Annotated in this window: 61 protein-coding genes, 2 tRNA genes and 2 pseudogenes (2 of these 65 cut by a window edge); 9 read left to right on the top strand and 56 right to left on the bottom strand. The window is 40.1% G+C overall.

Annotated elements, in window-relative coordinates; genetic code table 11:
- From D7D53_RS03150 to D7D53_RS03075, 15 genes are all read right to left on the bottom strand, one after another.
- A protein-coding gene (locus D7D53_RS03150) for a YozE family protein (protein WP_120164222.1) crosses the window boundary here: on the bottom strand, window positions 1-135 show its 5' portion. It extends 81 nt beyond the left edge of the window; 135 of the gene's 216 nt are visible here — the first part of the coding sequence; it begins with the start codon at window positions 133-135; its stop codon lies beyond the left edge, outside the window.
- 8 nt (window positions 136-143) lie between these two features.
- Complete coding sequence (cvfB, locus tag D7D53_RS03145) at window positions 144-998, bottom strand: RNA-binding virulence regulatory protein CvfB (protein WP_120164223.1); 855 nt, start codon at window positions 996-998, stop codon at window positions 144-146.
- 59 nt (window positions 999-1,057) lie between these two features.
- The gene (gene frr / locus D7D53_RS03140; protein WP_001262225.1) at window positions 1,058-1,615 is read right to left on the bottom strand and encodes a ribosome recycling factor; all 558 of its coding nucleotides are present in this window, start codon (window positions 1,613-1,615) and stop codon (window positions 1,058-1,060) included.
- Window positions 1,616-1,623: 8 nt separating this feature from the next.
- Complete coding sequence (pyrH, locus tag D7D53_RS03135) at window positions 1,624-2,361, bottom strand: UMP kinase (RefSeq protein WP_000002996.1); 738 nt, start codon at window positions 2,359-2,361, stop codon at window positions 1,624-1,626.
- Between the two features lie 83 nt (window positions 2,362-2,444).
- Window positions 2,445-3,779 carry a methylenetetrahydrofolate--tRNA-(uracil(54)-C(5))-methyltransferase (FADH(2)-oxidizing) TrmFO gene (trmFO, locus tag D7D53_RS03130; protein WP_000083709.1) on the bottom strand — a complete coding sequence of 445 codons (1,335 nt, stop codon included), beginning with the start codon at window positions 3,777-3,779 and terminating at the stop codon, window positions 2,445-2,447.
- Between the two features lie 285 nt (window positions 3,780-4,064).
- The gene (gene rsmI, locus D7D53_RS03120; protein WP_120770094.1) at window positions 4,065-4,943 is read right to left on the bottom strand and encodes a 16S rRNA (cytidine(1402)-2'-O)-methyltransferase; all 879 of its coding nucleotides are present in this window, start codon (window positions 4,941-4,943) and stop codon (window positions 4,065-4,067) included.
- Window positions 4,944-4,945: 2 nt separating this feature from the next.
- Window positions 4,946-5,263, bottom strand: a complete 318-nt coding sequence (yabA, locus tag D7D53_RS03115; protein ID WP_000358227.1) for a DNA replication initiation control protein YabA — start codon at window positions 5,261-5,263, stop codon at window positions 4,946-4,948.
- Window positions 5,264-5,302: 39 nt separating this feature from the next.
- Window positions 5,303-6,193 (bottom strand): DNA polymerase III subunit delta', encoded by an 891-nt coding sequence (locus D7D53_RS03110; RefSeq protein WP_120770093.1) that lies wholly within the window; start codon window positions 6,191-6,193, stop codon window positions 5,303-5,305.
- Window positions 6,190-6,828, bottom strand: coding sequence for a dTMP kinase (gene tmk, locus D7D53_RS03105; RefSeq protein WP_120770092.1), 639 nt, complete (start codon window positions 6,826-6,828; stop codon window positions 6,190-6,192). The genes D7D53_RS03110 and tmk overlap by 4 nt, the downstream gene beginning before the upstream one ends.
- A 113-nt stretch (window positions 6,829-6,941) precedes the next feature.
- On the bottom strand, window positions 6,942-7,739 hold the full coding sequence (gene proC / locus D7D53_RS03100) for a pyrroline-5-carboxylate reductase (protein ID WP_004261379.1): 798 nt from the start codon (window positions 7,737-7,739) through the stop codon (window positions 6,942-6,944).
- A 3-nt stretch (window positions 7,740-7,742) separates the two neighbouring features.
- On the bottom strand, window positions 7,743-9,005 hold the full coding sequence (locus D7D53_RS03095; protein WP_120770091.1) for a glutamate-5-semialdehyde dehydrogenase: 1,263 nt from the start codon (window positions 9,003-9,005) through the stop codon (window positions 7,743-7,745).
- Window positions 9,006-9,014: 9 nt separating this feature from the next.
- Window positions 9,015-10,124 carry a glutamate 5-kinase gene (gene proB, locus D7D53_RS03090; RefSeq protein WP_218961676.1) on the bottom strand — a complete coding sequence of 370 codons (1,110 nt, stop codon included), beginning with the start codon at window positions 10,122-10,124 and terminating at the stop codon, window positions 9,015-9,017.
- A gap of 109 nt (window positions 10,125-10,233) precedes the next feature.
- Window positions 10,234-11,124: an RluA family pseudouridine synthase gene (locus tag D7D53_RS03085; protein WP_084929891.1), complete on the bottom strand. Its 891-nt coding sequence runs from the start codon at window positions 11,122-11,124 to the stop codon at window positions 10,234-10,236.
- Window positions 11,114-11,575 carry a signal peptidase II gene (gene lspA / locus D7D53_RS03080; protein ID WP_000745686.1) on the bottom strand — a complete coding sequence of 154 codons (462 nt, stop codon included), beginning with the start codon at window positions 11,573-11,575 and terminating at the stop codon, window positions 11,114-11,116. Before lspA ends, D7D53_RS03085 begins: the two co-directional genes overlap by 11 nt.
- Window positions 11,572-12,480: a LysR family transcriptional regulator gene (locus tag D7D53_RS03075; RefSeq protein ID WP_001025694.1), complete on the bottom strand. Its 909-nt coding sequence runs from the start codon at window positions 12,478-12,480 to the stop codon at window positions 11,572-11,574. The genes lspA and D7D53_RS03075 overlap by 4 nt, the downstream gene beginning before the upstream one ends.
- Here D7D53_RS03075 and D7D53_RS10165 point away from each other — a divergent pair.
- A pseudogene (locus D7D53_RS10165) lies at window positions 12,473-12,544 on the top strand (AraC family transcriptional regulator); the annotation flags it as partial. The gene D7D53_RS03075 and the pseudogene D7D53_RS10165 overlap by 8 nt on opposite strands.
- 165 nt (window positions 12,545-12,709) lie before the next feature.
- Here the strand turns inward: D7D53_RS10165 and rpmA are convergent.
- The 4 genes from rpmA to D7D53_RS03050 all read right to left on the bottom strand — a co-directional run bounded on the left by rpmA (window position 12,710) and on the right by D7D53_RS03050 (window position 14,660).
- Window positions 12,710-13,003, bottom strand: a complete 294-nt coding sequence (gene rpmA / locus D7D53_RS03070) for a 50S ribosomal protein L27 (RefSeq protein ID WP_000916509.1) — start codon at window positions 13,001-13,003, stop codon at window positions 12,710-12,712.
- Between the two features lie 16 nt (window positions 13,004-13,019).
- A complete protein-coding gene (locus D7D53_RS03065) occupies window positions 13,020-13,364 on the bottom strand; it encodes a ribosomal-processing cysteine protease Prp (protein ID WP_000613699.1) in 345 nt (114 codons plus the stop codon).
- Window positions 13,365-13,379: 15 nt separating this feature from the next.
- Window positions 13,380-13,694 carry a 50S ribosomal protein L21 gene (rplU, locus tag D7D53_RS03060; protein WP_000109141.1) on the bottom strand — a complete coding sequence of 105 codons (315 nt, stop codon included), beginning with the start codon at window positions 13,692-13,694 and terminating at the stop codon, window positions 13,380-13,382.
- 273 nt (window positions 13,695-13,967) lie between these two features.
- Complete coding sequence (locus tag D7D53_RS03050) at window positions 13,968-14,660, bottom strand: YoaK family protein (protein ID WP_245941808.1); 693 nt, start codon at window positions 14,658-14,660, stop codon at window positions 13,968-13,970.
- Between the two features lie 153 nt (window positions 14,661-14,813).
- On the opposite strand from D7D53_RS03050, the gene D7D53_RS03045 reads away from it, so the two are divergent.
- Entirely contained in the window at window positions 14,814-15,791 is a 978-nt protein-coding gene (locus D7D53_RS03045) for a Gfo/Idh/MocA family protein (protein WP_120770088.1), read from the top strand.
- Entirely contained in the window at window positions 15,788-16,870 is a 1,083-nt protein-coding gene (locus tag D7D53_RS03040; RefSeq protein WP_120770087.1) for a DEAD/DEAH box helicase, read from the top strand. The genes D7D53_RS03045 and D7D53_RS03040 overlap by 4 nt, the downstream gene beginning before the upstream one ends.
- 173 nt (window positions 16,871-17,043) lie before the next feature.
- Here D7D53_RS03040 and D7D53_RS03035 read toward each other — a convergent pair whose 3' ends face one another.
- The 7 genes from D7D53_RS03035 to glmU all read right to left on the bottom strand — a co-directional run bounded on the left by D7D53_RS03035 (window position 17,044) and on the right by glmU (window position 23,044).
- The gene (locus D7D53_RS03035; protein ID WP_120770086.1) at window positions 17,044-18,807 is read right to left on the bottom strand and encodes a glycerophosphoryl diester phosphodiesterase membrane domain-containing protein; all 1,764 of its coding nucleotides are present in this window, start codon (window positions 18,805-18,807) and stop codon (window positions 17,044-17,046) included.
- Window positions 18,808-18,815: 8 nt separating this feature from the next.
- The gene (locus tag D7D53_RS03030) at window positions 18,816-19,406 is read right to left on the bottom strand and encodes a 3'-5' exonuclease (protein ID WP_120770085.1); all 591 of its coding nucleotides are present in this window, start codon (window positions 19,404-19,406) and stop codon (window positions 18,816-18,818) included.
- Window positions 19,407-19,509: 103 nt separating this feature from the next.
- Window positions 19,510-20,001, bottom strand: a complete 492-nt coding sequence (gene rocS, locus D7D53_RS03025) for a chromosome segregation protein RocS (protein ID WP_000021242.1) — start codon at window positions 19,999-20,001, stop codon at window positions 19,510-19,512.
- A gap of 76 nt (window positions 20,002-20,077) precedes the next feature.
- On the bottom strand, window positions 20,078-20,770 hold the full coding sequence (locus D7D53_RS03020) for a 5'-methylthioadenosine/adenosylhomocysteine nucleosidase (RefSeq protein WP_120770084.1): 693 nt from the start codon (window positions 20,768-20,770) through the stop codon (window positions 20,078-20,080).
- A gap of 16 nt (window positions 20,771-20,786) precedes the next feature.
- Window positions 20,787-21,098 carry a cell wall synthase accessory phosphoprotein MacP gene (gene macP / locus D7D53_RS03015; RefSeq protein WP_000517861.1) on the bottom strand — a complete coding sequence of 104 codons (312 nt, stop codon included), beginning with the start codon at window positions 21,096-21,098 and terminating at the stop codon, window positions 20,787-20,789.
- Between the two features lie 11 nt (window positions 21,099-21,109).
- Window positions 21,110-21,655, bottom strand: a complete 546-nt coding sequence (locus D7D53_RS03010) for an NUDIX hydrolase (protein ID WP_120770083.1) — start codon at window positions 21,653-21,655, stop codon at window positions 21,110-21,112.
- A 9-nt stretch (window positions 21,656-21,664) separates the two neighbouring features.
- On the bottom strand, window positions 21,665-23,044 hold the full coding sequence (gene glmU / locus D7D53_RS03005) for a bifunctional UDP-N-acetylglucosamine diphosphorylase/glucosamine-1-phosphate N-acetyltransferase GlmU (protein WP_120770082.1): 1,380 nt from the start codon (window positions 23,042-23,044) through the stop codon (window positions 21,665-21,667).
- A gap of 154 nt (window positions 23,045-23,198) precedes the next feature.
- Here glmU and D7D53_RS03000 point away from each other — a divergent pair, with 154 nt between their 5' ends.
- The 5 genes from D7D53_RS03000 (at window position 23,199) to lysS (ending at window position 27,662) form a co-directional block, all read left to right on the top strand.
- Entirely contained in the window at window positions 23,199-23,999 is an 801-nt protein-coding gene (locus D7D53_RS03000) for a glycoside hydrolase family 25 protein (protein ID WP_120770081.1), read from the top strand.
- A 94-nt stretch (window positions 24,000-24,093) separates the two neighbouring features.
- Window positions 24,094-24,936, top strand: a complete 843-nt coding sequence (locus tag D7D53_RS02995) for a DUF368 domain-containing protein (protein ID WP_061864093.1) — start codon at window positions 24,094-24,096, stop codon at window positions 24,934-24,936.
- Complete coding sequence (locus D7D53_RS02990) at window positions 24,936-25,418, top strand: aminoacyl-tRNA deacylase (protein ID WP_120770080.1); 483 nt, start codon at window positions 24,936-24,938, stop codon at window positions 25,416-25,418. Before D7D53_RS02995 ends, D7D53_RS02990 begins: the two co-directional genes overlap by 1 nt.
- Entirely contained in the window at window positions 25,418-26,035 is a 618-nt protein-coding gene (locus tag D7D53_RS02985) for a histidine phosphatase family protein (protein WP_049547266.1), read from the top strand. Before D7D53_RS02990 ends, D7D53_RS02985 begins: the two co-directional genes overlap by 1 nt.
- 136 nt (window positions 26,036-26,171) lie before the next feature.
- Window positions 26,172-27,662: a lysine--tRNA ligase gene (gene lysS, locus D7D53_RS02980; RefSeq protein WP_120770079.1), complete on the top strand. Its 1,491-nt coding sequence runs from the start codon at window positions 26,172-26,174 to the stop codon at window positions 27,660-27,662.
- 61 nt (window positions 27,663-27,723) lie between these two features.
- Here the strand turns inward: lysS and D7D53_RS02975 are convergent, their stop codons facing one another.
- From D7D53_RS02975 to D7D53_RS02945, 6 genes are all read right to left on the bottom strand, one after another.
- Window positions 27,724-28,563, bottom strand: coding sequence for an amino acid ABC transporter substrate-binding protein (locus D7D53_RS02975; RefSeq protein ID WP_120770078.1), 840 nt, complete (start codon window positions 28,561-28,563; stop codon window positions 27,724-27,726).
- 9 nt (window positions 28,564-28,572) lie between these two features.
- Window positions 28,573-29,202, bottom strand: a complete 630-nt coding sequence (locus D7D53_RS02970; RefSeq protein WP_120770077.1) for an amino acid ABC transporter ATP-binding protein — start codon at window positions 29,200-29,202, stop codon at window positions 28,573-28,575.
- A gap of 9 nt (window positions 29,203-29,211) precedes the next feature.
- Window positions 29,212-29,853 carry an amino acid ABC transporter permease gene (locus D7D53_RS02965; protein ID WP_120770076.1) on the bottom strand — a complete coding sequence of 214 codons (642 nt, stop codon included), beginning with the start codon at window positions 29,851-29,853 and terminating at the stop codon, window positions 29,212-29,214.
- Between the two features lie 156 nt (window positions 29,854-30,009).
- Window positions 30,010-30,240, bottom strand: coding sequence for a hypothetical protein (locus D7D53_RS02960; RefSeq protein WP_120770075.1), 231 nt, complete (start codon window positions 30,238-30,240; stop codon window positions 30,010-30,012).
- A gap of 1,643 nt (window positions 30,241-31,883) precedes the next feature.
- Window positions 31,884-32,159, bottom strand: coding sequence for an HU family DNA-binding protein (locus D7D53_RS02950; RefSeq protein WP_001284640.1), 276 nt, complete (start codon window positions 32,157-32,159; stop codon window positions 31,884-31,886).
- Between the two features lie 107 nt (window positions 32,160-32,266).
- Window positions 32,267-33,106 (bottom strand): DegV family protein, encoded by an 840-nt coding sequence (locus tag D7D53_RS02945; RefSeq protein ID WP_120770074.1) that lies wholly within the window; start codon window positions 33,104-33,106, stop codon window positions 32,267-32,269.
- A 140-nt stretch (window positions 33,107-33,246) separates the two neighbouring features.
- Between D7D53_RS02945 and D7D53_RS02940 the strand changes: the two genes are divergently transcribed.
- A complete protein-coding gene (locus D7D53_RS02940; RefSeq protein ID WP_120770073.1) occupies window positions 33,247-34,095 on the top strand; it encodes a YitT family protein in 849 nt (282 codons plus the stop codon).
- Between the two features lie 30 nt (window positions 34,096-34,125).
- Here D7D53_RS02940 and D7D53_RS02935 read toward each other — a convergent pair whose 3' ends face one another.
- From D7D53_RS02935 to parE, 24 genes and pseudogenes are all read right to left on the bottom strand, one after another.
- Entirely contained in the window at window positions 34,126-35,517 is a 1,392-nt protein-coding gene (locus tag D7D53_RS02935) for an APC family permease (RefSeq protein WP_064277012.1), read from the bottom strand.
- Between the two features lie 123 nt (window positions 35,518-35,640).
- Window positions 35,641-37,053 (bottom strand): Fe-S cluster assembly protein SufB, encoded by a 1,413-nt coding sequence (gene sufB / locus D7D53_RS02930; RefSeq protein ID WP_084928603.1) that lies wholly within the window; start codon window positions 37,051-37,053, stop codon window positions 35,641-35,643.
- A gap of 53 nt (window positions 37,054-37,106) precedes the next feature.
- On the bottom strand, window positions 37,107-37,547 hold the full coding sequence (gene sufU / locus D7D53_RS02925; protein WP_120770072.1) for a Fe-S cluster assembly sulfur transfer protein SufU: 441 nt from the start codon (window positions 37,545-37,547) through the stop codon (window positions 37,107-37,109).
- Window positions 37,534-38,760, bottom strand: a complete 1,227-nt coding sequence (locus tag D7D53_RS02920) for a cysteine desulfurase (protein ID WP_120770071.1) — start codon at window positions 38,758-38,760, stop codon at window positions 37,534-37,536. Before D7D53_RS02920 ends, sufU begins: the two co-directional genes overlap by 14 nt.
- Window positions 38,761-38,770: 10 nt before the next feature.
- Window positions 38,771-40,033 (bottom strand): Fe-S cluster assembly protein SufD, encoded by a 1,263-nt coding sequence (sufD, locus tag D7D53_RS02915; protein ID WP_120770070.1) that lies wholly within the window; start codon window positions 40,031-40,033, stop codon window positions 38,771-38,773.
- A 27-nt stretch (window positions 40,034-40,060) separates the two neighbouring features.
- Window positions 40,061-40,831 (bottom strand): Fe-S cluster assembly ATPase SufC, encoded by a 771-nt coding sequence (gene sufC / locus D7D53_RS02910; protein WP_000114489.1) that lies wholly within the window; start codon window positions 40,829-40,831, stop codon window positions 40,061-40,063.
- A gap of 149 nt (window positions 40,832-40,980) precedes the next feature.
- Window positions 40,981-41,175: a DUF3272 domain-containing protein gene (locus tag D7D53_RS02905; RefSeq protein ID WP_001081602.1), complete on the bottom strand. Its 195-nt coding sequence runs from the start codon at window positions 41,173-41,175 to the stop codon at window positions 40,981-40,983.
- 27 nt (window positions 41,176-41,202) lie between these two features.
- Entirely contained in the window at window positions 41,203-42,858 is a 1,656-nt protein-coding gene (gene dnaX, locus D7D53_RS02900) for a DNA polymerase III subunit gamma/tau (protein WP_120770069.1), read from the bottom strand.
- Window positions 42,858-43,355 carry a GAF domain-containing protein gene (locus tag D7D53_RS02895; RefSeq protein ID WP_120770068.1) on the bottom strand — a complete coding sequence of 166 codons (498 nt, stop codon included), beginning with the start codon at window positions 43,353-43,355 and terminating at the stop codon, window positions 42,858-42,860. The genes dnaX and D7D53_RS02895 overlap by 1 nt, the downstream gene beginning before the upstream one ends.
- An 85-nt stretch (window positions 43,356-43,440) precedes the next feature.
- The gene (rpsA, locus tag D7D53_RS02890) at window positions 43,441-44,643 is read right to left on the bottom strand and encodes a 30S ribosomal protein S1 (protein ID WP_001001631.1); all 1,203 of its coding nucleotides are present in this window, start codon (window positions 44,641-44,643) and stop codon (window positions 43,441-43,443) included.
- A gap of 161 nt (window positions 44,644-44,804) precedes the next feature.
- Window positions 44,805-44,876, bottom strand: a tRNA-Gln gene (locus tag D7D53_RS02885).
- 9 nt (window positions 44,877-44,885) lie between these two features.
- Window positions 44,886-44,966, bottom strand: a tRNA-Tyr gene (locus D7D53_RS02880).
- A gap of 49 nt (window positions 44,967-45,015) precedes the next feature.
- Complete coding sequence (locus tag D7D53_RS02875) at window positions 45,016-45,246, bottom strand: DUF2969 domain-containing protein (protein ID WP_000037110.1); 231 nt, start codon at window positions 45,244-45,246, stop codon at window positions 45,016-45,018.
- A 98-nt stretch (window positions 45,247-45,344) separates the two neighbouring features.
- A complete protein-coding gene (locus D7D53_RS02870; RefSeq protein WP_000837408.1) occupies window positions 45,345-47,312 on the bottom strand; it encodes a peptide ABC transporter substrate-binding protein in 1,968 nt (655 codons plus the stop codon).
- A 22-nt stretch (window positions 47,313-47,334) separates the two neighbouring features.
- Window positions 47,335-48,357, bottom strand: a complete 1,023-nt coding sequence (locus tag D7D53_RS02865) for a branched-chain amino acid aminotransferase (RefSeq protein WP_120770067.1) — start codon at window positions 48,355-48,357, stop codon at window positions 47,335-47,337.
- A gap of 134 nt (window positions 48,358-48,491) precedes the next feature.
- The gene (parC, locus tag D7D53_RS02860; protein WP_120770066.1) at window positions 48,492-50,963 is read right to left on the bottom strand and encodes a DNA topoisomerase IV subunit A; all 2,472 of its coding nucleotides are present in this window, start codon (window positions 50,961-50,963) and stop codon (window positions 48,492-48,494) included.
- Window positions 50,964-51,015: 52 nt separating this feature from the next.
- Window positions 51,016-51,750 carry a CPBP family intramembrane glutamic endopeptidase gene (locus D7D53_RS02855; protein ID WP_120770065.1) on the bottom strand — a complete coding sequence of 245 codons (735 nt, stop codon included), beginning with the start codon at window positions 51,748-51,750 and terminating at the stop codon, window positions 51,016-51,018.
- Window positions 51,731-52,564, bottom strand: a complete 834-nt coding sequence (locus D7D53_RS02850) for an aminoglycoside 6-adenylyltransferase (RefSeq protein WP_120770064.1) — start codon at window positions 52,562-52,564, stop codon at window positions 51,731-51,733. The genes D7D53_RS02855 and D7D53_RS02850 overlap by 20 nt, the downstream gene beginning before the upstream one ends.
- 147 nt (window positions 52,565-52,711) lie before the next feature.
- Window positions 52,712-53,050: a hypothetical protein gene (locus D7D53_RS02845; protein WP_120770063.1), complete on the bottom strand. Its 339-nt coding sequence runs from the start codon at window positions 53,048-53,050 to the stop codon at window positions 52,712-52,714.
- A 1-nt stretch (window position 53,051) separates the two neighbouring features.
- A complete protein-coding gene (locus D7D53_RS02840; RefSeq protein WP_120770062.1) occupies window positions 53,052-53,597 on the bottom strand; it encodes a hypothetical protein in 546 nt (181 codons plus the stop codon).
- A gap of 62 nt (window positions 53,598-53,659) precedes the next feature.
- Window positions 53,660-54,409: pseudogene (locus D7D53_RS10160) on the bottom strand (DUF6261 family protein).
- Window positions 54,410-54,602: 193 nt separating this feature from the next.
- Entirely contained in the window at window positions 54,603-55,709 is a 1,107-nt protein-coding gene (locus D7D53_RS02825) for a DGQHR domain-containing protein (protein ID WP_120770059.1), read from the bottom strand.
- Window positions 55,706-56,350 carry a hypothetical protein gene (locus D7D53_RS02820; RefSeq protein WP_120770058.1) on the bottom strand — a complete coding sequence of 215 codons (645 nt, stop codon included), beginning with the start codon at window positions 56,348-56,350 and terminating at the stop codon, window positions 55,706-55,708. The genes D7D53_RS02825 and D7D53_RS02820 overlap by 4 nt, the downstream gene beginning before the upstream one ends.
- A 1-nt stretch (window position 56,351) precedes the next feature.
- Window positions 56,352-56,805 carry the 3' end of a DNA topoisomerase IV subunit B gene (parE, locus tag D7D53_RS02815; protein ID WP_120770057.1) on the bottom strand. The gene runs 1,496 nt beyond the window's last position, so only the last 454 of its 1,950 coding nucleotides appear in the window; its start codon lies off the right edge, out of view; it ends in the stop codon at window positions 56,352-56,354.

Below are 56,805 nucleotides of genomic sequence, written 5' to 3'. Positions count from 1 at the left end.
ACTCACCTCATCAAAATCATCTGTGTGTTTCGGAAATGCTGATTCTTCAAAAGCGAGGTCTGCCAAGATAGCTTTGGGACTATTACTTTTAGGATTGCGCTCAGTCATGAGCCAAGTGTAAAATGATTTTCTCATAAGTCACCCTAGATCAACTCTGTCCCAAACTGGTCTTGCTTGATTTTGCCAGCCTTCATCAAACCACCGAGTGCTTTCTTGAACTGACCTTTAGAAATACCAAAGGTTGCCTTGATATCCTCAGGGGATGACTTATCATTCAAGGTCATAAAACCGCCATTGCTTTCCAAGTAAGTCAAAATCATCTGAGCATCATTTTCCAACATTTCAAAAGAACGTGGTTTGAGGGAAAGGTTCAAGGTACGGTCCACTTCACGGAAACCAATAACACGCGCATCTAAAACTTGACCCAAACGTGGCTCTACATAGCGCTCGCTAGGATGGATAAAGCCAAGCATGTTATTTTCTGGCAGGTAAACAAAAGTTCCTGACAGCTTGAGACGGTATACAATAGCTGGCCAGTTTTGGTTCTGCATGTTGTTGTAGGCAGGACGAGCCAGACGTTGGAAGTCTTCTTGATAGGCCAAGAGTCCCCAGATACGGTCTTTCTTGTCCACTTCAAGACGGATGTAGAGTTGGTCACCCTTCTTAGGCCAGAGTTCCTTGAGCTCAGGGAGAATATCGAGTGACACCACGATTTCCTTGTCAGGAAGACCTGTATCTACAAAAACACCCAAATCTTTACGAACTTCTGTTACAGTCCCCCAACCAAATTGGTCCTGAGTAGCAGTCACTTCTAGAGTGGTCAAGCGGAGTTTTTGCTTCATATCCGTGTAAGCAAAACCTTTGACCGTATCACCTACCGTATGTTGACCTTCTTCCTTGGAAAGTGCATAGGTCTGACCATCCTTTTGCACAAAGTAGAAACGATCATTTTCATCGATGATAAGTCCAACGATAAAACTTGCAAGATTTGTATTCATATTTCCTTCTTTCGAATAAAACTCAGCCAGCAATGCCAACTGAGTTTTTCTGTTTATTTTTAGACTTCCAAAAGTTCTTTCTCTTTGTTGGCAGTCATGTCGTCGATGTGTTTGACAGCATCGTCTGTTACTTTTTGAATGTCTTTTTCAAGAGTCTTCAATTCGTCTTCAGTGATTTCTTTTGCTTTTTCTTGTTTCTTAGCTTCGTCCATAGCATCACGACGGATATTGCGGACAGCCACTTTAGCATTTTCACCGACCTTCTTCACTTCTTTAGCAAGATCACGACGAGTTTCTTCTGTAAGAGCTGGGATAACCAAGCGGATCACAGAACCGTCGTTAGCTGGTGTGATACCAAGATCAGAGGCATTCAAGGCACGTTCGATGTCTTTCAATGAAGACTTGTCAAATGGTGTTACCAACAAAACACGCGCTTCTGGAATGGTAATTGAAGCGATTTGGTTAAGAGGAGTTTCGACTCCATAGTATTCTACATGTACACGGTCGAGCAAGCTTGCATTGGCACGACCAGCACGGATACCACCAAATTCACGAGCAAGTGATTGGTGAGACTGGGTCATTCTCTCTTTAGCTTTTTCAATAATTGCGTTAGCCATAATCTTTCTTATTCCTTTTCTTCGATATTATTTGAAACTGTTGTTCCGATATTTTCACCAAATACGACACGTTTGATGTTGCCTGGTTGGTTCATGTTGAAGACAACCAAGTCAATGTCGTTATCCATTGAGAGGGTTGAAGCTGTTGAGTCCATGATACGAAGACCTTTGTTAATAACATCACGGTGGGTCAATTCTTCAAATTTAACAGCTGTCTTGTCCTTCTTAGGATCGGCATTGTAAACACCATCTACGCCATTTTTAGCCATAAGGATAGCATCCGCTTCGATTTCAGCTGCACGAAGAGCCGCTGTTGTATCTGTTGAGAAGTAAGGTGAACCAATTCCAGCACCAAAGATAACGATACGGCCTTTTTCAAGATGACGAAGGGCACGTCCACGGACATAAGGCTCTGCCACTTGTTGCATGGCAATAGCTGTTTGTACACGTGTATCAACTCCAACTTGTTGCAATGAATCTGCCATCACAAGAGCATTCATAACAGTCCCAAGCATTCCTGTGTAATCTGCCTGAACGCGGTCCATACCCGCTTCAGCAGCAGGTTCTCCACGCCAAAGATTTCCTCCACCGATAACAAGGGCAATTTCGATACCTAAGCTATGAACTTCTTGAATCTCTTTTGCGATTGTTTGAACTGTTTGGATATCAATCCCTACGCCACGTTCACCGGCAAGGGCTTCACCTGATAACTTGATTAAAATACGTTTATACTTGGGATTCGCCATTTTCACTCTCCTTTTTTTATCCTACCTATTTTATCATAATTTCTAAGATTTTTATAGTATCATGAGCAATTCTTTCAAAAAAATTAGACTGTTAAAAATTCCTCTAAATCACTGAGGGCACGCTCTGCAATTTTTTCATAACGAGCCTTCTTATCACGGATACGTTCGCCTTCCAACTCCTTGATAATTCCAAAGTTAACATTCATTGGTTGGAAATGCTTGCTGTCGGCATGGGTGATGTAATGAGCTAAACTTCCAATCGCTGTTGTTTCTGGGAAAATAGCCTCGCTTTCTCCCTTGAAGAGACGAGCCGCATTAATTCCCGCAACTAATCCTGACGCTGCGGACTCAACATAGCCTTCCACACCCGTCATCTGACCAGCAAAGAAGAGATTTGGTTGTTTCTTAGAACGATAGGTCTGTTCAAGAAGATTTGGTGAATCCATATAAGAATTGCGGTGCATGACACCATAACGGACAAACTCCGCATTTTCAAGACCTGGAATCATTTGGAAGACACGCTTTTGTTCTCCCCATTTGAGGTGGGTCTGGAAACCAACGATATTATAGAGGCTACCAGCTGCATTATCCTGACGAAGTTGCACAACCGCATAAGGTGTTTTAAATTCGCCATCACGAGGTCCAGTATAGTCGTCCGGATACTCAAGCCCCACTGGCTTCATAGGACCATAAAGCATGGTTTTAATACCACGCTTGGCCATAACTTCGATAGGCATACAACCTTCAAAATACTTTTCCTTTTCGAAAGAATTAAGCGGAGCTTCTTCCGCATTGACCAAGGCTTCATGGAAATCCATAAACTCTTGCTTGGTCATAGGGGCATTGAGGTAGGCCGCTTCCCCCTTATCATAACGAGACTTAAGATAAACCTTGCTCATATCGATAGTATTGACATCGATAATAGGCGCTGCCGCATCGTAGAAATAGAAACCATCGCCATCATTAAGGGCATGAATTTTTTCAGCCAAGGCATCACTTGTCAAAGGACCAGTCGCCACAACTGTAATAACATCTGTCGGCAATTCTGTAATTTCATCACGCACCACTTCAATCAAAGGGTGGTTAGCCACTTTTTCGGTCACCATTTGAGAGAAACCATCTCGGTCCACCGCAAGCGCACCTCCTGCAGGAACACGGGTTGCTTCAGCAGATTCCAAAATAACAGAACCCAAGCGACGCATTTCTTCCTTGAGAAGCCCGACAGCATTAGTCAGAGCATCACCGCGAAGAGAATTGGAGCAAACCAACTCAGCAAAATTGTCTGTTTTGTGCTGGGGTGTTGACTTGACACCACGCATTTCATAAAGTTTAACTGGAATACCACGTTCTGCAATTTGGTAGGCAGCTTCAGAACCTGCCAAACCAGCACCGATAACATTGATATAAGATTGAGACACGACACTAATACCTCTTTGGGAGTGTGAAGACAAGTTTCACATTGAAAAAGCCAATCGGACTTACTTCGCTTTCGAGTTTCTTGGCTCAAGCTGAAAAAGTCCACTGGACTTTCCTCGCTCTCGAATTTCTTGGCTCAGGCTGAAAAAGTCCACAGGACTTACTTCGCTTTCGAGTTTCTTGGCTCAGGCTGAAAAAGTCCCCCGGACTTTTTCACTCCCACAAATCTTTCTAATTTTTTCTTCTACTAGTATAACAAAAAAAGGGAAGAAGGCAAACTTCCCTGTTTAGTCATTTTCTTGATTTTCTTCCCATTCGTGGTAGGCAGCATAGAGTTGACTCTTATTCCACTGGTAAATCTTAGCGACTTCCTTGATAGCTTGATTTTTCTTCATACCTTGCTGGATACGGGCTTGGATTTCTAAGAACAAGTCCTCCTCATCTTTTTCCTCCACATCTTGGCTGGCACCTTCAACAATGAGAAGGCATTCGCCCTTGAGTGGCGTTGCAGCGATACTTTCCAGCAATTCAGAAATGGTACCTCTTTGGTATTCTTCATAGATTTTGGTCAATTCTCTAACCAAGACCACCAAGCGGTCGCCATAAACTGCTAGCATATTTTCCAACGTATCAGCTACACGATGGGGCGATTCATAGAAAATCTGAGTTTCAGGATAGTCTTTTTTCGAGTCGAAAAATTGCTTTTGCTGGCCTGATTTTCTCGGTAAAAAGCCGTAAAAGATATGTGGCTGTGGCGCTAAACCACTGGCAATCAAGGCAGAAATCCCTGCAGAGGCACCTGGAACGGTGACAACTGCAATTTCTTCCTCAATGGCTACCTTAACCAAATCATGACCAGGGTCTGAGATGCTTGGCAAACCTGCATCCGATACCTGAGCAATACTTTGCCCTGCTTTCAAGAAACCAATCAAATCAGGAATCTTTTCCTTGGCATTGTGCTCATGAAAACTAATCTGCTTGGTGGAAATATCAAAATGCTTGAGCAAAAGCCCCGTATTGCGCGTGTCCTCAGCAGCAATCCAGTCCACTTCTTTCAAGGTCTGGATAGCTCGAAAGGTCATATCGTCTAGATTGCCAATCGGCGTTGCAACTAGGTACAGCTTGCCGTAGGGAGACTGCCCCTTAAAACTTTTTTGAATCTGCATGCCTACTCCCTGTATAACAACTCGTCACAGAACATACATTCCTCATCCTGCTCTCGACGTTGTCCATAAAAATCATTACATACGTGAAAACCATCTTTATAAATTCGACGGACACTTTCACGAACATGCTTAGCCTTGACAGGAGCGTCTGCTTCCACCTCACCCAAACGTTCGCGCAACTTACTATTTTCCAAACGAAGAGCTGTATTTTCCTCTACCAGGCTCTTGAGATTTTTCTTGATGGCTTCCACATCGGCCAAGGTTACCAATAACTGTTGGGAAAAATCATCCAGCGCGTCAAATAATTCTTTTTTGTCCATAAAACAGCCCTTTCCTTTCTTTATCATTCATTTTTGAGTTTATATTTCTTTCAAGACCAGATATTCCATGGCATTTTGAAAGCTGACATTAGCTTGCCACATTTTTCTAGCTTCTAGCAAATCTTGTAGAATCACTCTTACTCTTGCTTGTAGGATATCTTGTCCACAGAGAACTTCAAGAATCCGTAAAACCTGGTCTTGTTTTTCCTTGTCATCTGCCAAGCTAGCTAGTTTAGCAACCTGCAGATAACTTTCTTTTTTCTTAGCCACTAACCAAGTCAGCAGGCGTTCACTTTCATCGACCAAGGTCCAAAAACCTGCCTGATTAGCCAACTTTTCTGCTTCAGCTCGCGATTGACTAAACTGAGCTAGGAGAGTCGCTTTTTTCTTAACCAGTCCCATTTGTTCTAAGAGCAAGATGAGCTTCTCTTCTTGTTTTTTAAAGTGAAAAATTTGCGTCCGACTGCGGATGGTTGGTAAGATCTTTTCCTCATCGCTGGTCAAGAAGAAAATATAAACCTCACTCTGGGGTTCTTCGATGACCTTGAGCAGAGAATTGGCTGCATTAGGATGCATTTTCTCAGCTTGCTCGATAATAAAGACCTGCTGCTGGCTTTCAATCCCTGCTTGGGAAAATTGTCCCACCAATTCCCGAATGCGTTCTGTCTTTATGACCTGATTGACTGGCTTAATCAAAGTGACATCGGGAAATTCTCCCTGTTCAATCAGCTTACAATTTCGGCATTTCTCACATGGTAAAACGCCTACCTTCTCTGCACAGAAGAGGCTCTTAGCCAAAAATTGCGCCATTTCCAAACTTCCAAAGAAACCTGAAAAAAGATAGGCGTGATTGAGCTGGTCTTGTTCTAGGATACGGACAAAACGGTCAAACTGATCTGGCTGCCAGGCCTTTAGTTGATCTTGTTTCATTTAGCCAATCCCATTCTATCAAACAAGACAGACTTGGTAGTTTCCACAACTTGCTCCAAAGGAAAACTAGCATCAATCTTGACAATACGACTTCCTTCTTTGTCCAGAAGAGAAAGGTAACCTTGACGGACTTTTTTATGCAAGTCCAATCCTTCCAAGTCCAAACGATTGACCTCACGATTGCTATTAGCAGCAATGCGAGCCAGTCCCTCTTCCACCTCGATATCAAAATAGAGTGTCAAATCGGGTTTAAGGCCGTCTGTCGCAAACTGATTGAGCCAGTCAATGGCGTCAATATCCAAGCCACGACCAAATCCCTGATAGGCAAGAGAACTATCGATGAAGCGGTCCATAATGACCAACTTGCCAGCTTCAAGTGCTGGAAGAACTTTTTCCACCAAGTGCTGTCTGCGACTGGCGATATAGAGAAGAAGTTCTGTCTTCGCATCCATCTGAGTATGACTTGGGTCCAAAATTACTTCCCGAATCTTCTCCCCAATCAAGACTCCGCCTGGTTCACGGGTCGTCAGCACCTCTACCCCTTTTTCCTCTAAAATTGGTAGCAGAGCCTCTAAAACACTGGTCTTTCCTGCCCCCTCTGGTCCCTCAAGAGAGACTAAAAATCCTTTTGACATGTCTAACTCATTTCTTTTTTACTACTTCTATTCTATCAAAAAAATAGGGGTTTGTGACAATCTTTTTGTCTTCTCATTTCAACCACCATAAAAGAGGCAGATAAAACTACCTCTTATTTACCTAATTCTTGTGTTCGTTTGTAGGATTGATGAACTGCATCCATGACTGTTCCTCGAAAAGCATGCGCTTCTAAGCTTGCTACACCAGCGATAGTCGAACCTCCTGGGCTACAAACTTGGTCTTTCAAGACTCCAGGATGCTCTTGGCTTTCTAGGACCAATCGTCCAGCGCCGACAACTGTTTGAGCTGCCATTTTCAATGCTGTTTCTCGTGGTAATCCTGTCTGAACACCTGCATCTGCCAAGGCTTCGATAAAGAGATAGACAAAGGCCGGTCCACAACCTGCAAGACCTGTCGCCGCGTCGATTAATCCTTCTCCCAGTTCAACCAAGAGACCAGCCTTAGTTAAAAGCTGACAAAAGAGCTCACTGTCCTCAGCCCTGCAATTAGAAGACAAGGCATAACTAATCACTCCTTGTCCGATAGAAGCAGGGGTATTTGGCATCATACGAATAATTCGGTGTTGACTTGGGATAAGACTTACTAGTTTTTCTAAAGTCAATCCAGCTGCCATGGAAATCAAAAGAAGACTTTCTCTTTTTTCAAGGATGGTCTGGTATTGAGAAAGCAGTTCAGAAAACTGAGCAGGCTTCACTCCTAGAAAAATCACATCTGCTTCTGCAAAGATTTCGTCATTGCTGGAAGCCTGACCACCAAAGTTGGCGATGAAAGCATCCACCTTGGCTTGACTACGATTGGCAAGAAGAATGTCATCACACGTCTTGGCCTGCAAAACAGACTTGGCCAAGCTAGCACCCATATTCCCCAAACCGATAAATCCAATCTTCATCTCTTACTCCCTTATCTGTCCATCACCAGTGATCACATACTTGTAGCTGGTCAACTCTTTCAAGCCCATGGGACCACGCGCGTGCAATTTCTGAGTAGAAATCCCCATTTCACAACCAAGACCAAATTGGCCACCATCTGTGAAACGAGTTGAGGCATTAACATACACCGCTGCAGAGTCCACTTGATCTGTAAAGTAAGCTGCAGCTTCAGCATTTTCAGTCACAATGGCATCCGAATGATGGGTACTGTGGGCTTCAATATGGGCAATCGCTTCTTCTAAACTGCTCACAACCTTAACAGCTAGAACATAGTCTAAAAACTCGGTGTCAAAGTCTTTTGCTTCAGCTACTTTACCTGAAACAAACTGGCTTGCTTTGCTATCCAAGCGGAATTGAATTGGTTCCAACCCAGCTTCTTTTCGATTCTCAACCAGCACTTGCTCCAAGCGAGGAAGGAAACTTGCTGCCTTGTCTTCATGAACCAGCAGAACCTCCATGGCATTGCAGACAGAAGGACGACTGGTTTTAGCATTGTTGATGATAGACAGGGCCTTGTCTTCGTCTGCGTCCTTATCCACATAAACATGGACAATCCCAGTCCCTGTTTCGATAACAGGTACAATCGCATTCTCAACCACGGCATTGATCAAGCCAGCCCCTCCACGAGGAATGAGAAGGTCTAGATAGCCCTTGGCCTTCATCATGGCATAGCTACTTTCACGGCTGGTATCTTCCACCAGTTGAATCACATCTGGGTGAATAGTAGTCGTTTCCAAGCCCTTCTTCAAGGCTGTGACAATGGCATGGGCAGTTTGATAGGCATCCTTCCCACTACGAAGAACAACCGCATTTCCACTCTTGAGAGCCAAAGCAACTGCGTCTGACGTCACATTTGGACGACTTTCATAGATAATACCGATAACACCCATAGCCACACGTTTTTTGGTGATAACCAAACCATTTTCAAGATGACTTGTTTCTAAAACTTCACCTATTGGATCTGGTAAGGCAACCACTTCACGAATCCCAGTTGCCATTGCTTCTATACGCCCTGCATCCAAATAAAGACGATCCAGCATCACATCTGAGATTTTACCCTTGGCCGCTTCCATATCGAGGGCATTGGCCGCTAAAATTTCCTCAGTAGCAGCCACTAAGTGATCAGCCATGGCTAGCAGAGCTTGGTTTTTCACGACTTCACTGGCTGTGTTGATTGATTTTTTAACAGCCTGTACCTGTTCAAATTGTTCTTGTGTACTTACCATAGTTTACCTCTAAAATTCTGTAAAGAGTAGTTGGATTTCAGGAGTAATGGAAATCCAATCGTCACGGTGAATCAAGACCCCCTTGGCTTTTTGAGAACGCAACATATCCTCCAAAGCAGATGCTCCAAATTGCACACGTCCTTTTCCAAGTGATTTTCCACTTTCCTTGTCAAATACTGTCACGATATCACCGTAAGAAAAGGATCCTTCTGCGTCAACAACACCAGATAAGAGAAGACTCTTTCCATGTTGAGAAAGAGCTTCTGCAGCCCCTTTATCAACCCAAATAGAACCTTGACTCTGAGCATAAAAGGCCAGCCATTGTTTCTGGGTACGAAGTCCCTTCTCTTGAGCAACAAAGTAGGAACCATCCTTGGTCTCCTCAGCTGCCTCAATCATGGCATCTGACTTCAAGGATGAGCAGATATAAACAGGAACTCCTGATTCTGTCGCAATAGTTGCAGCCTTGATTTTTGTTAGCATGCCCCCAGTTCCGTTTGAAGAACCTGCCCCACCGGCCATATCAATAATCTCACGATTGATAGTCTCGATTTTCTCCAAGCGTTTGGCTGTTGGATCTGAATTAGGATTTCCAGTATAAAGACCGTCTACGTCTGTCAGGAGGACCAAAAGGTCTGCTTGGACCATGGATGCTACCTGAGCACTTAGAGTGTCATTGTCCCCGACCTTGAGCTCATCAATAACGACACTGTCATTCTCATTGATAATAGGAATCGCGCCACGGCTAAGTAGAACTGACAAAGCCTGATGGGCATTTTTATAACGGCGCTTATCCACAAAATCATCCTGAGTCAGCAAAATTTGTGCAGAAACGATTTGGCGCAAGAGAAGATTGGTCGTGTATTCTTCCAACAAAAGCCCTTGTCCTACCGCTGCTGAAGCCTGTTTATCAGCAATCTTAGTCGGACGCTTTTTAAATCCTAAAGCCCCAAAACCAGCCGCAATGGCACCTGACGACACCAAAATCAATTCATGACCAGCCTCGTGCAGCATAGCCAACTGTTGGGTAATAGCTTTTACTTTACTACGTGATAAACTTCCATCCTCATTCGTCAGAGAAGAAGTCCCCACCTTAAAGACAATCCGTTTGAATTTCATAGTCTCACTCCGATTCTTCATATTTATCCATTATAACATGAATGGCAGGAAATAGAAAAGAGTTGATAGGAAAAAGGTCGAGACAAGCCATCTCAACCTTTTATCAAATCTAATTCTTTCTCAATCTCTCCAAGGTTTCCTTAAAAATCTCTGGGATATCTGCTGTAAATTCCAAGATCTCACCTGTTCGTGGATGCGTAAATCCTAGAGTCTTGGCATGAAGAAATTGTCCATGTCCTTTCAAAGTCTTGCGAGGGCCATAGACTTCATCACCAGCGACTGGATGACCAATATAAGCCATGTGAACACGGATTTGATGGGTACGCCCTGTCTCCAGTTGTAACTCCACTAAGCTATAATCTCCAAAGCGTTCCAAGACGTGGAAACGGGTTACTGCAGGCTTCCCTTTAGCAGTCACAGCCTGTTTCTTACGGTCTTTTTCACTACGGCCAATCGGAGCTTCAATGACACCACGATCATTAGGCAGATTTCCATGAACAATCGCCCAATATTTGCGAAGAGACTTTTTATCCTTCAGTTCTTGGGCAAGTGCTAGATGCGCCTCATCGTTTTTAGCAATCATGAGAAGGCCTGACGTATCCTTATCAATACGGTGAACAATTCCTGGACGCAGAACCCCATTGATACCCGACAAGTCCTTGATATGGTACATGAGGGCATTTACCAGAGTTCCACTAGTATGACCAGCACTCGGATGCACAACCATCCCCTGAGGCTTGTTAACGACGGCCACATCCTCATCTTGATAGATGATTTCTAGTGGAAGATTCTCAGCCACATACTCTAAAACCTCTGGTTCTGGCACATGGTAAGTAACGACATCGCCCTCTTGGACAGTGTATTTAGCTTTCTTGACTTGGCCATTGACCAAAACCTGACCTGATTTGATTTGTTCATTCGCGAGACTGCGTGATAATTCTGTCAAATCCGACAAAGCCTTATCTAAACGCAGGCCACCAGTTTCAATTTTAATTTCCATTTATTTCCTCTTTTAGCATTGCAATCAATAAAATAATCACTCCAACAGTCAGATAGCTATCTGCCACATTGAAAATTGCAAAATTGATAAAGTCCAAGTGAAACATATCCACAACAAAGCCCTGACTTACCCTGTCAATAAAGTTTCCAAGACCACCTGCGATAATCAAGGTCAAACCCAAGACCATCCAGAATGAGTCCTCCATGTGTTTATGTAGATACCAAATGGCACCTACCACGACAACCAGGGTAATGACAGCGAATAACAACTGCTGATCTTGTAAGATAGAAAAGGCTGCACCTCGATTTTGCAGGTAGGTCAAACTAACGAAATTGGGAATCCAAGAGCGTACTTCACCCAGTGGAATCTGCTGGACGATATAGGATTTTACCAACTGATCAAGCCCAATCAAAAGTAGTACAATGACTGCCACTATTCCTCTTTTTTTCATGATTTCCTCTTCTGATTAAAATATTCTTGCATGACTTCTACAAAGAGAGTCCCAGCTTGACTCAGCTCCACTTCTTCACGTTTAACATAAACCATGCGATTATCTAGGTTATCCTTGAGACGAATAACTGTGATACCATTAACACTATCACTATCTAAAAATCCAGAACCTGTCGCATAGGCGTCCGTCCGCTCTAAAATACCATTCAAGGTAGCACGGTCTGTCACATTGAACATCTGTGAGCTCGCGCTGGTATCAACAAAATTCTCTGAATAATAAAGGTACTCGTCTTTCTCTTGAGTAAAACGAACCGTTGGTAAATCAGCTAAATCCTCCATGACCAATTCCTCTTTCTGGGCTAAAGGATGCCCTTCACGAAGATAAATATGGGTATGAAAGGGAATCAACTCAATGACCTCAAGGCCCAACTTTTCAACGCGTTGCATAATCCCTTTTTTATTTTGATTGTTGAGGTAGATAATCCCAATCTCACTGTGCCCTTGGGCCACTTCGTCTAAGATTTGAACAGTAGTTGATTCAAAAATACGAAAGTTCTTATAGTCAGGATAGCGCTCTGAAAAAGCCGTAATCGTCGGTGGCAAGAAGTCATAGTGCTGACTAGCAATGGAAAATTCATCTTTTTCTTCTTCAGGATTGGCATACTGATTTTGAAAAATATCAAATCCTTTAACCAATTCTTGCGCTTTTTCATAGAATTCCATACCACGACGAGTCAAGAAAGTCCCTGAGCTGGTCCGACGGAAAATCTTAAAACCCAACTCTTTTTCCAAATCACGAACAGAAATGGACAGACTCGGCTGACTAACATACATCTTTTCAGCAGCTTCACGGAAAGTCCCACTATTGGCAATGGCAACAACATAGCGTAATTGTTGAATGTTCATCTTCTACCCCCAACTTCTTTATTTTTTCATTATACCATATTTTAGAAGTTTTCCATCGAAGAAAAATAATGTCACTCATAAAATTCATCTACACTAAGAAAGAAAAAATCATGGGTATCAAAACAAAAAATAGGCTCTCCGAAAACTCGGAAAGCCTTATTTAATGCTACTTCTAGCTTCCTCGCCTTTACATTTCAAGGCTCGGCATAAAAAGGTTCACTGGACCTTTTTATTTAGCGATTGGGTAAACAGAAACTTGTTTTTTATCGCGTCCTTTACGTTCAAAGCGTACTACGCCTTCAACTTTAGCGAACAAAGTATCGTCTCCACCACGTCCAACGTTCACACCTGGGTAGATGTGTGTACCACGTTGACGGTAAAGGATTGATCCACCTGTTACAGTTTGTCCGTCAGCTGCTTTAGCTCCAAGACGTTTTGCTTGTGAATCACGTCCGTTTGATGTAGAACCTCCACCTTTTTTGTGGGCGAAAAGTTGCAAGTTGTTAAGAGTCATTTTTAACATAATGTTTTCCTCCGTGTTAGTTTTCTGTGATAACTCTGGTTTGGACGAACTCAGAAGAGTTCTCCGATAAGTTTGCCATACCTAAGAAAAATGATTCAAAGAATAACTGGGTCATTTCTCTCTGGTGTGAAGGAAGATCTTTTGGAATTTCAACCATCAGATAGCCACCTTCATCTTCGTTTAATTCTAGGATTGGTTCATAGCCTGCAAATTTCTCAATAGAATTGATAAAGTTAATGGCAAGCGTAGAAACCGATGCACACACGACATCTAAGCCGTATTCGCCACTCTCGGCGTGTCCAGTAATTTCCGCACTCCTCAGCTCGCCATCTTCGGCTCTCTCAAAGACTGCTTGTATCATGTGTTCTCCTTAAAATTAAGCGTTGATTGCGTTGATGACAACTTTTGTATATGGTTGACGGTGACCTTGTTTACGATGGCTACCTTTTTTAGGTTTGTACTTGTAAGTAACAACTTTCTTTTGTTTTCCTTGTTTTTCAACAGTTCCAACTACAGTAGCTCCAGCAACAAGTGGAGTTCCGACAACAGTGTTTTCACCACCAACAAGAACAACTTCGTTAAAAGTAACTTCTTGACCAGCTTCAACGTTCAATTTTTCAACGTAAACTGCTTGACCAACTTCAACTTTAACTTGTTTTCCGCCAGTTTTGATAATTGCGTATGTGCTCATTATGCACCTCCTATGATTTTTATGGGTTTCCCCGAATTTTTGTGAAGACTCGCCTAGCATCGTGGGACAAACCACTTAAAAGAAGAGCTCTAAGTATAACAAAGAATAAACTAGGAATTGAGCCGAAGACATAACTTATGTTAGGCAAGGCGACAATGACGAAGTTTAAATTTGTTATACGACGAGCAACGATGTTCGTGCGGTTGCACAGGATTGTGCATAGTCAACTCTTCAAGTATAGCATATCTCCTGTTTTCTTACAAGTAATAACACCTAAAATGAATCTTTTTCTTTTACTTTTTTCCGCCACTTGGCAAAAAGCATGCTGAGGTAAAAAATACTCATCATAATAGGAACACCAAGAATGGTCTTTTCATGATAGAAAATCGTCAAATAGGCTGAAAAGACAACGCCAAGAACAAAACTACTAAGAAGGCTAACAAATATAAACCCTTCACGCAAAAAAGGAGTGTGTTTAGTTCGGAAATAATCTCCAAAAGCCAGCATGGTCCGTTTGATGTTCCCTGTCATAAAAGCGTTATTGTAGGCAATACCCGACACTTCTCCAAAAGCAGTTGTCACCAACCCCATACAGAAGGCCAAGGGTGGCACTAGATAGATATTATCTACAGTCTGCGGCACAAAACCGATAACTATTGATAAGATTGCCAAAGGAATCAGTGACAAAATTGGTTTTTTCACAATTCTCAATTTTTCCTTATAAACAGTTAGTAAAAAGACCCCCATCATAAAAGCTAGCAAGGTCATTACTTTAGCACTGGCATCAGAAACATTATGTTGAATAAGTCCCACTGAAAGAAATACGACATTCCCAGTTTGTCCAGCTACAAGAGTATTCCCTCGCACAATAAACGTATAGGCATCTACATATCCTGCACAAAACGTCAAAAAAAGCGCTAGCCTCTTAGACTGACGTGATATTTTTCTTATAGGTAATAACCTCATTTTCCCTCCCATTTCATTTACTCATCTCATTATTGTACCACTTTCTTTGGAAAAGGCCTAGTAGCTAATTTGAAATTTTTTACCCTCTGTTGGATAGTCCCGTCTATCTGTGTTATAATGAAAGAAGGATTTGAAATCGGAAAAGGAGTAACTATGCTTAAATTAGGTGTCATCGGAACAGGGGCTATCAGCCACCACTTCATAGAAGCAGCCCATTCCAGTGGAGAATACAAGCTGGTCGCAGTCTATTCTAGAAAACTAGAAACTGCGGCATCCTTTGCTTCTCGCTATCAGAATATCCAACTCTTTGATCAAGTAGAGGATTTCTTGAAGAGCTCATTTGATGTGGTCTATATTGCTAGCCCAAACTCCTTGCATTTTGCTCAGGCAAAAGCTTCATTGACTGCAGGTAAACATGTCATTCTTGAAAAGCCAGCTGTCACTCAGCCACAAGAATGGCTAGATTTGAGACATACAGCTGAGAAAAATCACTGTTTTATATTCGAAGCAGCTCGCAATCACCATGAAAAAGCTTTCACTATCATCAAAAACTTTTTAGCAGACAAGCAAATTTTAGGGGCAGATTTCAACTATGCCAAGTATTCTTCCAAAATGCCTAACTTGTTGGCTGGGGAGATACCAAATGTCTTCTCAGATCGTTTTGCTGGCGGTGCTCTCATGGATTTGGGGATTTATCCCCTCTATGCTGCTATTCGCCTCTTTGGAAAAGCTCAGGATGCAACCTATCAGGGGCAACAGCTTGACAATAGCATTGACCTGAATGGAGACGGAATCCTCTTTTACCCTGATTTTCAAGTTCATATCAAAGCTGGGAAAAACATCACTTCCAATCTTCCTTGCGAAATTTACACAACAGATGGAACCTTGACTCTCAACACGATTGAGCATGTTCGCTCGGCTATTTTTACCGACCATCAAGGCAATCAAGTTCAGCTCCCTATCCAACAAGCTCCTCATACGATGACTGAGGAAGTTGCTGCATTTGCACACATGATCCAGCAACCAGATCTGAATCTCTACCAAACTTGGCTGGAAGATGCAAGTTATGTTCATGAGCTACTATATACCATGCGCCAGACTGCTGGCATTAGATTTGAGGCAGAAAAATGAAAACCAAACTACCTACTGAATGGCAAGAACTAAGTGACCAACTCGGTTTCCAAGAATTTACCCCCATTCAAATTCAACTATTTGAGCCCCTTCTTGCTGGAGAAAACCTCCTAGGAGTGAGCCCAACAGGAACTGGTAAGACCCTAGCTTACCTTCTACCAAGTCTTCTCAGACTACAAAAGAAAAAAGCCCAACAACTCTTGATTCTAGCACCAAATACTGAACTTGCTGGACAGATTTTTGAAGTGTGTAAAACATGGGCTGAAGCTATCGGCTTGACTGCCCAACTCTTCTTATCAGGTTCGAGCCAGAAACGCCAGATTGAACGCCTAAAAAAAGGACCAGAAATTCTGATTGGAACTCCTGGCCGTATCTTTGAACTAATTAAATTGAAAAAAATCAAGATGATGAATGTAGAAACCATCATCCTGGATGAATTTGATCAATTACTAGATGATTCTCAAATTCACTTTGTCGAGAAAATTACTCACTACGCACCTCGTGACCACCAACTCATCTACATGAGTGCGACGGCCAAGTTTGACCAAGAAAAGATTGCGCCTAGCACACGTACCATTGATCTTTCTGACCAAAAATTGGACAACATCCAACATTTCTATATGCAGGTTGATCAACGTCACCGAGTGGATATGCTACGAAAACTAGCTCATGTTGAGGATTTCCGCGGTCTGGTCTTCTTTAACAGCCTATCAGACCTTGGAAGCGCAGAAGAAAAATTACAGTATCGTGATATCTTGGCTGTTTCTCTAGCTAGTGATGTCAATGTCAAATTTAGAAAAGTCATCTTAGAAAAGTTTAAAGACAAGCAACTAACCCTGCTCCTTGCAACTGACCTTTTGGCTCGTGGAATTGATATTGATAGCCTAGAATGCGTCGTAAACTTTGATGTTCCTAGAGATATGGAAACCTACACCCACCGTGCTGGCCGTACTGGTCGTATGGGCAAGGAAGGTTACGTTATCACTCTCGTCACTCATCCAGAAGAAATCAAAAAACTCAAAAAGTTTACAAGTGTACGAGAGATTATCCTAAAAAATCAAGAACTCTATATCAAATAAGGTTGGCTCTTGCCAACCTCTGATTTAAGATAAGATCCTCAGAATACGAGTTTCTAAGGACCTTATCTCAAGACTGAGCCTAGGACAATAGTCCCTTATCTCCAAAAAAGCAACGGATTTGCCGTTGCTTTTTTGTGGTTGAGAACTATTTCGTCTCAGGCTCTTTTTGCTTACTAAAAATTAAAGAATTCCATAGCCTGTTTGAACAGTAAATCCGTATACTCTGGGTCTTCTTGGGCAATGGAAACCTGATCTTGAATCATTTCCAAGTCATCCGTTATCATGCCGTCTGCACCCAAATGAACAGATTTATCAAAGGACTCTGAACTATTGATAGTCCACACGTACAATTTCTGATCGGTATTCCAAAGCTTGTTGACAAAATTTTCATCTAAAGTTGAATACTCCATGGTATAACCTGTAGCCTTGGTTCTTGGAAAAATACTATTATAAGGTAGGATGAAATAGATTGGAATTTGAGAATCGTAGGCTAAAACCTGATCAATCACATGGTAGTCCAAGGATTGCATTTGGTGACCATTCTGCTTAAGAACCGTTCCATATTTTTCCATAAAGCGTTTCATCATATCTGGGCTATCTTTTCGACTGGTCTTAATCTCAATAAGAAGTTTTTGATGCAATTCATTGGCTTTATTGAGGTAGTCATCAAAACTGGACACCTTGCTATGATAACCATTTTCTGAAATATCGAGTTTGGTTAATTCTTTCAAAGTTAGATCCTGTGGATTGGCATTAACACCTGTCAGATTCTTGATATTGGCATCATGCATCATGACAAACTGGCCATCTTTCGTTTCCTGAACATCTGTCTCAACAAAGTCTGGACTTAGTTGGGCTGTCTTTTCTAAAGATTGAACTGTATTCTGCACACCATTCTTATTGGATACTCCCCTGTGAGAGATAATTAAAGGTTTATTGGCAACTGGAGCTTCCAAATAAACATAACCCTCAAGAGCGAAAAAGATACCAGCACAGCCCATCACTCCCCATCTCATCCAGTGGTCTTTCTTTCGCCTTGGTGTGATTTCTAATTCTTCTCCTGTTAAGAAGGAAACAAATTTAATAAGAAAGTAAGTCAAGGCCATATAGTGGAAATTCTTAATCAAGACAAAGTTGATAATTCCCAGTACAAGAGATTCCTTATGGGTCAAACCATCCATTAGTGCCTGACTTGCCAAGATTGGAATCAATAAAAGAATGAAAAATAGGTATGTTTTGACGATAATCCAAAGCAAGTTCCAAATATAAAACCAGGAGTGCTTTCTTGTCTTCTCTAGACTGTATCTGACCGCTTCTTTGACTGTTTTTTTCTCAAATAAAAGCTGAGGTAGGGCAAACATCAAGCGCACTGAAATGTAAAATAGCAGTAAAGTCAGAATAGTAACCACTATACCTACTAGCCAATACTTGTCTTCTACATGATCAACGATAAAGTCCGGAATGACAATTTTATTGAGGTAGTAAATCTTTAAAATCTTTCTAATCAATGGAAAGAGCATCATGACATAAAAGAAGATAAAGGCTATCTTTGCAAGCGTGACTTGCTTCATAAACAAGAAACTTTGATGAAAGACCTTGCGACTGTACTCTAGCAAGGTCCTCTTTTCATGACATAATAAATGACGAGCACCGATAAAGAGAAGTCCTATCTGGTAATAGGCGATCAATAAATTAACAATTACCAGAACAAATAAAGCAAAACTAATAAAGGGTGAACCCGTTATAATGGCAAAAATATTATTGTAGGAAAGAAAGAGATAGCCTGTCTGACGGAGTAAAAGTCCAGCAATCCAAGAATTTGATGGTAACCAGACAAACTCAATCATCATGAAAGTCAAGAAAAATAGAAAGAGTATTTTATCTAGATTAAAGTATATCTGCTTAAAACCTAGATTTTTAGGTTTTTCAGGTTTCATAGGCACTCCTAGTCAAATAATTGAGACAAGTCCAAGCCCCCAAAAGGATTATTTGATAGGCTACTTTCTGTCCCTAACAATTCTCTAGCTTGATCCGACTCTAGAAAAGACTCGTAAACACGCGCCGTCATACGAGCATCCTCTAAGCTATTATGAGACTGACCTTGAAATCCAAGAAACGAGGCAACGGTTTGCAATTTGAGATTGGCAATACCGTGTAAATCCGAACTCCGACGTTCAAAAGCTTCATCATACAAATCCACCTTATACTGCTGGCTATAATCTAAACCATGATCCGCTAGAATAGGCAAATCACTTTTAGCAGCATTGTAGCCAACCATGGGTAAAGAACCCACAAACTCTTGGAAATCTTTTATAACTTTCTCCACTGGGGGAGCATCTTTTAGAGTCTCAGCTGTAATCCCAGTCAAACCATTGATAAAACTTTTTAAGGGAACACTGGTATGAACATAGGAATCATAGGCATCGATTTCCTGACCATCTCTAAAACGCACTGCCGATACTTGAATCAAGTGTGTTTGTCCTTCATGCTGATTAAATTCTAAGTCAAAAGCAATGTAATCTTCTAATCGTTCCATTCTATACCTCTCCTCTACTGTTATTTTACTTGATCAACTATACTATTTAGATTAGAAATAAAAGAAGCCATCAGGTTAGCATTTAACCTAAACAGCTCCTTGATTATCCTCCAAATAAACGAGCAAAAAAGCCTTTCTTAGTGGATTGGACTTCTTCTTTTGCTTGGTCCAGCTCTAGCTTAAGATTTTCTTGATCCTTCATGGCTTGAAGGGTCAATTGTTGCTGCTGATCGAGTTGTTTGTCTTTCTCAGCAATCTGACGGTCTTTGATACGCATCTGCTCGTCTTTTTCTGATAACTGACGATCCTTGGCTTTTAATTGTTCATAGAGACGAAGAATTTCTGCATTCTTCTCATCAACCAGAATCTCCATCAGTTCACGTTGCTTGACATCTTCACTGACAGGCTCATCTTCAAAAATCGTTTTTTTATAGATTTCTTCTAGCTTAATCAAGCCACTTCTGGTAACGACTGTTACCCCTTTATCATTTTTATCTGTGTCTTCTTCTGGTAATTCTTTGACACGGTTATTGATTGCTTGGCGAGATAATCCTAAGACCTCTGCAATCTCACTGACGGTCATTTCAATGCTCATAATATCCTCTGAAACGTTTTCTAGCTTTTCTTTACTTAAATCTTATCATAAGCTAGAAAAACTGTCAAATTTTCGCTTAATTTAAGGCCTTCAAAAAGGCTAATAAGACTTGGGCAGAGCGACGTCCAGCTTCGATAATAAACTCATCAAAAGAGATGTTCGCTTCATGGTTGGCATTGTCACTCATAGCTCGGATGACTAGTACTGGAAGATCAAGAGCATGCGCTGCTTGAGCAATAGCTGCCCCCTCCATCTCCACGGCTAAAACATCTGGGAAATGAGACTTAATCGCTTCTATCTTATCATTTCCTGCAACAAAACTATCTCCTGTAGCAATCAAACCAAGATGCCAGTTTTGATCCAATTGAGATAAACTCTCTTGGATTTTGGCAACAAAGGTTTTATCTGATTCGAAATAAAGCGGTTGTTGCGCCATTTGCCCATAAGCATAGCCAAAAGCTGTAACATCCACATCATGATAGGCTAACTTGTCAGCAATCACGACATCCCCAACAGCGATACCTTCTGCTACTGCCCCAGCTGAGCCCGTATTAATTAGAGCATCCACCTGGAAATGATCAGCCAAAATCGCTACACTCATAGCAGACATAACTTTACCAATTCCACTTTCTACAAGAACGACTTCATGAGAGGCAATGGTTCCTATGTGATAGGTATTCCCCAAAACAACTTGCTCTTGGGCATTGTCTAAATGCTGGACCAGATAAGCCAGTTCTTCTGGCATAGCCGCAATAATTCCTATTTTCATTTCAATTCCTTTTCTATTACAAAAGTTTCATTGCTAAGACAAGCAAAATCAAGAGAAAGATGACAGCAAATAAGATTTTATTCAACTTAGAATTGAAGACATTTCTCTTGGTATTTTCAATGCGACGGCTTTTATGAATAGACGGTTCGACCTGAATCTTCAAGGTTTCTTGGCTAAAACCATGATCCTTAGGATTGGCATAACCAAAACGGGAAGAAGAGGTTGGTAAAATTTTTGTCTCCTCATCATCTAGCAAAGGAGGACCTGAAATCTTTTCGCCTCTATTAGCTCTTTCAATCATTTCATCCGTTAATAAAGGTTTACCCATACTGACCTCCTCTATTTTTTGTGCAATTCCCAATACTGAACAGCCATAATTGTCTTGGCATCACAGATATGACCTGATTGGATCAATTCCTTGGCTTTTTCTAAGCTCACTTCAAGAACTTCCAAGGTCTCATCTTCATCCTGCGGACGCGGATTTTCTACCTTTATCAAATCGCTTGCTAGGTATAGTTTTAATTTTTCATTACAAAAGCCAATGGCTGAGTAAAAATCGTATAAGAGTTCTAATTTCCCTGTATAGGCTGTTTCTTCCTCTAACTCACGAAGGGCTGCTGCTACAGGGTCTGTATTTTCTCCTACTTCCAATTTTCCGGCTGGAATTTCATAAGAGACTGCCTCAATGGCCTTGCGGTACTGCTTGACCAAGATAAGCTTTTGCTCATCCGTTACCGCTAAAACACAGACAGCTCCATTGTGGAAAATCAAATCCCGTTGGGCAGTTCCCTTGCCTTCTGGTAATTCAACCTGATCTTGAACCAGTTTAAATATTGGTCCTTGATAGATTTCTTTTCGGCTAAGCGTTTTTTCTTCAAATTCCATGATAGACTCCTACTGATTCTTAGGATGATGAGGAAGGCGTGTTGCATATTCGTCTTTATTGACCTGACGACCACGACCAATAGCAATAGCATCCGCTGGAACATCTTTGGTAATCGTTGAACCAGCTCCAACAAGGGAATTGTCACCTAACTCTACTGGCGCAATAATGGTTGAATTTGAACCAACAAAGACATTGTTTCCAATGACTGTCTTGTATTTGTTTTTGCCGTCATAGTTGACTGTAATGGTTCCAGCACCAAAGTTAACATGGCTACCCACTTCACAGTTTCCGATATAAGTCAAATGACCAGCCTTGGTATTCTCACCGATTGAAGAGCCTTTCACCTCAACAAAGTTCCCAATGTGGACTTGGGCACCTAGAGATGAACCTGGACGAATGTGGGCATAAGGGCCGACTGTCACACCGTCTGCAACACTGCTTTCCTCAATCATAGAATTGGTAATAACAGCTCCTGCTCCGATAGTGCTATCCACTATATAAGTACCATTTGTCAAAACAGTCTCAGCACCAATTTTCGTGTGCCCTTTCAAGGTAACATTGGCTTCGATTTGAACTTCGGGAGCAATCTCAACATCAATATCGATATAAGTTGCTTCTGGGTTGACAAAGCTAACCCCATTGACCATGTGTTTATGATTGATGCGACGGCGCATAACCGACTCAGCAGTCGCAAGTGCCACACGGTCATTTACCCCAAGACTTTCATCAAAATCTTTCAAAGTATAAGCGCCAACTTTTTCACCAGCTTCACGGAAAATACCAATGACGTCTGTAATATAGTATTCTCCTTGAGCATTGTTGGTATTGATATTTTTCAAAGCCTCAAACAAACGCTCGTTATCAAAGACGTAAGTTCCAGTGTTGATTTCCTTGATTTGCTTTTCAAAATCTGTAGCATCCTTCTGCTCAACAATGCGAAGAACCTCAGCATTGTCATTACGTACAATTCGTCCATAGCCAAAAGGATTATCTGTTTCAGCAGTCAAGATAGTGGCCACATTTTTATGATTGATGTGGAAATCAATCAAGTTTTTCAAGCTTTCACCTGTGATTAAAGGAGTATCCCCTGCGATTACCAAGGTATGACCTGACAAACCTTCTAGGATAGGCTCTGTCATCATAACTGCATGGCCAGTCCCTAACTGTTCAGATTGAGTTACAAATTCTGTCTGTCCAGCCAAGACCTCTTCCACCAATTCCGCCTTGTGTCCTACAACTGTTACTGTCTTTTCAGGTTGGATAGCTCCCACACTACGGAAAACATGTTCTAGCATAGAAATACCCGCAACCTTGTGCAAAACTTTTGGCAAATCCGATTTCATGCGAGTTCCTTTACCCGCTGCTAAAATAATGGCATAATTTGACATAATCTTCTCTTTTCTCTAGAAATTCCCTTTTATTATACCATATTTCAAATCATTCCGCGCTCTTGAATGAAAAAATGCTCTAAAGTCTTTTCTTAACCCATTTTTTGAGTATTTTTTTTGATTTTTTTTCATTTTTAAGGTAAAATTATAAGGTATGAGAAAGAAAATTAATCCGCTTATTTTATTTGGTTTTTTTGGAATTATGATTTTCATTTTAATCCTAAATCGCCCTCGTTTTGAGGACCATCCTGTAAAAACAAAGTCAAATATCGCGCAAGTAGAAACACAAGCACTACATAATATAGATAAACCAGTAATTGATGTTTCTGGTTGGCAACGACCTGAAGAAATTAATTACGATACTCTTTCCCAAAACATTTCTGGAGCCATCGTTCGTGTTCATAGTGGTGCTCAAACATCCAAAGAAAATGATGCTTCTTTTGTTAATGGGGTAGATAAAGCCTTTAAAAACCATATTACCGAGTTTCAAAAACGAAATGTCCCAGTAGGTGTCTACGCTTATGTGGCAGGTAAAAGTATCCAAGAAATGGAAAAAGCTGCTGAAAGTTTTTATAATTCCGCATCGCCATACAGCCCTAGCTACTATTGGCTAGATGTGGAAGAAAAAACCATGTCCAATATGAACGAAGGTGTTGAAGCCTTTCGTGCAAAACTAGAATCACTAGGTGCTAAAAATATCGGAATCTACGTCGGAGTCTACTTCATGGAAGAACACAGTATTGATACTGACAAGTTTACGTCTGTTTGGATTCCTTCCTATGGTTCTGACTCAGGATTTTACGAGGCAACTCCTAAGACTGACTTAGATTACGATATTCACCAATACACTTCTAAAGGGAAAATTGCTGGCTTTGACCACGATTTGGATATCAACGTCATCTCTTCCTTAAAAAATAAAGAAGAAACCTTTAGAAAACTCTTTTTAAAACCTTAAAAGCATTTGTTTATCATTTGCTTTTTCTTTTTGTGTTTGATTGTGATACAATATAGTAAGGATTTTTTGAAATAGAAATAGTTGGAGGAACAATATGCTCTCATGGTTAGCACGTGTTATTAAAGGGATTGTCATTGCTCTTGGATTTATTCTACCGGGAATTTCCGGAGGGGTTCTAGCAGCAATCTTAGGAATCTATGAACGAATGATTGGCTTTCTGGCCCATCCCTTTAAAGACTTTAAAGAAAATGTTTTGTACTTTATTCCCGTTGCCATCGGTATGCTTCTGGGAATCGGCTTATTTTCCTACCCGATTGAATACCTGCTTGACAATTATCAGGTCTTTGTCTTATGGAGCTTTGCGGGTGCCATCATTGGTACAGTTCCTAGCCTCCTCAAGGAATCAACTCGAGAATCTGACCGAGACAAGATTGATTTAGCTTGGTTCTGGACAACCTTTATCATTTCTGGATTAGGACTCTATGCCTTAAATTTTGTTGTTGGAACCTTAAGTGCCAGCTTTCTTAATTTCGTCCTAGCTGGTGCACTGCTGGCTCTTGGCGTATTGGTTCCTGGCCTCAGTCCATCAAATCTACTTTTGATTTTGGGTCTCTATGCTCCTATGTTGACTGGTTTTAAAACCTTTGACCTCTTGGGAACCTTCTTCCCGATTGGAATCGGGGCAGGTGCAACTCTCATCATTTTTTCAAAATTGATGGATTATGCCTTAAACAACTACCACTCACGCGTCTATCATTTCATCATCGGTATCGTCTTATCAAGTACCCTTTTGATTTTGATTCCAAATGCAGGAAACGCTGAAAGTATCCAATACACTGGTCTTTCACTTGTCGGCTATGTCATCATCGCCTTCTTCTTTGCACTGGGAATCTGGCTTGGTATTTGGATGAGCCAATTGGAGGATAAATATAAATAATGGCAAAAAAAGTTAAAATCAAAAAAACATTGGTGGAACAAATCCTGTCTAAAGCAGGTATCCCACATCAGGGGATTCAAATCAATGCCCTGGAAGGAGATTTTCCTCAAGGTTATGAACGAGATCAGATTTTCAAAACCTTGGCGCTTTTGGGAGATAAAACCGGACCAATTATCGGAATTGTCCCTATCACTCAACACTTGTCGGAAAAGAAACTAGCCAAAATTTCTGGCAATAAAAAAGTGAGCATGATTCCACAAAAGGACTTGGAAAAAACAACAGGTTATATTCATGGAGCCAATAATCCTGTCGGAATTCGTCAGAAACACAATTACCCCATTTTTATCGATAAGATTGCTCTAGACTTGGATCAAATGATTGTCTCTGCTGGAGAAGTTGGTCACAGCATTATCGTCGCACCACAAGACTTGGCTAGCTTTGTAAAAGCTGACTTTGCAGATATCTTGGAGGACAGTAAGTAATGAAACTCTACTTTGTCCGCCACGGTCGTACAGTCTGGAACCAAGAAGGACGCTTTCAAGGTGCTAGCGGAGATTCTCCCCTTCTTCCTGAATCTATTGACACCCTAAAACAACTAGGGCAGTATCTCAAGGATGTTCCTTTCGATCAGATTTATTCAAGTGATTTACCTCGAGCGGTCAAATCTGCTGAGATTATCCAAAGTCAACTCAAGACACCCTGTCCTTTAGAAAGTGTTTCTAATCTCCGTGAATGGCAGCTGGGGAAGTTAGAAGGTTTGAAAATCGCAACCTTGGAAGCTATTTACCCGCAACAAATCAAAGCTTTTCGATCTAATCTTGCTCAATTTGACACTCAAATGTTTGGAGCCGAATCCCTCTATAGCACCACACAACGGACCATCCAATTTATCAAATCATTAAAAGATAGTCCAGCTGAGCGTATTCTAATTGTCGGTCACGGTGCCAATCTTACTGCCAGTCTTCGTACTCTTCTAGGATATAAAGAACCACTTCTTCGTAAAGATGGCGGTCTAGCAAATGCCAGCCTGACAATTCTAGAAACCCATGATTTTGAAACATTTACTCTCGATACTTGGAATGATACTTCCTATCAATAACAGAACTTGATTTTAGCGTCAAGTTCTTTTTAGTTTTGAAAGATTATCCGTGAATTTCTTGGCTATTTATGATAAAATGGGAGTATCGCAAAAATGACTCATCGTATTCAATTTTGAGTAAAACTAGGAGGATCCCATGTCAACAGAACATATGGAAGAACTAAATGACCAGCAGATCGTTCGCCGTGAAAAAATGGCTGCGCTTCGTGAACAAGGAATCGATCCTTTCGGAAAACGCTTTGAACGCACTGCAAATTCACAAGAATTAAAAGATAAATTTGCTGACCTCGATAAAGAACAATTACATGATAAAAACGAAACAGCTACTATCGCTGGACGCTTGGTAACCAAACGTGGTAAAGGTAAAGTAGGTTTTGCTCACCTTCAAGACCGCGAAGGTCAAATCCAGATCTACGTTCGTAAGGATGCTGTCGGTGAAGAAAACTATGAAATCTTCAAAAAAGCAGACCTTGGTGACTTCCTTGGTGTCGAAGGCGAAGTCATGCGTACAGATATGGGAGAACTCTCTATCAAAGCTACTCACATCACACACTTGTCTAAGGCTCTTCGTCCTCTTCCTGAGAAATTCCACGGTTTGACAGACGTTGAAACAATTTACCGTAAACGTTACCTTGACTTGATTTCTAACCGTGAAAGTTTTGAGCGTTTTGTCACTCGTTCAAAAATCATCTCTGAAATCCGTCGTTACCTTGATCAAAAAGGTTTCCTTGAAGTGGAAACACCTGTTCTTCACAACGAAGCTGGTGGTGCTGCTGCCCGTCCATTTATCACTCACCACAATGCCCAAAACATTGACATGGTACTTCGTATCGCGACTGAGCTTCACTTGAAACGCCTTATCGTCGGTGGTATGGAACGCGTCTATGAAATTGGCCGTATCTTCCGTAACGAAGGAATGGATGCTACTCACAACCCTGAGTTTACTTCTATCGAAGTTTACCAAGCTTATGCAGACTTCCAAGACATCATGGACTTGACGGAAGGTATTATCCAACACGCTGCTAAATCAGTTAAGGGAGATGGTCCAGTCAACTATCAAGGTACTGAAATCAAGATTAACCAACCATTTAAACGTGTTCACATGGTTGATGCTATCAAAGAAATTACTGGTGTCGATTTCTGGCAAGACATGACTTTGGAGGAAGCCAAAGCTATCGCTGCTGAGAAAAAAGTTCCAGTTGAGAAACACTACACTGAAGTTGGTCACATTATCAATGCCTTCTTTGAAGAGTTTGTTGAAGAAACTTTGATCCAACCAACCTTTGTTTATGGACATCCAGTAGCTGTATCTCCACTGGCTAAGAAAAATCCTGAAGACGAACGCTTTACTGACCGTTTCGAGCTCTTCATCATGACTAAGGAGTACGGTAATGCCTTTACTGAGTTGAACGACCCAATCGACCAGCTTAGCCGTTTCGAAGCCCAAGCCAAAGCCAAAGAACTTGGTGACGATGAAGCGACAGGCATCGACTACGACTACATTGAAGCCCTTGAATACGGTATGCCTCCAACAGGTGGTTTAGGAATAGGTATCGACCGTCTCTGCATGCTCCTCACTGACACAACCACTATCCGTGACGTATTGCTCTTCCCAACAATGAAATAAGCTCTTATCCTCTGACTCTTGTCAGGGGATTTTTCGATACAAAAAGAGACTGAGGAAAAACTCAATCTCTACTTTTCACTTCTTTTGTTGCCACATCTTCTCCAAACCATTTTTGGCTGATTTCTTGGAGCTTTCCTTCTTGGTATAGTTGAACAAAGGCCTGGTTTAATGCTGTTAATAATCTTTTATCAGCTGGTCTAACTCCGACCGCAAAGGATTCACTTTCAAATCCTGCTGAAAGGACATTGTAGTCATTTAATATACCCTCAGACTGGAGATAGTAATTAGCATACACTCGGTCAATCAACAAGGCATCAATCCGGTCATTTTTCAAATCAATCAAGGCCTCATTAAAACTCTGGTACTGATTAGCCTTCTGGTCTTTGACACGATTTTTCAATAAATCTGGCTTGGCTTCAAAGTCTAAATAACCAGAGGAACCTGCTTGGGCTCCCAAGGTCTTATCCTTCATATCCTCTACTGAATGAATCTGCTGGTTTTTCTTAGCAACCAGAACCTGCTGATTTTCCATATAAGGAATGCTAAAAGCAACGTTCTCTCGGCGCTCATCTGTGGCAGAATAGCCATTCCAGATGGCGTCTATGGTTCCATTTTGCAGTTCCGTCTCCTTCATATCCCAGTCGATTGGCTGAAATTGCACCTTGACACCTAATTTTTCAGAGACAGCTTGTGCCAAATCAATATCAAAGCCTGTATATTGGCCATTCTTTTCTTCAAAACCCATGGGTACAAAGGTATTGTCAAAACCAATAGTAATGGTTCCCTGCTCTTGATACTTATCCCAGTTATCCTGCTTTGGATCACTAGCTTTCTGAGTACAGGCCGTTAAAAAGAGAGTCAGGAGAGAAACCAATACTAAAGCAATTTTCTTATTAGTCATCGGCACCTCCTACTTGGGCTCAACCTTAAGAATCTGGTCTGCGATATTTTCAGCGAATTGTAAGTCGTGGGTTACCACAATCTGCGTCATCCCAAGTTCCCTATTTTGCAAGATTAGTTTTTCCACTTCCAAGCGCAATTCTGGATCTAGGGCAGAAGTTGGTTCATCGTAGCCAATGATTTCTGGGTCAATCATCATAGCACGCGCCAAGGCCACACGCTGCTTTTGCCCACCAGATAATGAGAAAGGATAGGCATCTGCGTGCCCTGCTAGTCCTAACTGTTCCAAAAGCCCTCGCGCCTTCTTCTCAGTCTCTTCCTGCTTCATTCCCATAGTTTTCACAGGTGATAAAGTCAAATTATCTAGAACTGATAAATGAGGGAAAAGTTGAAAATCTTGAAATACAAATCCCAATAGATTTCGCTTCTCCAGTTCATCCAGTTCTAAAGATTCTCCATTATAAAAGATTTGCCCTGAATCAATGGTTTCAAGACCTGCAAGCATACGTAAGAGGGTTGTCTTACCTCCACCAGAAGGTCCTACGATAGCCAAGATTTGCTTTTCAGGAATTTTTAGACTGAAATTAGATAAAATTTGCTTTTCACCAAAGCCTTTATTGATGTTTCGTAATTCTAACATGGCAGCCTCCTATCTATAGTAACTGTACTTCTTCTCAACTTTTTTTGCAAGAATGGTCACAATACCAATCAAAATCAAGTAAATGGCTCCTGCCAAGAACATTGGAACTAGACTAGCATCACGGTTTGCAGCCGTTCGACTAGCCAAGATAAGGTCTGAAATGCCTAGAGCATAAACCAGAGAGGTATCCTTGACCAAACTCATGACTTCATTAAAGACACTAGGAAGAACAATCTTGGTCACTTGGGGCAAGATAATATAGTGTACTGTGGCAAAAGGACTGAACTTCAAGACCTTGGCAGCCTCATATTGACCTTTAGGAATAGTATCAATCCCTCCACGGAAGATTTCAGCAAAGTAAGCCGCATAATTGAGAACAAAGGCAATGATAGCCGCAGGAAGACGGTCCAAACGAATCCCAATACTTGGCAGCACATAATAGATAAAGATTAATTGCAAGAGCAAGGGTGTTCCCCGCATAATCCAAATATAAATATTAATCAGATGATGGAGGGGCTTCCAATGGACTTGCAAAGCAAAGGCAATCAAAACGCCCAAGGGAATAGAAAAAATCAAGACCAGTGCAAAAACCTGCAAAGTCATGCTTGCACCGCTCAATAAACTCGGTAATATCTCAAACAAATAAGACATACTGCACCTCCTAAAAATAATTGTTCCTATTATAGCATAAATAAACAAAATAACCAAGAATTTTTGTAAAAAAATTCTCTTTAAAAAAGAAAAACTATATCTATCAAAAAAAGAAAGGACGAAATGTGTCCTTTCTCGATCTTAGCTTTCCTTTAACTAAAGAGACATAAAATCATCCATTGCCAGTCTCATAAAAAACCAGATAAACAAACCAAGAATTACATAGGCGTAGAGTGGCAGGGAAGCAAAGATAAAAGGTGAAAGAAAAATCATACCTAAGGTATCTCCAAAATTCGTACAAATACAATACAATCCAAAAGCAAGATAAAGGATAAAGATGATAAACCAAAACCAAAATCGCTTGCGTGCTTTTTCTTTTCGAAACATTTCTTCCACCTCCCCTTCTATAGCTCTATTATATTACTAAGACTTTTATTTGTAAAAGTACTATCAAAAAGAAGGGACTATTTAATTTTTTATATCGTTGCAAATTACGATAAGCGAATTCTACCTAATTCAATAAAGATAATCCACCAACTGATATCAAAAATAACGGAAAGAATGGTTCATAAATTACCAACATAATAAAAGTTGCAAAAATTTCTTCCATATCATGATTAAAAATATAAATAATCGTTTAGGTATAGAGTGCTAAGGCAGAAATAGCCACACCTAATCAAATATGTGCCCAAATCAATCCTTTTCCAGTCATCTTTCTCCCCAGATCACTATAGAGCCTCTCTAGTCCTTTACCAATCGTTTCTGATTGTCCTTATTGTAGCTTTATTGATACAAAATCGAGTTTATTTAAAATTCTCTCATCAACTCTCACTGGTATAACAAATTGCTTATCCATATAGCCCCCATATTTTTAACATTACTATACTCTCTTATAGCTACATTGACAAGTTAAAGTTCAAAACCAGCTAAATCGATTAGTTCTTCTTTATCACTTTTTCAATTGTTGCCAGGACTCCATTAGTCCCTTCCATGAAATCACGAATACTCACACCAGAAGCCCCTCTTTAACTTGCCTGATAAAACTATAAAAACATTTGAAAATTTGCTCAAGTGCCATCACTTCCTTTTTAGCTCTACATTACCTACTAATTGAGCATAAAATTCTGTAAAGATAGACATAATTTTTGCCAAATCTGTTTATTTCAGTAAATCATTAATACTTACATCATTTCAGAGATTAGCAATAAATTCCAACTGCTTTTCAATTTTTTTACTTCTATAATCTCGTTTTCTACTGTATCCATTAAAATTAAGAAATCACGATAATATAAAGATAAAAGGATCGCTTGCTCTCTCTTCTTATCCCATATCTGTCATATTCAGTCGACATTTGAATTTCTTCAACTTTTCAGCATTATATCCATATACAACAGTAGCATAATGGCCATTTATTGCAGTATCTAAGCTATATATTAAAGTAAATTTCACTTTTTTAGAAGAGTGGTGGACTTTTTACCAAAAAAAATCTAAGGGAGCTATATCAGCTCTCTTACTAGTAGCATGAATGATTTTAAATAGGCATTTGAGCTTTATATCGATATAAAATACATTCAACGCTTTCTAATCAAACTTGATCTTTCAAAGTCAAAATCAGAGTAATCTAAATTAATCTTAAACCTGTCTCTTGCTTACACAGTGAACCTTGAGTATATCGAATATAATTCTGCATGACGAGCGGAACTGCCAAAAATCGTAAAAGCTATTGAAGATTTAAATCTGAAAACAAATACACAACTTGAAGAATCCATTGATAGGCACCTCACCTACCACATCTTTAGGCGTACTCTCGTAAGCAGAATAGCGTAACTCTAAAAGCAATTATGACAAGAGTAGGTCGTTCTGATTCTAGGACAATAAACAAAATCTACACACGTTACAAAGAAGATGAATGACAATATCCTCAATTTGCTAGATAATTTATAGTTTTGCCCCTTTTTTGCCCCCTGTACATAAAAAAAGCCTGTCACACAAGCTCAAATGCTTGATATGATAGGCTTTTTAAAGGTTGATTATTTAACAGCGTCTTTAAGAGCTTTACCAGCTTTGAATGCTGGAACTTTAGAAGCTGCAATTTTGATTTCTTTACCAGTTTGTGGGTTGCGACCTTTACGTGCAGCACGCTCACGAACTTCAAAGTTACCAAAACCGATCAATTGAACTTTTTCACCAGCTGCAAGGTACTCTGTTACTGCTGCGAATACAGCTTCAACTGCTGCTGCTGAGTCTTTCTTAGTCAATTCTGTAGCTTCTGCTACTTTAGCGATCAAATCTTGTTTGTTTGCCATGTTAACGATTCCTCCAATTTAATTTCTAATTAACAAATATAATCATATCCTAAAATCCCTTTTAGGTCAAGTTAAAAACACTATTTCTTCCCATTTTATTTATTTTTTTAGGAGTGGTAACGTACCAAAATAGCCCAAGCGTTCTCACCCGTGTGAGTTTGAATAATGGAACCCGTTTCCAAAACAGAAATTGGCTTTTCGACATAAGCTTGTAAACTTTCTTTCATCTCTTTTGCCCAATCAGCACTACCAGAATATGAAATTCCAATCTCTGCTACAGAACGTTCAGAGAGAGTTGTTGTTAACTCATCTAACCATTTTTTAAAGGTTTTAGCTCCACGACCTTTAACAATTGGCTGCAATTCATGGTCTTTCATTTGCATGACAACTCGGATATTGAGAAGTGAACTCAACAATCCAGTTACACGACCAATACGACCACCTTTTACCAAATTTTCCAAAGTTGAAACGCCAATATAGAGTTCTGTGTTGTTTTTAACTGCTTCTACACGAGTTAAAATTTCCTCCATATCTTTGCCTTCTTGAGCTAACTTCGCAGCCTCAACAACTTGGAATTTCAAGGCTTGGTCAGTGAAGGAACTATCAATCACCGTCACGTCGGCAGTAGATAAACTAGCACCTTGGCGTGCTGCTTCTACAGTACCTGAAAGGGCATGAGACATATGAATAGCAAGAATCTGGCTACCATCCTTAGATAGTTCTTCAAACACTTCAGCAAAGACACCTACAGGTGGCTGACTTGTTTTCGGAAGATTTTTACTTTCTTGCATCAACTGAAGAAATTTACCTTCTTCTTTCAAATCCGCATCAGAATAGACAACATTATCAATCATTACAGATAACGGAACAACAGTGATATCTAATTGTTTTACTAGTTCAGGTTCAATAGTAACAGATGAATCGGTTACAATCTTAATTTTTGTCATAGTATCAATCTTTCTATTTTAGGATTCAGATTGGTTTTCTTACTTTTAATTATATCAAAAAAAGATTAAAAATCCTAATGGAGTCATTCAAATTTTCCTTAAAAATTTGATATAATCTACTTATAAGAAAAGAGGTCCCTATGATTAAAAAAATTTATCCCATTTTAACCATTTTACTAGGTGCTGCTATCTATGCTTTTGGGTTGACTTATTTTGTAGTTCCTCATCATCTCTTTGAAGGAGGGGCGACAGGTATCACCCTCATCACCTTTTATCTTTTTAAAATCCCTGTTTCTCTCATGAACTTGCTGATTAACATTCCCCTTTTCATCCTAGCTTGGAAAATATTTGGAGCCAAATCCCTCTATTCCAGTTTACTAGGGACCTTAGCTCTGTCCGCCTGGTTGGCTTTTTTTGAGCGTATTCCCCTTCATATTGATCTGCAAGGTGATTTACTGATTACAGCCCTTATAGCTGGGATTCTATTGGGAATTGGCCTTGGAATTATCTTTAATGCTGGTGGTACAACTGGAGGAACCGATATTCTAGCTCGTATTCTCAACAAATACACTCATATATCTATGGGGAAGTTGCTCTTTATCTTAGATTTTTGTATTCTCATGCTTATTCTCCTAATCTTCAAAGATTTGAGATTGGTTACCTACACGCTCTTGTTTGATTTTATTGTTTCTCGTGTCATTGATTTGATTGGCGAAGGTGGCTATGCAGGTAAAGGATTTATGATTATTACAAAACGTCCTGATCAACTTGCTAAAGCGATTAATGATGACCTAGGAAGAGGTGTTACTTTCATCTCAGGTCAAGGCTACTATAGTAAAGAAGATTTGAAAATCATCTATTGTATTGTCGGCAGAAATGAAATTGTTAAAATGAAGGAAATGATTCATCGAATTGATCCTCAAGCATTTATCACTATTACAGAAGCTCACGAAATCCTTGGAGAAGGATTTACCTATATAAAAGAATAAAGAAAAAGCTGGGAAGTTCCAGCTTTTTCTTTATTCAGAAAGTGTAGAATGACGATAGCCATAAGTAAAGTAAATCACAAGTCCAACTACAAGAGCAATTCCAAACGCAATCCATGTTTCTACACTATATTGAAGCATAAAGGAAAGACAGATTAGAATCGAGAGAATCGGCAACAAGGGAACTAGGGGAGTTTTGAATTCTCCTTCTTTAGGCATTCCCTTATCCTTTCTAAGTTTTATAATTCCATAAGCCAATAAGATAAGATAAGCAAGCGTACAAATATTTAGAAAGGCTGCAATACTAGCCAGTGGAAATACTCCTGCTGCAATTGCAGAAGCAACTCCTGTTAAGATGGTTGCATTTTTAGGAACACGACTTGTTTTGCTTAATTGCTTAAAACTTCGAGGTAAAAGACCATCACGTGCTAAACTGTAAATCATACGCGATAAGGCATAAGTCATAGAAATACACACTGTTATTAGGGTTAAAATGGCCACTAATGACACATAATTAGCTGCCCAACCAATTCCTATACTTCGCAATGAAAATGCTACAGCATCATCCACATTGAGTTGGCTGTAGTGAACAATCCCTGTCAATACTAATGTAACCAGAGCATAGAGAATCGTTACGATTGTCAAAGACAAAACAATACCTCGTGGGACATTCTTTTGTGGATTTTGAATTTCATCAACAGCCATAGAAATTGATTCAAATCCTAGGAAACCAAAGAACATCAAAGATGCTCCTGCCATTATTCCAGTACTTCCACCATAAATTTGACCAAAACCAAAGGGAGCAAAGTTGGACCAATTTTCTGGTTTAATATACCAGATACCAACTAGAATAAACAAAGCGAGAGCAGAGAATTTCAAGACGACTAGAAGCGAATTAAAACGCAATGCTGCCTTGGAATTTAATAAAACTAAACCGGTTACCAGTGTCAGTACCAAAATAGGTAAAAGGTCTATATAGGTACCCTGCTCAGGGTTAAAGGTCCCATTCAAGGCTTGAGGCATTGAAATACTATAGTTACTGAGCAAGCCTTTAAAATAAGCTGCCCAGCCAGAGGCCACACCAGAAACTGCTGTCATGAACTCCATGATGGTCAACCAACCAGCAATCCAAGCTGGTAATTCACCCAAAATTGCATACAAATAACTATAAGCACCACCAGTTGCAGGAACACGAGAGGCAAACTCTGCGAAAAATAGGGCGGATAAAGAAACACACAGGGCAGAAATCACTATAGATACAACCAGTGACGGACCAGCAAGCGTTGCTGCTGCGGTTCCTGTAATGGTAAAAATCCCAGTTCCTACCATCGCACCGATTCCTAATAAAATCAAATCCCATACTTTTAAATGACGGTGCATTTCAGTACGTCCCAAACTAACATCTTTAGTTCTAAAAATATTCATACTTCATCTCCATTAAATATGATTGTTTTATTTTATCATATAAAAGGGATTTTGTGAATATTTATAAGATGATTTTTCAAAAAAATCCGAACAGAATAAATCCTGCTCAGATTCTACATATTCTTACCCAACTGACCCTTCCATTTCATAGCTAATCAAGCGATTAAGTTCAACAGCATATTCCATTGGAAGCTCTTTTGTAAATGGTTCTACAAATCCCATAACAATCATTTCAGTTGCCTCTGATTCTGACAATCCACGACTCATGAGGTAATAGAGTTGCTCTTCTGAAATCTTAGATACCTTAGCTTCGTGTTCCAAAGCGACTTGGGAGTTGTGAATTTCATTAAACGGAATGGTATCTGATGCTGACAAGTCATCCATGATAATGGTATCACACTCAATGTGAGAGACAGATTTCTTAGAGTTTTTGTTAAAGGTTACTTGTCCACGGTAGTCAACCTTCCCTCCGCCTTTAGCGATGGATTTAGATACGATAGACGAGCTAGTATGTGGAGCGTTGTGAATCATCTTAGCACCAGTATCCTGGTGTTGCCCTGTATTTGCAAAAGCGATAGAAAGCATGGTACCACGCGCCCCTTCTCCATCAAGGTAAACTGATGGATATTTCATGGTAGTCTTTGCACCCAAGTTTCCATCAATCCACTCAACAGTGGCATCCTTTTGAGCTTTAGCACGTTTCGTTACCAAGTTATAGACGTTATCAGACCAGTTTTGGATAGTCGTATAACGCATATAAGCTCCATCCAAGGCAAAGATTTCTACAATGGCCGCATGCAAGCTGTTACTTGAATAAGTTGGTGCTGTACATCCTTCAACATAGTGAACACTTGCTCCCTCATCAACGATAATCAAGGTACGTTCAAACTGACCTGTATTCTCGTTGTTGATGCGGAAGTAAGTTTGAAGTGGGATATCTACCTTAACACCTTTTGGTACGTAGATAAAGGTTCCACCTGACCATACTGCCGAGTTGAGGGCAGCCAATTTGTTATCTGTTGGCGGTACCAACTTCGCAAAGTATTGTTTAAACAAGTCTGGGTATTCCTTGAGGGCAGAATCTGTATCTGTAAAGATAATCCCCAATTTTTGGAACTCTTCCTTCATATTGTGGTAAACCACTTCTGACTCATACTGGGCAGAGGCACCAGCTAAATAAGCACGCTCAGCTTCTGGAATCCCGATACGTTCAAAGGTTTCTTTGATTTTTTCAGGAACTTCGTCCCATGAACGGGCTGGTTTGTCAGATGGTTTTTGGTAGTAGATCAAGTCATCAAAATCAATCTCCGACAAGTCTGCTCCCCAAGTTTGCATGGGCATTTTTTTGAAAGTTTCATAAGACTTCAAACGGAATTCTAGCATCCACTCAGGTTCTCCCTTAGCAGCTGATAGTTCACGAATGACATCTTCATTCAATCCTTTTCCTGTCGATAGGACAGGCTCTACATCATCATGGAAACCAAATTTATATTCACCAAGATCAATTGGTTTTGGTTCTACTCTTTCTTCAGCCATAATATCCTTTCTTTCTTCATTTCTACTGATTCATAAGACAAAAGAAACTTGCCTTACTTGTTTTCTTGATTTTCAATTGTTTTCTTCAGGGCGTTCCAAGCTAGGGTTGCACACTTGATCCGTTGAGGGAATTTTGCAACGCCTGATAAGAAAGCTGCATCTCCAAGTTGGTCTTGGCGTTCATCTTTTTGCCCTTGAACCATTTCAGAAAAAATATTTGCAAGCTCTAAAATTTCTTGTTTGGTTTTGCCTAAAACGGCATCTGTCATCATGCTTGCAGAGGCAGTCGAGATGGTGCAACCTGAGTTTAGAAAAGCGATATCTTCCAAACGATCCTCTGCATCAAACTTAACAGAGAGGTTGATGACATCGCCACAGGTTGGATTGTTGAGACTGATTTGTTCAGCATCTTCCAACTTCCCTTGGTGATGTGGATTTTTCGAATGGTCCGCTACCACTGCCATATAAAGGCTATCTAGTTTAGAAAGTGCCATTGAAAAACTCCTTTGTCTTTTGTAAGGCATCGACTAGCTTGTCGCAATCTGCCTTGGTATTGTAGATATAAAAACTTGCACGAGCTGTCGCTGGAACATCCAAATACTGGAGCAAGGGTTGAGCGCAATGGTGACCTGCTCGAACAGCCACTCCTTCATAATCCAAAGCAGTCGCAAGGTCGTGCGGATGAAGATCACCTAGGTTAAAGGCAATGACACCTGAACGTTGATCCAAGTCCTGCGAACCGTAAATAGTCAATCCTTCAATCGCCTGCAGTTTTGGATAGACGTATGCGATCAATTCTTGTTCATGGGCTTCAATGGCATCCATACCAATCTTTTCAAGATAATCTACTGCCGCAGCAAGTCCGATTGCACCAGCCATATTAGGAGTTCCTGCCTCGAATTTCCAAGGCAATTCCTTCCAACTAGCAGATTGTTCATAAACGAAATCAATCATTTCGCCGCCAAATTCTACTGGTGACATTTGTTCCAGATACTTTTCTTTACCATAAAGAACACCGATACCAGTCGGACCAGCCATCTTGTGACCTGAAAAGGCAAAGAAGTCCACATCCAAGTCCTGGACATCAATCTTCATATGAGGAGTAGACTGAGCACCATCCACCACCATGATGGCTCCCACTTGGTGGGCCATTTGAGTGATTTCTTTGATTGGATTAACCACACCAAGAACATTGGAGGCGTGAGCTAGCGAAACAAACTTGACCTTGTCAGTCAATTTAGTTCGCAAATCATCCATATCCAGAGCTCCGTCCTTGAGATAAACATAGACAAGCTCTGCTCCAGTCTTGCGACAGGCCTCCTGCCAAGGAATGATGTTGGAATGATGTTCCATGACAGAAATCAAAACCTGGTCTCCCTCAGTCAAGACTTCCTCTGCAAAGTGTGCCACCCAGTTCAGACTGGTTGTCGTTCCTCTGGTAAAGAGAACTTCCTTTGTAGACCCTGCATTGATAAACTCACCAATAGTTTCACGAGCGGCTTCATAAGAAGCTGTCGCTCTTTCTGCCAAGGTATGAACGCCACGATGAACATTGGCATTGTCGTTCTCATAGTAGCGGTTAATCGTCTCCAGAACTGCTAGTGGTTTTTGTGTCGTCGCAGCATTGTCCAAATAAACCAATGGTTCATCATTAACAATCTGGTCTAAAATTGGAAAATCCTTGCGAATCACTTCTACATCTAACATAGGCTACCCCTTAGCGTTTTGACAATTTTTCTTCGATAGTTGCAATCATTTCATCACGAACTTCCTTGACTGGAATCTCAACGATAACGGAGCCAAGGAAACCACGAACAACCAAACGTTCTGCAGTTGCCTTATCTAAACCACGGCTCATGAGGTAGTACATGTCTTCTGGATCTACCTGACCGATAGAAGCCGCATGTCCTGCAGTTACGTCATTTTCATCAATCAAAAGGATTGGGTTGGCATCTGAACGCGCTTGGTCTGAAAGCATAAGAACACGACTTTCTTGTTGGGCATCTGCTCCCTTGGCACCCTTGATGATGTGGCCAATACCATTGAAGGTCAAAGTTGCTTTCTCAAGAATAACCCCATGTTGCAGGATATTTCCGATTGAGTTACAGCCGTAGTTGGTTACACGAGTATCAATTCCTTGCACCTGACGGCCACTTGAAAGAGCTACAACTTTAAGGTCAGCATGGCTACCATTTCCAATCAAATCGCTATCAAAATCCGCAACGACGTTTCCTTCATTCATGACACCAATTGCCCAGTCAATATTTGCATCGTTACCTAATTTACCTCGACGGCTAATGTAGGCAGTAACGTTTTCACCTAGACGGTCAATGGCGGCAAACTTGACTTGAGCTCCAGAACGAGCAATCACTTCTACTGTAATATTAGCAGTTGCTTTGGCACTTCCTTCACCGCGTGACTCTAAACGCTCCAGATAACTAATCTTAGAGTTTTTACCAGCGATAATCATAATATGCTTGTTAAACGGCACATCACTATCACTATCTTGGTAGAAAATACCTTCGATTGGTTCTTTAATCTCAACATTATCAGGAATGTAGAGAACAGCACCACTATTGAAATAAGCTGTATGGTAGGCTGCCAACTTATCATCGTCATACTTAACAGATGACATGAAGAATTCCTCAATAAGCTCTGGAATTTCTTCTAAAGCTGAGTGGAAGTCTGTAAAGACGACACCCTGTTCAGCCAACTCAACTGGAGTTTGCTCAAAAACAGTTTGAGTTCCTACTTGCACCAATTTCAAGTGGTTATCTAGTGCAGTGAAATCTGGAACATTTGCTGATGGCTCATTTTCTGTAATCGTTCCATCCCCCAGATTCCAACGGTGGAATTTGACACGCTCAATAACTGGTAATTCTAAACTCTCAATCTTATCAAAAGCTTTTTGACGGAGGTCAGCCAACCAGCTTGGTTCAGCGTGCATTTCTGAAAAAAGTTTAATATTTTCTTTAGTCATTTACTTCTCCTAAAAGATACGAGGGAATTACAATTCTTCCTTGTAGTCGTAGCCAAGTTCTTCAGCTAATTTTGCGTATCCTTCGCGTTCCAAACGCGCTGCCAGTTCTGGACCACCTGAAAGGACAACACGACCTTCCATCATCACGTGTACCACGTCTGGTGTGATGTAGTTCAAAAGACGTTGGTAGTGAGTGATAATCATAGCACCAAAGCCTTCACCACGCATGGCATTGACCCCTTTCGATACAACTTTAAGAGCGTCAATATCAAGACCAGAATCAATCTCATCCAAAAGAGCAAATGTTGGCTCCAACATCAAAAGTTGAAGAATTTCATTACGTTTTTTCTCACCACCAGAGAAGCCTTCGTTGAGGTAACGCTCTGCCATTTCTTCTTTCATGTTGAGCAATTCCATTTTTTCATCTAACTTAGTGATGAACTCGCGAACTGAAATCTTCTCATCGTCTTCTTTGCCGGCATTCATGGCTGCACGAAGAAACTCAGCATTAGTAATACCAGGAATTTCTGATGGGTATTGCATAGCAAGGAAAAGTCCCATACGCGCACGCTCGTCCACTTCCAACTCAAGGATGTTTACGCCATCAAACAAGACCTCACCTTTGGTCACCTCATAGTTTGGATTTCCCATAATAGCTGCAGAAAGAGTCGATTTACCAGTACCATTTGGCCCCATGATAGCGGCGATTTCTCCTGTTTTCAGGGTCAGGTTAACCCCTTTTAAAATTTCTTTTCCTTCAATCTCAACGTGAAGATCTTTGATCTCTAATACTGACATGATAGTTCCTTTCTTTTTCAAGGCCTTTACAGCGTTACTAGAGACATACTTGATTTTCCTAGAAAACACGGTAAAAGGTCAATAAATATACTTTTATAGTATAACAAAAAAAAGCCTAAAAGGCTTTGATTTTGTCTAGAAGCTGAGGACTAGTCTTTTCCTTTTAAATGTTGGTCAATAACATCTACAATCTTGCCCATCAAGTAACTAACTCGGAAATTTCTAAAGAGCAAAATGGCCCAAAAGGCTGCCATAATATAACGACCAGTCATCCAAGCTTCATTGAAAAAATAGGTCTCAGCAGCTGTAAACAGCGCGATGATAATAAATTGTTGTCTATTCATAAACTTATTGTATCATGAAATCTTTCTTTAGTCTTCCTCTACCTTCACTTTATCAGCCAAAAATTCAAATCCTTCTGGAATCAGGCTTTCTTCTGCTTCTTTTTCAGTTTGAGAAGATTTGGCTTTGGCTGAAAAGGCTGCACGAACTTCTTTCCATTCCTCCATGGAAATGGCTAAAATCTCAGGTGAAAAACCTGCTGCCTGACTGAGGATGTTGCCAAACATGGTGTTGAGATTGTCTCGTTTCATGGTTTGACCAGCATTGAAGTTAGACTCAAAAGCAAGAATGGCGTGATGTTCATTGGCCGCAACCGGTTGAGAGCCAACTAGCAGAGCCTTGTCTGGCCCACCAAGACTTTCAATTACCTCTCCCCAGGCATTTTGTAAACGAATCAAATTTTGACGTGCTAAATCAGGATTTTCAACGGCCTCTTGTAAGATCGATTGAACTTTATTGCGATCCACACAATAGACGGTCTTACCCGCTGCTGGTCGGCTAGGTACTGGACTGGTTGGCTTGGGTATAGTTCCTACATTTGCGAGTTCTTGTTTGAGACGCGTCACTTCTTGTCTCAGCGCAGAAATTTCATCTTCAACCGCCCCTGGAAGAGCTGGTTCGGGCTTAATCTCCGCCAAACGGATGGTCATCATCTCAGCATAAATCTTAGGCTGCAAGCTAGACTTAATATCAGCTAAACTCACTGTCGCCAAGCGAATCATTTCAAACAGATTTTGCTGAGGAAGTGCCAAATTCTCAACAAAGACTGGACTATGATGCGTGTTTTCACCACCTGTTTGAACAATTAACAAATCTCTTAAATAGTGCAAAAGGTCGGTCACAAAACGAGTCATGCTCTTACCATTGTCAAAGAGAAGATTTAAGCAAGACAAAGCCTTGGGAACATCCTGTTGAGACAAGGCAGCCACATAATCATCCAAGGCTGATAGACTAATGGTACCTGTAATCTCTTCAGAGATGGCAGTCGTCAACTCATTTCCCTGTGTCAAACTCAGGGCTTGATCCAAAATAGACAAGGCATCTCGCATTCCACCTTCAGCACGTCTGGCAATGATTTCCACAGCCTCTGGTTCAGAACTGATATTTTCTTTTTCTAAGATATAGCGGATATGTTCCTTAATATCCTGTGTCTTAATCGATTTAAACTCGAAACGTTGCACACGGGATAGAATCGTCGCAGGTATCTTGTGCAATTCAGTAGTAGCCAAAATAAAGACCACATTCTGTGTTGGTTCTTCCAGCGTCTTTAGGAGGGCATTAAAAGCCCCTGTAGACAGCATGTGAACCTCATCTATGATATAAACCTTATAACGAGCAAGGCTAGGCGCATAGGTAGATTTATCACGAATTTCACGGATTTCATCCACCCCGTTATTAGAGGCCGCATCCATTTCGATAACATCTTCTAAACTACCATCTGTCACTGCCTGACAAATATAGCAGTTATTGCAAGGTTCACCACCCACTTGATTTGGACAGTTCATAGCTTTGGCAAAAATCTTGGCTACACTGGTTTTTCCCGTTCCACGTGGACCAGAAAAAAGATAGGCATGACTTATTTTCTCTTGTTCTACTGCTTGTTTAAGAGTCTTAGCCACAACTTCTTGACCAACCAACTGGGAGAAGTTTTGACTTCTATATTTTCGATAAAGTGCTTGATACATTAGGCTTTCTCCCCAAACATTGTAAAGTCCCATTCTGTTTTTTCAAGCAAAATAGCGACAAATTGTTCCAAATAATCTCGATCCATAGCATCATAATCATCAATCTCTGAAGAATCCAGATCCAGAACTCCAAGTAATTGACCATTCTTTACCATCGGCACAACAATTTCACTTTTAGCTCGACTATCACAAGAAATATAGTTGGGATAAGTCCTTACATCACCAACCAGAACAGTTTCCTGAAAATGAGCTGCCTCCCCACAAACACCTTTTCCCAGTGCAATACGGATGCAGGAAACACCTCCTTGGAAGGGACCTAAAATCAATTCCTCTCCATCGAACAGATAAAAGCCTGCAAATACGGTATTAGGAAAGCGTGATTTTAAAAGAGCACTGGCGTTGGAAAGATTAGCCAAAACATTTGTTTCACCTTCCAATAAAAAAGAGAGCTCTTCATTTAGCATTTGATAACGTGATTGTTTTTCTGATTCTAACATAGAACTATTATATCAAAAAAGGCTTACAGACAAAAGAAAAATCCCTTGTTTAGAAAACAAAGGATTTTGTGAATTTTCAATTTGATTAAAGTTCGATATCACCGAACAAGTCAGCCATTGAGAATCCTGTTTGTGTTTCTGGAAGTTCGAAATCACGTTTTTCTTGACGTTTTGGACGACGTGGACGAGCAGCACGTTTCTCTTCTTTTTGTCCTTCTTCTTGAGCTGGACGTTCTTCAAGAGCTTTGATAGAAAGTGATACGCGCTCTGCATCTGCATTAACTTCAAGAACTTTAACTTGAACTTCTTGACCAACTTTAAGAGCTTCTTTTGGATTTTCAATACGTTTGTGTGAAATTTGTGATACGTGAACAAGTCCATCGATACCTGGCAATACTTCAACAAATGCACCGAAGTCAGTCAAACGTTTAACTGTTCCTTCAACTACATCACCTTTAGCCAATTTTTGCTCAACGCCATCCCATGGTCCAGGTGTTGTTGCTTTAAGTGAAAGTGATACGCGTCCTTCTTCTTCGTTAAGATCAAGGATTTTCACTTCAATTTCTTCACCAACAGTTACAACTGATTTTGGTGATACGTTACGTTCGTGTGACAATTCAGTCAAGTGAACCAATCCGTCAACACCACCAAGGTCGATGAAAGCACCAAAGCTTGTGATACGAGCAACTTTACCAGTTACAACATCACCAACAGCCAATTTACCGAATACTTCAGCACGAGCTGCTGCTGTAGCTGCTTCAACAACTTCACGACGTGAAAGGATGAAGCGGTTTTCTTTAGCGTCAACTTCTTTGATTTTAGCGTCAAATTCTTGACCTACAAAACGCTCAGTGTTACGTACGAAACGAGTATCCAACATTGAAGCTGGGATAAATCCACGAACACCTTCAAATTCTACTGAAAGTCCACCTTTAACGGCACGAGTTCCTTTAACAGTAACAACTTCTTCTTCGCGACCAACAAGTTTGTCCCATGCTTTGCGAGCTTCAAGGCGTTTTTTAGATACAAGGTATGTAACTGTATCAGTATCTTTACCAACTACTTGACGAAGTACAAGAACATCCAATACTTCTCCTACTTTAACAAAGTCATTGATATCTGCATCGCGATCGTTTGTCAATTCGCGAAGAGTCAAGACACCTTCAACACCAGTTCCAGAGATTGCAACGTTAGCTTGAGTCGCATCAACTGTCAATACTTCAGCACTAACAACATCACCAGTCTCAACTTGGCTAACGCTATTTAGCAAATCTTCAAATTCGTTCATCTAAAAAATCCTCCAACAATCAAGTTTTTCTTAAACTTGACATACTTATAATTTTTTTCCTAAGCACCCGCAAGGACATGTTCATATCGTTCACGTCTTTCAATTATAAAAATAAAATACCCTAAGATATTTTGCTTTTTATCTTGATTATTACCTAAGAACTGGGGTAGCTGGATTCGAACCAACGCATGAGGGAGTCAAAGTCCCTTGCCTTACCGCTTGGCTATACCCCATTGATGGAATGGAGAGAGAGGGATTCGAACCCCCGAACCCGAAGGAGCGGATTTACAGTCCGCCGCGTTTAGCCTCTTCGCTATCTCTCCTACAATCAACATGGACTATTATATCATGAAAATTTCAAAAAAACAAGACTTATTTTGCTAAATTATAATTTTCAATCAAAATTTCCACAGCTTTTTCCAATTTTTTATAAAAACTATCGACATTCCCATTCTTTATAATGGCAAATTGTCCATCTAATTCGGCAATTTCTCCGATAACTTTTTTACCAATGGTCAATGTATAACCTTCAAAACTGTCTTTTCCTACCTTAACTTTGGCATCTGCTACTTGAATTTCGATTTTTTTATCTTTCTTACTCATTTCATACCTCTCTTCACTTTTTCTATTTTACAAGAAAATCCTAAAACTAGCAAGAAAAAACTCTATATCATTCCATGTCTGATATAGAGTTTTCTGCTTTATTTAATGTGTTTTTCTAGTTCTTTTTGGTACTTACCATTTGATTCCAATTTTTCTTTTTGCCATTTTTTCAGTGCTTCTTCATATTCTTTTGTCGTAACGATATCTTTTTGTAATTTCATTCCTTTAAAGATATATGGGTCACCCTTAATACCAACTTGTGAGTATGGTTTTGAGAATGGCACGACATTACTTACAACTGGTGAACCACCAGATGAGGCTGTTGGCATCAATAATGAACTATCTGTCAACCAAGCTTGAGCCTTGGCATATTTTTCATAGCGCTCTTCAAGATTAGTAGTTTCTGAATCGGCATCATCCAATAATTTCTTATACTGGTCCAAACCAAGTTTCGCTACAACATCCTTATCTTTCCCTTTAGTAATACCAAGGTGTTTCATAGCAGAACCTGATTTAGGATCCATGATATTCAAGTAAGATGCTGGGTCTTGATAACTTGGAGCCCATCCTGTACTGTTCAAATCATAGTCTTTTTGAGAAGGAACACGTGCTTGTGAAGTGATTGTTTCCTTTTCATTATCTGTCATTTGAAGAACGTCGATGACAACATTTTCAGCACCAAGAGTTGATTCAATAGACTGTTTGAAAGAGTTGCTTTGTTGAACGGCGATGGTATCTGTTTGTTCAACTGGGACATCCAAATGAATTGGGAAGGTTACCCCTTTAGATTCCAAGTCTTTCTTAGCTTTTTCGAACGCAGCTTTAGCCTTGTCAGGGTTGTAGATAGAATCCTTACCGTCAACTAGCTCAACACCTTTCCATTGGTCACCATAGTTCACCAACTCTGCTTGAGCGATTTGACCAAAGTTTTTACCACCTGCTTGTACAAAGTTGTCAGGAACAAGGCTGTTACGAATAATCTTATCCGCACCGTCTTCGCCATTTAGCTGGGCAGCATAAGAATGACGGTTGAAGGCAAAGTTGATAGCCTGACGGAAGTCCTTATTAAGCATAGCTTCTTTTGTAGAAGTCTTTTGTTCTTCACTTGTTTTCGCAGTTTTATTATATGACTGACGATTTACGTTAAAGGTGAAGTAATAACTACTTGAGTCCTGTGGACTATAAGTGATTTTATCTCCGTATTGTTCCAAAGTTGAAGCAAAGTTTGAGCTACTTGGGAAGAGACGGGCTGTCGTATAGGCACCTGAAGAGAAACTACGAATCAACGATTCCTGATCAGAACCATCGTAGTAAGTCAATTTAATCTTCTCGATTTTTACCTTTTCTTTATCCCAATAATTTGGATTTTTCTCGTATTCAATCAACGATTTGGAAGTCAAGGTCTTCAAGATATAAGGACCATTATAGAGAATTCCCGCTGGAGTAACTGCTCCATAATCTTTACCTGATGCCTTCAAAAATTCTTCATTTACAGGTAACATCGTTGCTGTGGTGACTTTAGAGTTCCAGAAGCTTTCTGGTTTGTTTAGGGTATATTCAACTGTGTAATCGTCCAAGGCCTTGACACCAACTGTAGAGAAATCATTGGTCTCACCAGTCATGTAGGCATCCAAGCCCTTGATTGAATTTTGGATGAGAGAGACACCGTCTGACTTACCGTCAGCTACGTGTTTTAGTCCTGTCACAAAGTCATGGGCTGTTACTTCTGCGTATTCTTCACCTTCTGAAGTGTACCATTTAACTCCTTTACGAAGTTTATAGGTATAAGTCAAACCATCTTTTGACACAGACCAATCTTCAGCCAAGGAAGGAATAACATTTCCGTATTGGTCGTTTTCCATCAAACCATCAACCACGTTCCCGATGACATCTGTTGTAGATGTACGAGTCGCTATACTATAGTCCAAAGATGCTGGATCTACTGCATAGACATATGAAAATGTTGTCGGTGCATCTGCTTCTTTATCAGCTTTTCCACAAGCCACTAATAGAGCTGTTGTACTCAGGACCACTCCTGCTGTTAAGAGCCACTTTTTCGATTTCATAAAAAATCTCCTTTAGTTAATTTTAATCTACTTTTACAATCCAACCTTCTGGCGCTTCAATATCGCCAAACTGAATTCCTGTCAATTCATCATAGAGTTTACGAGTCACAGGACCTACTTCTGTTTCACTATAGAAAACATGGAAATCATCACCGTGCTGAATTCCACCAATTGGAGAAATAACCGCTGCTGTACCACAGGCACCTGCCTCTACAAAACGGTCAAGGTTGTCAATCGGGACATCACCCTCAATAGGAGTTAAGCCCAAGCGATGTTCTGCCAAATAAAGCAAAGAATACTTGGTAATAGATGGCAAGATAGATGGACTCAATGGTGTTACAAACTCATTGTCAGCTGTAATTCCAAAGAAGTTAGCTGATCCGACTTCTTCAATCTTTGTATGAGTTGATGGATCTAGATAGATAACATCTGAGAAATGACGTGACTTGGCCAATTTCCCTGGTAAGAGACTGGCAGCATAGTTCCCACCAACCTTAGCTGCACCTGTACCATTTGGAGCGGCACGATCGTATTCATCCTGAATCAAGAAGTTGGTTGGAACCAAACCACCTTTAAAGTAATTACCAACTGGCATGGCAAAGATAGTGAAAATGTACTCTTCTGCTGGTTTTACTCCGATAATATCTCCTACTCCAATCAAAAGAGGACGAAGATAAAGGGTTCCACCTGTTCCGTATGGAGGTACATATTCTTCATTGGCACGAACAACTTCCTTACAAGCTTCTACAAACATTTCTGTCGGAACTTGTGGCATCAAGAGACGATCACAAGTACGTTGCAGACGTTTAGCATTTTCATCAGGACGGAAAAGTTGAATACTGCCATCCTTAGTACGATAAGCTTTTAAACCTTCGAATGCTTGTTGTCCATAGTGAAGACTTGGAGAAGACTCTGAAATATGCAAGGTTGCATCTTCTGTCAACTCTCCTTGATTCCATTGTCCATTTTTAAAATGAGCAATATAGCGATAAGGTAATTTCATATAGGAAAAACCGAGATTTTCCCAATCAATCGTTACTGTCATATTCCACTCCTTATTCTAAAAACCTATTTCTTTTATTCTACACTATTTTTCTAAAATAGCAAGTATATTTTGTAATTTTCAGAAAATTTCTTCAATAAAAAGAACCAGCTCTGAGAACTGATTCTTCATTTCACTTATTTGGCTTCTGTAAATACTTCTTTAAGATAAGCGTCAAAAACTTCTTCATCTGAAATGGTATCTGAAATAAAGCTTCCATTGCTAGTACGTTCTGACAGGTTCAAGTCTTGTAGTCGACTTTCATAGATTGTACCTTTGTTGGATTGGACAAGCAGAGTTTGGTCGTTCTCTTCCACTTCTGTACTAAAGAGGTCACCAACGAAGCCTTGTTCTGCAACCGCTCCTGCCAAGAAGACACGATGCGGTTTGTTTTTCAACTCACGCAAGACTTGTAACCCACGTTTGGCACGGCTGGTTGCCGGAATTTCGTCAATAGAAACACGTTTCAAACTTCCACGCTGAGTCAAGAGGTAGAAGGATGAGGTATTACAGATAAAGGCCGATTGGAGGACATCATCTTCTTTCAGGTTCATAGCCTTGACACCTGCAGCCTTGGCACCAACAACTGGAACCTCTTCGATATTGAAACGCAGAGCATAACCGTTTTGGCTAATCAAAAGAACATCATCTAGTTTAATCGGAGCCACTGCTACAATCTGGTCTGTCTCGTCTTTTAGCTTAGCATACTTGACAGACTTAGACTTGTAGGTCCGCCATGGGGTGAATTCTTTTCGTTCTACACGCTTGATTTGACCGAGACGAGTCGCCGCAAAATAAGTTGTCGCATCATCAAACTGATCCACGACTTCCACATAAAGGATTTCTTCGTTGGTTTCAAAGTTTGTGATAGTCTGGCTCAGATGCTCTCCGATGTCCTTCCAACGAATATCTGCCAATTCATGGATTGGTCTGTAGATGACATTTCCAAGACTGGTAAACATCAAGAGGTGTTGGGTTGTCTTGGCAGCTTGCACAAAAATCAAACGATCGTCGTCACGTTTGCCAATTTCTTCCAGCGTTGAAGCCGCAAAGGAACGTGGACTAGTACGCTTGATGTAACCTGCCTTGGTCACGCTGACGTAGGTATCTTCCTCGGCGATCAGACTAGCTGTATCAATCTCGATTACTTTTGCTGTATCTTCCAAAGTACTCAAACGTGGTGTCGCAAATTTCTTCTTGACCTCACGAAGCTCTTTCTTCATGAGATTGTACATAGTCCGTTCATCACCGATAATCGCCGCAAGCATGGCAATCTTTTCACGAAGTTCAGCTTCTTCTTCCTGCAAGACAACCACGTCTGTATTGGTCAAACGGTAAAGTTGCAAGGTAACGATGGCCTCAGCCTGCTCTTCTGTAAAATCATAGCTGACCTTGAGGTTTTCCTTGGCGTCAGCCTTATTCTCAGAAGCACGAATAAGAGCAATGACTTCGTCCAAAATCGAAATTACATGAATCAAACCTTCGACGATATGGAGACGCTTCTCAGCCTTTTCCTTGTCAAAGCGGGAACGAGCCAAAATCACTTCACGACGATGGGCAATGTAGCTAGATAAAATTGGGACAATCCCAACCTGACGAGGGGTGAAATTGTCAATCGCCACCATATTAAAGTTGTAATTGATTTGCAAGTCAGTATATTTGAAGAGATAGTTGAGAACAAGCTCAGAATTGGCGTCTTTCTTGAGTTCAATCGCGATACGAAGACCGTCACGGTCAGACTCATCACGAACCTCAGCAATTCCTGCCACCTTGTTATTGACACGAACATCATCGATTTTCTTGACCAGATTGGCCTTATTGATTTCATAAGGAATCTCAGTGATAACGATTTGTTCCTTGCCACCTTTTAGCTTTTCAATCTCAGTCTTGGAACGAACAACCACGCGCCCTTTCCCAGTTTCATAGGCCTTCTTGATTTCATCACGACCCTGGATAATCCCTCCAGTCGGGAAGTCTGGTCCAGGCAAGAATTCCATGAGTTTTTCAACTTTGGCCGTTGGATGGTCAATCATGTAAACCGCGGCATCAATGACCTCAGCCAAATTATGGGGAGGAATATCTGTGGCATATCCAGCCGAAATCCCAGTCGAACCATTGACTAAAAGATTTGGAAAGGCTGCTGGCAAAACAGTTGGTTCTTTCTCGGTATCGTCAAAGTTCCAAGCAAAGGGAACTGTCTTTTTCTCGATATCCTGAAGAAGATAACCAGCAATCTCAGACAAACGAGCCTCGGTATAACGCATAGCCGCAGGCGGATCTCCGTCCATAGAACCGTTATTACCATGCATTTCAACTAGAATCTCACGATTTTTCCAGTCTTGCGACATACGAACCATAGCATCATAGATAGAACTATCACCATGTGGGTGAAAATTCCCCATGATGTTCCCGACAGACTTGGCCGACTTGCGGTAGCTCTTGTCAAAGGTGTTGCCATCCTTATTCATAGAATAAAGAATGCGGCGCTGAACCGGCTTCAAGCCATCACGAATATCTGGCAAAGCCCGGTCTTGAATGATGTACTTGGAGTAGCGACCAAAGCGCTCTCCCATGATGTCCTCTAGGGACATGTTTTGAATGTTGGACATAATAATTCTCTTTTTAGTGTTTTATTGTAAAGTAAATCTATAATTTATAAATTTAACTGTTTCTTTGTAGGTAGTGAGAAAAGAAGAGCAATCCTACTAATCCTAGGATGAATAAAAGATTAATTTTAATAACAAATAAGCTAAATAGGGTATTAATTAGGCCGTGAAAAATGGCGCAAAAAAGGACCGACTTAGTCTTTTTGAAAATAGCTGCTAGAAGAATACTGAGATAAATTGCAAATAGACTGAATAATATAAAAGGTATCCCACTTTGGGAACTTCCAATCACAAACCATAACGGTACATGCCATATTGCCCAAATACAACCTGTTATCAAACCGGAAATCCAAAAGGAGAATCTAGTTTCCAAAGTTGGTTGCAAGATGCCTCGCCATCCCAATTCTTCTTCGCCACCATAAACACAGACTGCACTCAAAAAAACAACAAACAAATTTCCTAGTGGAAAAGCTGGATTAAGTTCCTTAGAGGAGAAAGCGATGACACCTGTCTGCACGAAAATTAGTAAAAGAAATAACAAAATATGTTTCTTTGAGTCCCCTAAGATAAAAGAGACTATGCTTTTAATGGATTTTTGAGGCAAACAAGAAATGGCTGCAATGGTTGGACCGAAACCTCCTAGTAAATGGAGAAAAACTCCTAGTGGACTTGTTAGACTTAAGAGGCTCATTTGCGTCAGAAAAGCGAGCAATCCCCAACCAAATCCCCAAGAAATGAGAAAACTCATCAGTAAAAATTTTGTTATCTTATTATTTTGTAAATGTTTCATTTGTTTCGAGTCTCTCCTCAGCATACTTAATCATCTTCTCAGCCACTTCCTTCTCATAGTCAAATCCCATTTTTTGAGCAAGGAACTCAGCCTCTCGGTGGAAAAGTTCCATCGTAGCAAACAAAGACTGAGTGATTTTGTCTAAACTGGAGAAATCAACTAGACTTGAGAATTCTTTCTCTTTCGTATTAGGTAAATAGTTAAAAAGATACTTATTATTCTTGCCGACGTCTACTTTTTCCTCATCAGCTGCAACTTGCCAAGCTAAGACTTTTAATAACTCTTGTTGACAAATGCCGTAGAGATGGTCAGTCGCATAGATGAGCTGATTACGACAAATGCCCTTGACTACATAGGCGGAAACCCACCAAAATTCATTGCAGGAATTTTTAAAATCTGTCTCAGTAGCTGGATGTATCCAGAAACGCTCTGGGCTGGGAAAATATGACTCAAACAAGCCCTTCTCATCTGCTAAAACTATGAATCCTGCCTCACTATCCACCCACTCTTTAATGTGTTCTTTAGGGCAAAGAGTCAAATCGATACGATTGCCATCTTCAAAAAGCATGAGGTATAGACGACGTTGACCAAGACCAACTTCTTGCTCGATAATGCGTTTGCCAAACTTGTCCAACCAAGATAAATCTGTAATCAGCTCGTCCAGATTCTCTACAACATAGACTACGTCATAGTCTTGAAATTCGTCTTTTGGAGCTTGTGAATTTGTCCGCGAACCGGACATGGCGACAGCATCGACTTGTAGCACTTTTGCAGTTTGCAAAATTAAATCTAGCATTTCGGGTTCAGTTCTCATAGGAATACCTACCTTTTTAGTGAAAACTCTCGATTCTGTAGAGGGTATGTCTATAAAGCGGACTATCAGCTGGAATTTTTTCGTTATCAAATTCTTTGAAAAATCCTATGACTAGTTTTTTCATGACTTTGACAGCCATCTTTGTTTTTATTTCTTCTTTTTAAACAGATTATTAATAATAAGAAAAACTACTAACAAAACAGCTAATACATTTGTTTGATGTTTAATTTCCTTCAACCCTAGCCAGCCTTGATCACTTGCAAAATTAACCCCTACAATTACATATAAGAAAATCAAATACATGCTAAATATATTAGTCAATAGCCATCCTCCAATTTTCTTGCAGCATGATTCATCTGCCGAGCCAAATGAATCGGGATTAGGCGTATCAAGTTTTACATATTTATCCAAATAATCTTGAGTAGAAAATTTATTTATCTTATCTTCACCATTTTTATTAATTTTAACATCTAGTTCAAGTTTCATTTCATGCACTTCCCATCATCTTTTTATTGATTTTTTCAATCAGATCGTATTCTTCATCGTCATTCTCTAAGGTCCTACTTATTGCCTTTGCTTTATCATACGTTTCACGAATAAATTCTGGTTGTTTTGAAGCTTTGTAATGAATCTTCAAGAATTTCAACGAAGATACCATAGAAGCATTGTATTCCCAATGGTTCTTCAACAGACACCTGATAAATACTCTAATGATTACCTGTTCTTGATACAAAAGACTTGTTTCATGATGTTCAAAATACTTTAACGAAATATAATCACAATAGTAAATCATGATATTAGATATCCAAGTAAAAGTGTATTCTTGGACTTCCTTAGTTGGTTCATAGCGTAGAGCTGTCCTTAACACCTGAACTTCTTTAAGCGTAATTTCTTTAGCAGAAGCTGCATCAAAAAGCTTTGAGCGCCAGCCTGAAATGCTATCTAAAGAACTTCTATAATTGGTATATAAGGTAAAGATTGACACAATTGCACCTAACAGAGCCGCAAATAATCCAATCACTAATTCATTCATCTTTATATCCTATATTCACTTTCTAAGATTTATTTTGACTGGCATAAATTAAACAGAACAACCTACTTTGCTTCTTCTGGTTGTGTTGGGGTAATTCTTTTGCTTGGTTTGCGTTTTTTATAGCGACTACGGATAGCGTTGAGATGGTCACGGAGATCGGCATACTGCTTCTTATCTGGATAAGCATATGCGTTGATTGCAGTAAAGTCCACAAGGAAGTCATAGATTTCTTGCAGTTTAGCACGAACTTCCTTATTTTGACTAGGTGCCTTTCCTTTTTGCTCAGCCAGGCGCTCCTTATAGGCTTTTTCAAACTGAGCCTACGCCTTTATTAAGGTTTCTACATGAGTTTTCAAATGCAGGGTTGAAAGGGCAGTTTGGTAGTCCGTATCTTTTAGCTCCTTGAGTAAATGGTTAATAGCTTCTGTCTCCTTTTCGCAGCTTATACTCGTTAGCCCAGCATAATTTTTGAAAAGTTTGCTGAGTTTGTCGTAAACTTCCTTGCTACCTGCCTCTTTGACACGAGAGAAGGCCTTGACCAAACTGGTCAAGGTAGAAAGCGCATCATCACGCTCACGATCAGACGCTTCCAGACTAACCACCATTTGACTGGCCTTGGAACGGTGCAAACCAGCTTGCAAGGTCTCAAGAAGTTTTTCTATATCTCCAAGCTTCGTTGCGTAAACCTGCTCAGACTTATTGGCTTTTGTAAAAGCCCCTAACTCGTCCTTGCTCTCAGATAGAAGTTAGAAGAATTCGTTGTTTTCTAAATTGAGTACAGTTAAACTCGTGATTCCATATTCTTTTTTCATAAAACTCCTCTTTCAATGATGTATTTTTAATTTTTTGCCCTAAAATAATTCAGAACATATCTAAATATTCGTATTATACTCCAATAAATCAACACACACATGTGTGTGTTGATTTATTCCCCCAGACAAGATACTCCTCAGGTGTGATTTCTTGTTTTAGGAATAAGGAAATGATTTCTTGTGGGAGATTATATTAATCCATTTCTCCAATGCCAAATAACTGCATTAATTCCTTTGATATTTTTCTAGCAACACTTTCGCTAGATCCCCTATCAGAAGAAAAAATTTCTAATAGTTTTTTGGAGTTCTGTTCTTTATTCTTTTCAAATATATCAAAATAATTTCTAGCACCTTTTATATCTTTTAACAATAGTTTTTCTAAAAAATACATCATTGCACTGTAACCAACCGCCTTTTTTATTAACAATCCTTCTCCATTCCAAATTTCGTGGTATACAATTTCAAATGCACCAAAAAGATTTATTATATCTTTAGCAACTTCTGCTGGTTGATTTTTTTTGAATGAATTTCTAAACACCTTTTTCTCATTTCTGAGTAAAACATTTGAATCATATTTTTCAATTGTTAAATTGTCCTTTGTACTATTTGAAGTAACAAACTGAGAGATTTTTTTCGCAACAGTCCCCTGTGATATAAATTGATCCTTTCTCTCTTTCTTACCTAACATCTTAATCTTTCCTTTAAATGGAGAAACATCATTCTCGTTAAGAAGTTTTACTACCCGAGCTGTAAAAGATTCTACAGTATAAATATCAGATCTCTCACTATAAATAATTCCAAAAAGTTGGCTAATGGTTGAACTATCCACCTGTCTTTGATTTGCGTTAATTGCTACAAATATTTCAGCCGCAGTAGCTTGATCAGCATCCTGGTATATGATTAAAGGAAGTTCAAAATCTTTATCTCTTTCCTTTTCCATATACCTTTTAATTCCTTCAAGTCTATGCTGTCCATCAATAACAGTAAATGGTTTAGCTGAATCAAAATCAGAGTCAAAGCTAATTTTCAACTCGTTTTCTTGATCATCAATAAAATCAGAATTCAAGGATACAATAATCGGTGTTGGAAAGATTGCATCTTTCCTATAACAAAAATCTTTAATTGCATTAGCTCTAGCATCATTTAAATATCTTTGAATACCATTTTCAAAGTCAGATAATCTCTTAACTTCTGAAATTTTTAAGATATCAGAAGCTCTTCCAGTAGTAAGTATGAAATTATACACCCCATCACCTTGATTTACTTCCATTCCTTTAGGGAAGTTAACCGTATCTCTCATCTATTCTCCTCTCTCCTTTCTCGTAATAAATCAAAATCATTGTCTATTTCCAAATCTCGGAAATCTTTCTTTTCACTTGCATTTCTCTGTTCTTCAGCTTTTTGTACTAATTCTTCAATATTACTGCCATCATCTTCTCTCATTGATCCTTCAGAATATCCATATAGAAGTTGAATCAGAATAAATAATACTACTTCAATAACAAGTCCGAAGCAATTTAATAGTGAATTACTTCTAATTTGTCCATAGTAGAAAGCAGATAAAAGCATTAGAACGAAAGAAGAGATAATAATCGAGAGATTGGAATAAAATGTTAACAGTTGAATACCATGCTCAATATTGTCTTGAGATTTTTTTGAAAGCAACCCTCTAAATCGGGTCCTATAAGATAGCACAATATTTGATGCTATACTTATTATTGTACTAAATAGTATGCCTTGTTGGAGCTTCTCTACAATACTGCTACCCCAGTTACTCCATTCGAAAGTTGGAGAAGTTACAGGGATTGTAAAAAGTATAATTGGAATCACAGCTGTTAGTAACACATTTAAACGTACTTTTCCCCAATCAATATTTTTAAAAAAACTTTTTATTTTATTTTTTAAAGATATTTTTATTTTATGTATTTTGTTATTTTTCATCTCAAAACACCATCTCTCCACTCTCCTCCAGCGTAAACTTGACATTGTCTTCAATCCACTTACGTCGTGGTTCGACCTTGTCTCCCATGAGGACATTAACACGACGTTCAGCGCGTGCTAAATCTTCAATCGTAACACGGATGAGGGTGCGGGTTTCTGGATTCATGGTTGTTTCCCAGAGTTGGTCCGCGTTCATCTCACCAAGACCTTTATATCGTTGGAGTGTTGCGCCTTTGCCGAACTGCTTGCGGAGTTCTTCTAGTTCACCGTCTGTCCAAGCATAGGCCACTTCTTCTTTCTTGCCTTTTCCTTTGGACATCTTGTAAAGAGGAGGAAGAGCGATATAGACATGGCCTGCCTCAACTAGTGGACGCATATAGCGGTAAAAAAATGTCAAGAGTAAAGTCTGAATGTGGGCACCGTCGGTGTCCGCATCAGTCATGATAATGATCTTG

Origin of the sequence: Streptococcus gwangjuense (assembly GCF_003627155.1) — a bacterium.
GTDB lineage: Bacteria > Bacillota > Bacilli > Lactobacillales > Streptococcaceae > Streptococcus > Streptococcus gwangjuensis.
Note: the sequence above shows the minus strand (reverse complement) of the source record. Positions and strands in the feature narration are given on the sequence as shown.

Excerpts from the sequence above, each read along its gene's own strand:
- lysS (WP_120770079.1), top strand. The coding sequence starts at position 26,172 with ATGTCAACAGAACATATGGAAGAACTAAATGACCAGCAGATCGTTCGC.
- D7D53_RS02820 (WP_120770058.1), bottom strand. The coding sequence starts at position 56,350 with ATGAAAAATAACAAAATACATAAAATAAAAATATCTTTAAAAAATAAA.
- yabA (WP_000358227.1), bottom strand. The coding sequence starts at position 5,263 with ATGGACAAAAAAGAATTATTTGACGCGCTGGATGATTTTTCCCAACAG.
- D7D53_RS03010 (WP_120770083.1), bottom strand. The coding sequence starts at position 21,655 with ATGGAATTTGAAGAAAAAACGCTTAGCCGAAAAGAAATCTATCAAGGA.
- macP (WP_000517861.1), bottom strand. The coding sequence starts at position 21,098 with ATGGGTAAACCTTTATTAACGGATGAAATGATTGAAAGAGCTAATAGA.
- D7D53_RS02970 (WP_120770077.1), bottom strand. The coding sequence starts at position 29,202 with ATGTTAGAATTACGAAACATCAATAAAGGCTTTGGTGAAAAGCAAATT.
- D7D53_RS03065 (WP_000613699.1), bottom strand. The coding sequence starts at position 13,364 with ATGATACAAGCAGTCTTTGAGAGAGCCGAAGATGGCGAGCTGAGGAGT.
- rplU (WP_000109141.1), bottom strand. The coding sequence starts at position 13,694 with ATGAGCACATACGCAATTATCAAAACTGGCGGAAAACAAGTTAAAGTT.
- D7D53_RS02825 (WP_120770059.1), bottom strand. The coding sequence starts at position 55,709 with ATGAGAGATACGGTTAACTTCCCTAAAGGAATGGAAGTAAATCAAGGT.
- D7D53_RS03020 (WP_120770084.1), bottom strand. The coding sequence starts at position 20,770 with ATGAAAATAGGAATTATTGCGGCTATGCCAGAAGAACTGGCTTATCTG.
- D7D53_RS03095 (WP_120770091.1), bottom strand. The coding sequence starts at position 9,005 with ATGGTAAGTACACAAGAACAATTTGAACAGGTACAGGCTGTTAAAAAA.
- rsmI (WP_120770094.1), bottom strand. The coding sequence starts at position 4,943 with ATGCAGATTCAAAAAAGTTTTAAGGGGCAGTCTCCCTACGGCAAGCTG.
- D7D53_RS02920 (WP_120770071.1), bottom strand. The coding sequence starts at position 38,760 with ATGTTAGATGTAGAAGTGATTCGCAAGGATTTTCCAATTTTAGACCAG.
- D7D53_RS03110 (WP_120770093.1), bottom strand. The coding sequence starts at position 6,193 with ATGAAACAAGATCAACTAAAGGCCTGGCAGCCAGATCAGTTTGACCGT.
- pyrH (WP_000002996.1), bottom strand. The coding sequence starts at position 2,361 with ATGGCGAATCCCAAGTATAAACGTATTTTAATCAAGTTATCAGGTGAA.
- D7D53_RS02995 (WP_061864093.1), top strand. The coding sequence starts at position 24,094 with ATGCTCTCATGGTTAGCACGTGTTATTAAAGGGATTGTCATTGCTCTT.
- lspA (WP_000745686.1), bottom strand. The coding sequence starts at position 11,575 with ATGAAAAAAAGAGGAATAGTGGCAGTCATTGTACTACTTTTGATTGGG.
- D7D53_RS02840 (WP_120770062.1), bottom strand. The coding sequence starts at position 53,597 with ATGAATGAATTAGTGATTGGATTATTTGCGGCTCTGTTAGGTGCAATT.
- D7D53_RS02960 (WP_120770075.1), bottom strand. The coding sequence starts at position 30,240 with ATGTTTCGAAAAGAAAAAGCACGCAAGCGATTTTGGTTTTGGTTTATC.
- D7D53_RS02945 (WP_120770074.1), bottom strand. The coding sequence starts at position 33,106 with ATGACAAAAATTAAGATTGTAACCGATTCATCTGTTACTATTGAACCT.
- D7D53_RS02855 (WP_120770065.1), bottom strand. The coding sequence starts at position 51,750 with ATGAAACATTTACAAAATAATAAGATAACAAAATTTTTACTGATGAGT.
- sufD (WP_120770070.1), bottom strand. The coding sequence starts at position 40,033 with ATGACTAAAGAAAATATTAAACTTTTTTCAGAAATGCACGCTGAACCA.
- dnaX (WP_120770069.1), bottom strand. The coding sequence starts at position 42,858 with ATGTATCAAGCACTTTATCGAAAATATAGAAGTCAAAACTTCTCCCAG.
- glmU (WP_120770082.1), bottom strand. The coding sequence starts at position 23,044 with ATGTCAAATTATGCCATTATTTTAGCAGCGGGTAAAGGAACTCGCATG.
- D7D53_RS03075 (WP_001025694.1), bottom strand. The coding sequence starts at position 12,480 with ATGAACATTCAACAATTACGCTATGTTGTTGCCATTGCCAATAGTGGG.
- D7D53_RS03045 (WP_120770088.1), top strand. The coding sequence starts at position 14,814 with ATGCTTAAATTAGGTGTCATCGGAACAGGGGCTATCAGCCACCACTTC.
- D7D53_RS02870 (WP_000837408.1), bottom strand. The coding sequence starts at position 47,312 with ATGAAATCGAAAAAGTGGCTCTTAACAGCAGGAGTGGTCCTGAGTACA.
- D7D53_RS02950 (WP_001284640.1), bottom strand. The coding sequence starts at position 32,159 with ATGGCAAACAAACAAGATTTGATCGCTAAAGTAGCAGAAGCTACAGAA.
- sufC (WP_000114489.1), bottom strand. The coding sequence starts at position 40,831 with ATGTCAGTATTAGAGATCAAAGATCTTCACGTTGAGATTGAAGGAAAA.
- rpsA (WP_001001631.1), bottom strand. The coding sequence starts at position 44,643 with ATGAACGAATTTGAAGATTTGCTAAATAGCGTTAGCCAAGTTGAGACT.
- sufB (WP_084928603.1), bottom strand. The coding sequence starts at position 37,053 with ATGGCTGAAGAAAGAGTAGAACCAAAACCAATTGATCTTGGTGAATAT.
- proC (WP_004261379.1), bottom strand. The coding sequence starts at position 7,739 with ATGAAGATTGGATTTATCGGTTTGGGGAATATGGGTGCTAGCTTGGCC.
- proB (WP_218961676.1), bottom strand. The coding sequence starts at position 10,124 with ATGAAATTCAAACGGATTGTCTTTAAGGTGGGGACTTCTTCTCTGACG.
- D7D53_RS02905 (WP_001081602.1), bottom strand. The coding sequence starts at position 41,175 with ATGAATAGACAACAATTTATTATCATCGCGCTGTTTACAGCTGCTGAG.
- D7D53_RS03000 (WP_120770081.1), top strand. The coding sequence starts at position 23,199 with ATGAGAAAGAAAATTAATCCGCTTATTTTATTTGGTTTTTTTGGAATT.
- D7D53_RS02845 (WP_120770063.1), bottom strand. The coding sequence starts at position 53,050 with ATGAAACTTGAACTAGATGTTAAAATTAATAAAAATGGTGAAGATAAG.
- rpmA (WP_000916509.1), bottom strand. The coding sequence starts at position 13,003 with ATGTTAAAAATGACTCTTAACAACTTGCAACTTTTCGCCCACAAAAAA.
- D7D53_RS02935 (WP_064277012.1), bottom strand. The coding sequence starts at position 35,517 with ATGAATATTTTTAGAACTAAAGATGTTAGTTTGGGACGTACTGAAATG.
- D7D53_RS02875 (WP_000037110.1), bottom strand. The coding sequence starts at position 45,246 with ATGAGTAAGAAAGATAAAAAAATCGAAATTCAAGTAGCAGATGCCAAA.
- D7D53_RS02850 (WP_120770064.1), bottom strand. The coding sequence starts at position 52,564 with ATGAGAACTGAACCCGAAATGCTAGATTTAATTTTGCAAACTGCAAAA.
- D7D53_RS02940 (WP_120770073.1), top strand. The coding sequence starts at position 33,247 with ATGATTAAAAAAATTTATCCCATTTTAACCATTTTACTAGGTGCTGCT.
- D7D53_RS03085 (WP_084929891.1), bottom strand. The coding sequence starts at position 11,124 with ATGGAAATTAAAATTGAAACTGGTGGCCTGCGTTTAGATAAGGCTTTG.
- D7D53_RS02965 (WP_120770076.1), bottom strand. The coding sequence starts at position 29,853 with ATGTCTTATTTGTTTGAGATATTACCGAGTTTATTGAGCGGTGCAAGC.
- D7D53_RS03035 (WP_120770086.1), bottom strand. The coding sequence starts at position 18,807 with ATGAAACCTGAAAAACCTAAAAATCTAGGTTTTAAGCAGATATACTTT.
- frr (WP_001262225.1), bottom strand. The coding sequence starts at position 1,615 with ATGGCTAACGCAATTATTGAAAAAGCTAAAGAGAGAATGACCCAGTCT.
- sufU (WP_120770072.1), bottom strand. The coding sequence starts at position 37,547 with ATGGCACTTTCTAAACTAGATAGCCTTTATATGGCAGTGGTAGCGGAC.
- parC (WP_120770066.1), bottom strand. The coding sequence starts at position 50,963 with ATGTCCAACATTCAAAACATGTCCCTAGAGGACATCATGGGAGAGCGC.
- D7D53_RS03040 (WP_120770087.1), top strand. The coding sequence starts at position 15,788 with ATGAAAACCAAACTACCTACTGAATGGCAAGAACTAAGTGACCAACTC.
- D7D53_RS02990 (WP_120770080.1), top strand. The coding sequence starts at position 24,936 with ATGGCAAAAAAAGTTAAAATCAAAAAAACATTGGTGGAACAAATCCTG.
- D7D53_RS03030 (WP_120770085.1), bottom strand. The coding sequence starts at position 19,406 with ATGGAACGATTAGAAGATTACATTGCTTTTGACTTAGAATTTAATCAG.
- D7D53_RS02975 (WP_120770078.1), bottom strand. The coding sequence starts at position 28,563 with ATGACTAATAAGAAAATTGCTTTAGTATTGGTTTCTCTCCTGACTCTC.
- tmk (WP_120770092.1), bottom strand. The coding sequence starts at position 6,828 with ATGTCAAAAGGATTTTTAGTCTCTCTTGAGGGACCAGAGGGGGCAGGA.
- rocS (WP_000021242.1), bottom strand. The coding sequence starts at position 20,001 with ATGAGCATTGAAATGACCGTCAGTGAGATTGCAGAGGTCTTAGGATTA.
- D7D53_RS02985 (WP_049547266.1), top strand. The coding sequence starts at position 25,418 with ATGAAACTCTACTTTGTCCGCCACGGTCGTACAGTCTGGAACCAAGAA.
- D7D53_RS02865 (WP_120770067.1), bottom strand. The coding sequence starts at position 48,357 with ATGACAGTAACGATTGATTGGGAAAATCTCGGTTTTTCCTATATGAAA.
- D7D53_RS02895 (WP_120770068.1), bottom strand. The coding sequence starts at position 43,355 with ATGTTAGAATCAGAAAAACAATCACGTTATCAAATGCTAAATGAAGAG.
- D7D53_RS03050 (WP_245941808.1), bottom strand. The coding sequence starts at position 14,660 with ATGAGGTTATTACCTATAAGAAAAATATCACGTCAGTCTAAGAGGCTA.
- cvfB (WP_120164223.1), bottom strand. The coding sequence starts at position 998 with ATGAATACAAATCTTGCAAGTTTTATCGTTGGACTTATCATCGATGAA.